Origin of the sequence: Tabrizicola sp. (assembly GCF_041911175.1) — a bacterium.
In the GTDB taxonomy this organism is placed as follows: Bacteria; Pseudomonadota; Alphaproteobacteria; order Rhodobacterales; family Rhodobacteraceae; genus Tabrizicola.
The window spans coordinates 1-41,337 of the sequence record NZ_JAYRPN010000058.1; the positions used below are offsets into that span (position 1 = coordinate 1).

General features: G+C 67.5%; 39 protein-coding genes and 1 tRNA gene. 18 read left to right on the plus strand and 22 right to left on the minus strand.

The genetic code is table 11. The annotated features are described in order from the left end of the window. The coding region (locus tag ACE3P6_RS07310) for a glutamate ligase domain-containing protein (RefSeq protein WP_374393269.1) at positions 1 to 451 on the plus strand (451 nt) is incomplete at its 5' end. 55 nt (positions 452 to 506) lie between these two features. Here the strand turns inward: ACE3P6_RS07310 and ACE3P6_RS07315 are convergent. Next, a complete protein-coding gene (locus ACE3P6_RS07315) occupies positions 507 to 1,133 on the minus strand; it encodes a TetR/AcrR family transcriptional regulator (protein WP_374393272.1) in 627 nt (208 codons plus the stop codon). A 56-nt stretch (positions 1,134 to 1,189) separates the two neighbouring features. Next, positions 1,190 to 1,357 (minus strand): hypothetical protein, encoded by a 168-nt coding sequence (locus tag ACE3P6_RS07320; protein ID WP_374393275.1) that lies wholly within the window; start codon positions 1,355 to 1,357, stop codon positions 1,190 to 1,192. A 153-nt stretch (positions 1,358 to 1,510) separates the two neighbouring features. Between ACE3P6_RS07320 and mbfA the strand changes: the two genes are divergently transcribed. Then, complete coding sequence (mbfA, locus tag ACE3P6_RS07325) at positions 1,511 to 2,488, plus strand: iron exporter MbfA (protein ID WP_374393277.1); 978 nt, start codon at positions 1,511 to 1,513, stop codon at positions 2,486 to 2,488. Then, positions 2,488 to 3,183 carry a nitroreductase family protein gene (locus ACE3P6_RS07330; RefSeq protein WP_374393279.1) on the plus strand — a complete coding sequence of 232 codons (696 nt, stop codon included), beginning with the start codon at positions 2,488 to 2,490 and terminating at the stop codon, positions 3,181 to 3,183. Before mbfA ends, ACE3P6_RS07330 begins: the two co-directional genes overlap by 1 nt. A 39-nt stretch (positions 3,184 to 3,222) precedes the next feature. Here ACE3P6_RS07330 and ACE3P6_RS07335 read toward each other — a convergent pair whose 3' ends face one another. From ACE3P6_RS07335 to ACE3P6_RS07345, 3 genes are read right to left on the minus strand one after another with little or no spacing between them, the layout of a single operon-like run. Beyond that, a complete protein-coding gene (locus ACE3P6_RS07335; RefSeq protein WP_374393281.1) occupies positions 3,223 to 4,260 on the minus strand; it encodes a PP2C family serine/threonine-protein phosphatase in 1,038 nt (345 codons plus the stop codon). Further along, entirely contained in the window at positions 4,241 to 5,083 is an 843-nt protein-coding gene (locus ACE3P6_RS07340) for an FHA domain-containing protein (protein WP_374393283.1), read from the minus strand. The genes ACE3P6_RS07335 and ACE3P6_RS07340 overlap by 20 nt, the downstream gene beginning before the upstream one ends. 41 nt (positions 5,084 to 5,124) lie before the next feature. Continuing rightward, positions 5,125 to 6,633, minus strand: a complete 1,509-nt coding sequence (locus ACE3P6_RS07345; RefSeq protein WP_374393285.1) for a serine/threonine protein kinase — start codon at positions 6,631 to 6,633, stop codon at positions 5,125 to 5,127. A gap of 384 nt (positions 6,634 to 7,017) precedes the next feature. On the opposite strand from ACE3P6_RS07345, the gene ACE3P6_RS07350 reads away from it, so the two are divergent. The 6 genes from ACE3P6_RS07350 (at position 7,018) to ACE3P6_RS07375 (ending at position 11,951) form a co-directional block, all read left to right on the plus strand. Next, positions 7,018 to 7,953 (plus strand): AEC family transporter, encoded by a 936-nt coding sequence (locus ACE3P6_RS07350; protein ID WP_374393287.1) that lies wholly within the window; start codon positions 7,018 to 7,020, stop codon positions 7,951 to 7,953. Further along, entirely contained in the window at positions 7,950 to 8,780 is an 831-nt protein-coding gene (gene fghA / locus ACE3P6_RS07355) for an S-formylglutathione hydrolase (RefSeq protein ID WP_374393289.1), read from the plus strand. The genes ACE3P6_RS07350 and fghA overlap by 4 nt, the downstream gene beginning before the upstream one ends. Before the next feature lie 164 nt (positions 8,781 to 8,944). Next, positions 8,945 to 9,436: a hypothetical protein gene (locus ACE3P6_RS07360; protein ID WP_374393290.1), complete on the plus strand. Its 492-nt coding sequence runs from the start codon at positions 8,945 to 8,947 to the stop codon at positions 9,434 to 9,436. A 73-nt stretch (positions 9,437 to 9,509) separates the two neighbouring features. Next, on the plus strand, positions 9,510 to 10,445 hold the full coding sequence (locus ACE3P6_RS07365; protein WP_374393292.1) for a DMT family transporter: 936 nt from the start codon (positions 9,510 to 9,512) through the stop codon (positions 10,443 to 10,445). Beyond that, positions 10,435 to 11,058, plus strand: coding sequence for an HAD family hydrolase (locus ACE3P6_RS07370; protein ID WP_374393294.1), 624 nt, complete (start codon positions 10,435 to 10,437; stop codon positions 11,056 to 11,058). The genes ACE3P6_RS07365 and ACE3P6_RS07370 overlap by 11 nt, the downstream gene beginning before the upstream one ends. Then, on the plus strand, positions 11,055 to 11,951 hold the full coding sequence (locus ACE3P6_RS07375) for an ornithine cyclodeaminase family protein (RefSeq protein WP_374393297.1): 897 nt from the start codon (positions 11,055 to 11,057) through the stop codon (positions 11,949 to 11,951). The genes ACE3P6_RS07370 and ACE3P6_RS07375 overlap by 4 nt, the downstream gene beginning before the upstream one ends. Here the strand turns inward: ACE3P6_RS07375 and ACE3P6_RS07380 are convergent, their stop codons facing one another. From ACE3P6_RS07380 to ACE3P6_RS07390, 3 genes are read right to left on the minus strand one after another with little or no spacing between them, the layout of a single operon-like run. Next, positions 11,952 to 13,490, minus strand: coding sequence for a DHA2 family efflux MFS transporter permease subunit (locus ACE3P6_RS07380; protein WP_374393300.1), 1,539 nt, complete (start codon positions 13,488 to 13,490; stop codon positions 11,952 to 11,954). Between the two features lie 7 nt (positions 13,491 to 13,497). Next, the gene (locus ACE3P6_RS07385; RefSeq protein ID WP_374393302.1) at positions 13,498 to 14,628 is read right to left on the minus strand and encodes an efflux RND transporter periplasmic adaptor subunit; all 1,131 of its coding nucleotides are present in this window, start codon (positions 14,626 to 14,628) and stop codon (positions 13,498 to 13,500) included. Beyond that, entirely contained in the window at positions 14,625 to 15,116 is a 492-nt protein-coding gene (locus ACE3P6_RS07390) for a MarR family winged helix-turn-helix transcriptional regulator (protein WP_374371811.1), read from the minus strand. The genes ACE3P6_RS07385 and ACE3P6_RS07390 overlap by 4 nt, the downstream gene beginning before the upstream one ends. Positions 15,117 to 15,295: 179 nt before the next feature. Between ACE3P6_RS07390 and ACE3P6_RS07395 the strand changes: the two genes are divergently transcribed. Next, complete coding sequence (locus ACE3P6_RS07395) at positions 15,296 to 16,489, plus strand: MFS transporter (RefSeq protein WP_374393305.1); 1,194 nt, start codon at positions 15,296 to 15,298, stop codon at positions 16,487 to 16,489. Positions 16,490 to 16,754: 265 nt separating this feature from the next. Here the strand turns inward: ACE3P6_RS07395 and ACE3P6_RS07400 are convergent, their stop codons facing one another. The 3 genes from ACE3P6_RS07400 to ACE3P6_RS07410 all read right to left on the minus strand — a co-directional run bounded on the left by ACE3P6_RS07400 (position 16,755) and on the right by ACE3P6_RS07410 (position 21,289). Then, entirely contained in the window at positions 16,755 to 19,394 is a 2,640-nt protein-coding gene (locus ACE3P6_RS07400) for a chromosome segregation protein SMC (protein WP_374393308.1), read from the minus strand. Beyond that, entirely contained in the window at positions 19,391 to 20,509 is a 1,119-nt protein-coding gene (locus ACE3P6_RS07405) for an exonuclease SbcCD subunit D (protein ID WP_374393310.1), read from the minus strand. The genes ACE3P6_RS07400 and ACE3P6_RS07405 overlap by 4 nt, the downstream gene beginning before the upstream one ends. Positions 20,510 to 20,575: 66 nt before the next feature. Continuing rightward, the gene (locus ACE3P6_RS07410) at positions 20,576 to 21,289 is read right to left on the minus strand and encodes a hypothetical protein (RefSeq protein ID WP_374393311.1); all 714 of its coding nucleotides are present in this window, start codon (positions 21,287 to 21,289) and stop codon (positions 20,576 to 20,578) included. Between the two features lie 91 nt (positions 21,290 to 21,380). On the opposite strand from ACE3P6_RS07410, the gene ACE3P6_RS07415 reads away from it, so the two are divergent. Beyond that, complete coding sequence (locus ACE3P6_RS07415) at positions 21,381 to 22,376, plus strand: helix-turn-helix transcriptional regulator (RefSeq protein ID WP_374393314.1); 996 nt, start codon at positions 21,381 to 21,383, stop codon at positions 22,374 to 22,376. Positions 22,377 to 22,579: 203 nt separating this feature from the next. Here the strand turns inward: ACE3P6_RS07415 and ACE3P6_RS07420 are convergent. Then, positions 22,580 to 22,656 (minus strand) — tRNA-Pro (locus ACE3P6_RS07420). Positions 22,657 to 22,702: 46 nt separating this feature from the next. Then, positions 22,703 to 23,668, minus strand: a complete 966-nt coding sequence (locus tag ACE3P6_RS07425; protein WP_374369899.1) for a DMT family transporter — start codon at positions 23,666 to 23,668, stop codon at positions 22,703 to 22,705. 246 nt (positions 23,669 to 23,914) lie between these two features. Between ACE3P6_RS07425 and ACE3P6_RS07430 the strand changes: the two genes are divergently transcribed. Beyond that, a complete protein-coding gene (locus ACE3P6_RS07430; RefSeq protein ID WP_374393317.1) occupies positions 23,915 to 24,283 on the plus strand; it encodes a hypothetical protein in 369 nt (122 codons plus the stop codon). Positions 24,284 to 24,298: 15 nt separating this feature from the next. Here ACE3P6_RS07430 and leuB read toward each other — a convergent pair whose 3' ends face one another. Both leuB and ACE3P6_RS07440 read right to left on the minus strand, forming a co-directional pair. Then, positions 24,299 to 25,405: a 3-isopropylmalate dehydrogenase gene (gene leuB / locus ACE3P6_RS07435; protein WP_374393319.1), complete on the minus strand. Its 1,107-nt coding sequence runs from the start codon at positions 25,403 to 25,405 to the stop codon at positions 24,299 to 24,301. 55 nt (positions 25,406 to 25,460) lie between these two features. Continuing rightward, positions 25,461 to 26,336 (minus strand): LysR family transcriptional regulator, encoded by an 876-nt coding sequence (locus tag ACE3P6_RS07440; protein WP_374393321.1) that lies wholly within the window; start codon positions 26,334 to 26,336, stop codon positions 25,461 to 25,463. Positions 26,337 to 26,419: 83 nt separating this feature from the next. Here ACE3P6_RS07440 and ACE3P6_RS07445 point away from each other — a divergent pair, with 83 nt between their 5' ends. Then, on the plus strand, positions 26,420 to 27,325 hold the full coding sequence (locus ACE3P6_RS07445; RefSeq protein WP_374393323.1) for an epimerase: 906 nt from the start codon (positions 26,420 to 26,422) through the stop codon (positions 27,323 to 27,325). Here the strand turns inward: ACE3P6_RS07445 and ACE3P6_RS07450 are convergent. From ACE3P6_RS07450 to ACE3P6_RS07465, 4 genes are all read right to left on the minus strand, one after another. Then, the gene (locus ACE3P6_RS07450) at positions 27,289 to 28,272 is read right to left on the minus strand and encodes an endonuclease/exonuclease/phosphatase family protein (protein WP_374393326.1); all 984 of its coding nucleotides are present in this window, start codon (positions 28,270 to 28,272) and stop codon (positions 27,289 to 27,291) included. The two genes, ACE3P6_RS07445 and ACE3P6_RS07450, sit on opposite strands and share 37 nt — an antisense overlap. 55 nt (positions 28,273 to 28,327) lie before the next feature. After that, the gene (locus ACE3P6_RS07455) at positions 28,328 to 29,281 is read right to left on the minus strand and encodes a hypothetical protein (RefSeq protein ID WP_374393329.1); all 954 of its coding nucleotides are present in this window, start codon (positions 29,279 to 29,281) and stop codon (positions 28,328 to 28,330) included. A gap of 143 nt (positions 29,282 to 29,424) precedes the next feature. Next, positions 29,425 to 30,720 (minus strand): HlyD family type I secretion periplasmic adaptor subunit, encoded by a 1,296-nt coding sequence (locus tag ACE3P6_RS07460; protein WP_374393331.1) that lies wholly within the window; start codon positions 30,718 to 30,720, stop codon positions 29,425 to 29,427. Continuing rightward, positions 30,717 to 32,468, minus strand: coding sequence for a type I secretion system permease/ATPase (locus ACE3P6_RS07465; RefSeq protein ID WP_374393354.1), 1,752 nt, complete (start codon positions 32,466 to 32,468; stop codon positions 30,717 to 30,719). Before ACE3P6_RS07465 ends, ACE3P6_RS07460 begins: the two co-directional genes overlap by 4 nt. Before the next feature lie 140 nt (positions 32,469 to 32,608). Between ACE3P6_RS07465 and ACE3P6_RS07470 the strand changes: the two genes are divergently transcribed. Beyond that, positions 32,609 to 33,445, plus strand: a complete 837-nt coding sequence (locus ACE3P6_RS07470) for a VacJ family lipoprotein (protein WP_374393334.1) — start codon at positions 32,609 to 32,611, stop codon at positions 33,443 to 33,445. Beyond that, the gene (locus tag ACE3P6_RS07475; RefSeq protein ID WP_374393336.1) at positions 33,435 to 34,055 is read left to right on the plus strand and encodes a phospholipid-binding protein MlaC; all 621 of its coding nucleotides are present in this window, start codon (positions 33,435 to 33,437) and stop codon (positions 34,053 to 34,055) included. The genes ACE3P6_RS07470 and ACE3P6_RS07475 overlap by 11 nt, the downstream gene beginning before the upstream one ends. Positions 34,056 to 34,132: 77 nt before the next feature. Here ACE3P6_RS07475 and ACE3P6_RS07480 read toward each other — a convergent pair whose 3' ends face one another. Both ACE3P6_RS07480 and ACE3P6_RS07485 read right to left on the minus strand, forming a co-directional pair. Further along, complete coding sequence (locus ACE3P6_RS07480; protein ID WP_374393339.1) at positions 34,133 to 34,753, minus strand: hypothetical protein; 621 nt, start codon at positions 34,751 to 34,753, stop codon at positions 34,133 to 34,135. A gap of 70 nt (positions 34,754 to 34,823) precedes the next feature. Beyond that, complete coding sequence (locus ACE3P6_RS07485) at positions 34,824 to 37,130, minus strand: transglycosylase domain-containing protein (protein WP_374393341.1); 2,307 nt, start codon at positions 37,128 to 37,130, stop codon at positions 34,824 to 34,826. 272 nt (positions 37,131 to 37,402) lie between these two features. On the opposite strand from ACE3P6_RS07485, the gene ACE3P6_RS07490 reads away from it, so the two are divergent. The 3 genes from ACE3P6_RS07490 to ACE3P6_RS07500 all read left to right on the plus strand — a co-directional run bounded on the left by ACE3P6_RS07490 (position 37,403) and on the right by ACE3P6_RS07500 (position 39,653). Then, positions 37,403 to 37,741, plus strand: a complete 339-nt coding sequence (locus ACE3P6_RS07490) for a P-II family nitrogen regulator (RefSeq protein ID WP_374393343.1) — start codon at positions 37,403 to 37,405, stop codon at positions 37,739 to 37,741. A 26-nt stretch (positions 37,742 to 37,767) separates the two neighbouring features. Beyond that, positions 37,768 to 39,084, plus strand: coding sequence for an ammonium transporter (locus ACE3P6_RS07495; protein WP_374393346.1), 1,317 nt, complete (start codon positions 37,768 to 37,770; stop codon positions 39,082 to 39,084). Positions 39,085 to 39,224: 140 nt separating this feature from the next. Continuing rightward, positions 39,225 to 39,653, plus strand: coding sequence for an EamA family transporter (locus ACE3P6_RS07500; protein ID WP_374393349.1), 429 nt, complete (start codon positions 39,225 to 39,227; stop codon positions 39,651 to 39,653). Between the two features lie 357 nt (positions 39,654 to 40,010). Here the strand turns inward: ACE3P6_RS07500 and ACE3P6_RS07505 are convergent. Continuing rightward, on the minus strand, positions 40,011 to 41,337 hold a 1,327-nt coding region (locus ACE3P6_RS07505), incomplete at its 5' end, for an acetyl-CoA hydrolase/transferase family protein (RefSeq protein WP_374393352.1).

The window sequence follows — 41,337 nt, forward strand, 5'->3', positions numbered from 1 at the left end:
CGAGGCCGCCGTGACCCGCGCCGAATGGCCCGCAAGGATGCAGCGCCTGCGCCACGGCCCGCTGGTCGATGCCGCGCCTCAGGTGGAGCTTTGGCTCGACGGTGGGCACAACCCGGCGGGGGGCGAGGCGGTGGCGGCAACGCTGGCCCGGATGCCCGCGCGCGAGACGCATCTGATCTGCGGCATGCTGAACACCAAGGACGTGACCGGCTACATGCGCCCGCTTGCGCCGCATGTGACGCGCCTGCACGCGGTGTCGATCCCGGGCGAGAAGAACACCCTGCCCGCCGAGGCCACCTGCGACGCCGCGCGCACAGCGGGGATCGACGCAGTGACGGCAGCTTCGGTCGCCGAGGCGCTGGCCGGGATCGCCGCGACCGCTCCACAAGCGCGGGTGCTGATCTGCGGCTCGCTCTATCTGGCCGGGACGGTGCTGCGCGAGAACGGGTGATACAAAATCCTTCGAAGGATTATGCAAATCTTTTCGAAAAGATTTGAACCCGGCGTCAGCCTTCTGCGCCATACCGCGCGAGGAACATGTCCACCGCGCCATGCACGCTGCGGTGGGTCATCGCGGGGGTGATCGTCTCGGCCATGCCGAAGATCAGCTTCTCGTGGATCGTCGCTTTGCAGAGCTGCGCGAACTGGTCGGCGGCTAGGTCCAGGTCGTCGATCCGGAGTTGCCCGCTCTGCACATAGCAGCTCAGGTGATGCACCAGCCGCTGATGGATCAGCCCCGGCCCGAAGTCGTAGAACTGGCGGCCAAGGCCGGGGAAACGCTCTCCCTCGCCCACGACGATGCGGAACATGCGCTGGCCGAAATCCGACAGCTGGAAGGCCACGATCCGCTCCGCCGCGATGGTCAGCGCCGCCCGCACTGGAACGTCGCCCTCGACCATCGCCTCAGCGGCCTCGGTCTGGCGGTGGCATTCGCGACGCGCGACTTCCAGGAACAGCAGCTGCTTGTCGGGGAAATAGGCGTAGATCGTCGCCTTCGACACTCCGGCCTCGCGCGCGATGTCGTCGACCGAGGCGCGCTCGAAGCCGTCGCGCATGAAGATCTTGTGCGCGCCTTCCAGCACCTGGTCGAACTTCCGGCCGCGCCGGACCCCGTGATCGTGAATGACGTTCATCGGCCCCCCTGACAGGGACCATAGATCATCCCGGTCCGGCGCGGCAAGCGAGCCGGTCACTTCGCCAGTTGGCAGGTGGCGATCGGCGCGTCGCAGCCCTTGGTCGAGGGCGTCACCGTTTCGGTCGGGAAGGTCAGCGTCGGCAGCAGCGTCCCCAGCGTGTCGGCCGCGACCGGGGCGGCGAGGGCAAGCGTGGCGGCAAGGGCAAGGGCGAAGCGGGTCATCTCAATCTCCTATCTGAACTGGTTAGTTCAGAAGTGTGTCTAAACTGGTGAGTTCAGAATCGCAAGCGCAAAATGAACTCGTCAGTTCAAAAAATGCCGTTGTGCCCGCGCCGGGTCGCGATAGATTAGAATCGTTCCAAACTAGGTGTTGCCGTGCTGTCTGCCCTGACCTTCCGTCGCCGCTTTTCCGATCTCTCCGAGCAGGAAATCCTGGCCCTCGCGATCTCGTCCGAAGAGGACGACGCCCGCATCTACCGCAGCTTCGCCGAACGGCTGCGGACGGACTTCCCGGCCTCGGCGGCGGTGTTCGACGGCATGGCGGTCGAGGAGGACGGCCACCGCCAGCGACTGATCGACCTGCATCGCCAGCGCTTCGGCGAGGTGATCCCGCTGATCCGGCGTGAGCATGTCGCCGGCTTCTATGCCCGCCGCCCGGTCTGGCTGTCGCAGTCGCTGTCGCTGGAGACGATGCGCGGCGAGGCGGCGGCGATGGAAAGGACGGCGCATGATTTCTACCTGCGCGCTGCAGCCCGGACCCAGGATGCGACGACACGCAAGCTTCTGGGCGACCTTGCCGAAGCCGAGGCCGGGCACGAACGCCATGCGCAGGAACTGGAAGAAGCCCTGCTTTCCCCCGACGCGCGCGAGGCGGAAGACCAGACGGCGAAGCGGCAGTTCATCCTGACCTGGGTGCAGCCGGGGCTTGCCGGACTGATGGACGGTTCGGTGTCGACGCTTGCCCCGATCTTCGCCACCGCCTTCGCCACCCACGACACTTGGACCACCTTCCTTGTCGGCACGGCGGCATCGGTCGGCGCGGGGATCTCGATGGGCTTCACCGAGGCCGCGCATGACGACGGGGTGCTGTCGGGCCGGGGGTCGCCGATCAAGCGGGGCCTTGCCTCGGGGGTGATGACGGCGGTGGGCGGCCTCGGCCACGCGCTGCCCTATCTGATCCCGGATTTCTGGACCGCGACGACCATCGCGATGATCGTGGTCTTCATCGAGTTGTGGGCCATCGCCTGGATCCAGAACCGCTTCATGGAGACGCCTTTCCTGCGCGCGGCCTTGCAGGTCGTGGTCGGAGGTGCTTTGGTCTTCGCCGCCGGGGCATTGATCGGGGGCGGATGATGTATCGCAAGGGTGAAGTCAGCTACCAGGCGCTGCCGCTGCCCGACCGGGCGCACCTGGACGAGGCAGGGTCGCTTGCCGGGGCGCAGGACTTCCTTGCCTTCATGCGCAAGCGGCATTCGGTGCGCGACTATTCCACTCGTCCGGTGCCCGAAGCGGTGATCGCCGCCTGCATCCTGGCGGCGGGGACGGCGCCTTCGGGGGCGAACCACCAGCCCTGGCATTTCGTGGCAATCTCGGACCCGGCGATGAAGGCCCGCATCCGAGAGGGCGCGGAAGAGGAAGAGCGCGCCTTCTATGCCGGAGGCGCGGGGGACGAATGGCTCGCCGCGCTTGAGCCCATCGGAACGGGGGTGTCGAAGCCGCACCTGACCACTGCGCCCTGGCTGATCGTGGTCTTCGCGCAACGCTACGGCCTGACCGATGACGGCGCGCGCTACAAGAACTACTATGTGCCGGAAAGCGTGGGCATCGCGACGGGATTCCTGATCGCGGCGATCCACCATGCCGGGCTGGTCTGCCTGGAACACACCCCGAACCCGATGAAATTCCTGGGGCCGATGTGCGGGCGACCCGAGCATGAGAAGCCGGTGATGATCCTGCCGGTCGGCTATCCGGCCGAGGAAGCGACAGTCCCGGCGGTCGCCAAGCGGAAGAAGCCGCTGGACGAGATCATGAGCGTGTTCCGCGGCTGACTCCGGCCCGCGGGCCTGCCTGACGGTCCGGTTTCCGGACTACCCCAGTGCCGCAAAGCGCCGGGGCACGACGGGAGCGCGTTCGCCTTCGCCGATGGCGATGGCCGAGTTCGGTTCCGCCGCGGTTCTTCCAGCGTCAGCCGGTGCTTCCTGCTCGACCGCCGGCCGATCGCCGGTCCCCGGCAGGGGCAGAAGGACAGGCTCGGTCACCACCGTCGTCAGCCCGCGTGGCCGCGCCACGGCCAGCGATTGCCGGGGCGGCCGGTTCTGCCGTGGCCGGACCGAGGCATCGTTCACCTTGATCACGGTGAAGCTGATGTTGTCCTGGTCGGGATCGCCCAGCCGGGCCAGCTCTTCCAGCAGGCGCTCGGCAATCTCGGTCGAGCGGGTCTTGCGGTATTTCGCCAGCACCTTCTCGATCTGGGCGTTGGTCAGGAACTGCAACCCGTCCGACGAGCAGATCACGATGTCTCCCGCCTTCAACTCATGGGGCTGGGCCGGGCAGTCGATCTTGGCGATCTTCGACCCCATCAGCACTGACACCAGGCAGTTGCGGTCGGGATGGTTCACCGCCGCCTCGGCGTCCAGAAGCCCCGCCTGGACCATGAAGTCGATCTGCGGCGCCATCGAGTGGTCTTCGTTCAGCTGGCTCAACCTGCCGTTGCGGAACAGGAACAGCGGTGAATCGCCGATGGAAATCCACCAGAGCCGGTTCTCCACCAGCGCGGGTACCACCAGCGTCGCGCCCATCCCGTCGGTTTCGGGGTGGGTCTCGGCGTGATGGCGCAGGGTGTCGTTCGCCATGTTCGCCACGCCGCGCAGGATTTCCGGCGCCCGGGCCTCGAAGGCCTCGACATCGGCGTAGTGGAACTTCAGCTCGGAATAGACTTCGGTCAGGACCACTTTGGAAGCGACATCGCCGGCCGCATGCCCGCCCATCCCGTCCGCCAGCACCACGAACCCGGCCTCGGCGCCGACCGGGAAGTCTGCGGTGATCGCATCTTCCTGGTAGTCGCGCGCGCCCTGGCTGATACCCGAGGCGACGTCGTAGCGGGGCTCACGCGATCGCCATATCATGCCCGTCTCCTTCCGCCTCGTAGGTGGACCAGTTGAACGCGGGCGTGCAGAGGACTTTCAGGACCAGCGTCGTCTCGCCAATCTGGATTTCATCGCCGTCCCCGGCGGTTTCGGTGGACAAAAGCGGACGACCGTTCAGCCGCACCAGGTTCGACTTGCCGCCGTGGCCGACGTGGAACTGGTGGCTTGCCGGATCATAGGCAATCGCCGCGTGGTTCTGGCGCGAGATCGCCATGTCGCCGTAGTCCAGCGAAATCGTCTGGTCGGTGCCTCGACCGATCTGCGACACGCCCTGCGACAGCGCGAAGGACGCGCCCTTGCCCGGGCCGTCCTTCACCACCAGCCAACCGGCGGGGAACATCACATAGCCCTTGCCAGGCGTCGCTGGCACGGCCGGGATCGGCGCGCCGTCCGGCCCTTCGAACAGCGGCACCACCGAGGCCGGCTGCGCCTCGAAGCCAAGGACCCGGGTCTTGGTGCGGGTCGGACGGCGCGGCGCAGGTTCGGCCTGTACCGGGGCGGGCTCGGGCGCCGGCGCCTCATCTTCGATGTCCCAGATGCTGCGGGCAGCGGGGGCGATACCCTCGGGCAGCGACGCCTTGGCCTTGACCACGCGATGTGGCCGGGCGACCGGGGTGTCTGGCGCGGCGTCGGACTCGGGCTCGGGCGCAGGGGGCGGTGAGGCGGCGGCAAGCGCTTCACGCAAGCGCTTCACTTCCAGTTCCGCCAGCGCGGCCATCACGGGATCGGGCCCGGCCTCGACCGCACCGGCGGCATGGCCGGATTCGTCGGACTCGCCAAAGATAGAGCGAAGGAACTTCAAGGCTTTCTCTCCCCGTCTTCAGTGTTTCGGCGAATGCGGGCCTAGCCGGTCACCCCAAGCTGGAATTCCGCATTCATTGTACTTGCACCACGGCGAATACCAAAACTGTAAGTTGTCACGCCGTTCGTGAACTCTCGCGTGAGGATGTCCCGCAGGGCTGTCGCGGTGCCCAGTGTCTCGCCCGTGGGGGTGTAGACCAGAAGCACGTCGCCCACGGCCAGGCTACCCGCCGCGCCCGGCGGCACAGCCGAGACGGTCGTTTCGGTCCCGGTCGCAGTCTCGGCCATCTCGAAGGTCAGCCCGCCGGGCAGGCGCAGGATGTTCGTCACCAGGACCAGCCGGTCCTTGGCCTCGAGCGCAGCCGCAGCGGCAGCAGCCGGGGCCGCGTTTTCCGTGTCCCCGATATGAAGCAGGCCCGGCAGGGACAAGAGGCCGACCAGAAGCAGGACCGCAGCCGCCGAGGAAACCAGGAGGTCGCGCGACCCCTTGGCCGCCGGGGCAGGCGTTGCGGCCTCTTCAACCGGCGAGGCCGCCACAATTGGCGCCGGGCGGAACGGCGCGGGTGCAACCGGCGCCGCTTCGGGTTGCGAGGGTGCCCGGACCGTGACCGGAGGCAGATCGACCACGCCGTCCAGCATCGCGCGCCATTCGGCGACCGATTGCAGCCGATCGCGCGGGAAGATCTCCATCGCCTTGTCGATGGCCAGCAGGAACTCGCGCGGGTAGGCGCGGAACCGCCCTGCCAACGGTCGCAGCGGGTCACCCTCGCGCCCGGCGATCGAGGACAGACGCTCCTGCGAGGTTTTCGGCGTCTCGCCGGTGATCAGGTGATAGAAGCTGGCGGCCAGCGCATAGAGGTCGCTGTACGGGGCCTGCTTGCTGCCGTGGACGTAGAATTCCTGCGGCGAATAGCCGTCCTTGACCACCCGCAGGCCGGACACCGCCCGGCTTTTCCGCGTCACCTCTTTCCGCGAGGCGCCGAAGTCGATCAGGATCGGCCGGCCGGTCGTCTTGTCGAGCAGGATGTTGTCGGGCGAGATGTCGCGGTGCAACAGGCCCTGGCCATGCACATGGTCCAGCGCATCCAGCATCGTGGTCAGGTGCGCGATGATTTCTTTCGGGGTCAGCGGACGGGCGCTGCCTTCCACGGTCTGCAGAAGGTCGGGGCCGTCGATATAGTCCATCGCCATGTAGGCGGTCTCGTTGTCCTCGAAGACATGGTGGACCTTGACGATGTTCGGGTGGTCAAGCTTCGACAGCGTCACGGCTTCCTGCATGAAGCTGCGGACCGCAGCCTCGAACCCGTCCTGCTGCTGGCGGGACCGGGCGCCGACGGTCGTGCCGACCCGGCGGCAGAAGGCCGAGGGATAGCATTCCTTGATCACGACCCGGCGATCCAGTGAATCGCGCGCCAGGTAGACGATGCCGAAGCCGCCGCTGTTCAGGAAAGATTCGATGGTGAACTGTCCGAAGAGCAGTCGCGAGCCCGGCGGAAGCTCGTCGTTGTTTCCGAGGTCGATGTTGTCGATCTTGCGCGCGGCAGCAGTCATTACGATACCCATTCCAGCGTTTCTGCATGCCCCCATCAGAAGCGCGGTAATTCATCGTCTACCCAATGAGTTGGGCCAAAACGTGAAGCCATTTCGTTCCTTTTTCGCCACAATCCCGCAACCGGGGCGTGCGTCTGCCTTGGTTCGGCACGACCGAAAGCGCCTTGAATCCGCTGGATGTTGTGCATGGTCGCGGTGCCCGCACCAGAATGGCCCGATTCCGGCGCAACAATGCGACTTCTCGGCTTTGCCCAGCTTTTGCCACAACCTCCGGACGATCCGAGAGGCCCGGACCCGCCTGAATCCATCATGAAGCTTGCGCAGAGGGCCCGATTCCCCGGTCGCGGCCTTGCCCTTTCGACCGACGCGTGACACGACGAGGGCATGCTGGCGATCTTCCTGAAAACCCTGCCATTCTTTGCCCTGATCGGCACCGGCTACCTGGCCGGGCGCACGCGGTTCTTTTCGCAGGAGGCCACCGCCTACCTCACCCGCTTCGTCTTCTACTTCGCACTGTCCGCGATGCTCTTCGGCTTTGCCGCCAACCTGGATGTCGCGGCGATCTTCGACTGGCCCTTCGTCTTCGCCTATACGCTGGGCACCGGGCTGGTCTGGCTTCTGGTCGCGGCGGTGGCGTTGGGTCGTGGCACCAGCCGCGAGGAAGCGGTGTTCGAGGCGCATACCGGCGTCATCGGCAACGTCGGCTTCCTGGGCATCCCGATGCTCGCGCTGCTGCTCGGCCCGCAGTCGGTGGGGCCGGTGCTGCTGGTGCTTGCGGTCGACCTCATCGTCTTCTCCTCGATCCTGACGATGGCGATCACCGGGCTGCGCGCGGGCCGGGTCAGCGCGCAGACCTTCGGCATCCTCGCCAAGGGGCTGGCGGAGAATCCGATGATCGTCTCGGTCGTCCTGGGCATCGCCTGGGGCGCGACCGGATTGGCGCTGCCCGGCCCGGTGGCCGAGTTCATGACCATGCTCGGCGCGGCGGCCACCCCTTGCGCGCTCTTTGCCATCGGCGCCTCGCTGTCGGGCCGGTCGGCGGAACGGGTCGAGGTCGCGGCCTGGCTGGCATCGGCCAAGCTGGTCCTGCATCCGCTGTCGGTCGCCGGGGCCTGCTGGCTGTTCGGCGTCACCGGCTATGCGGCGGGGGTCATGATTGCCGCAGCCGCCTTGCCGGTGGCGGGCAACGTCTTCATCCTTGCGCAGCACTACCGCGTTGCGCCACAACGGGTTTCCACCGCGATCCTTTTGTCGACCGCCGCGTCGGTCCTGACCGTGACAGCCGTGATCGCGCTACTCAGCCAGGGAGGCTACATATGAAAACCGTCTCGGAGAACCGGGCCTTCGGCGGCGTCCAGGGCGTCTATTCCCATGCCTCGACGGCCTGTGCCTGCGACATGACCTTCGGCCTCTTCCTGCCGGAACAGGCCGAGGACGGGCCGGTGCCGCTGCTCTGGTTCCTCTCCGGCCTGACCTGCACGCATGAGAACGCGATGATCAAGGCGGGTGCCCAGCGGTGGGCGGCCGAAGCGGGGATCGCGCTTTGCTTCCCCGACACCTCGCCGCGCGGCGAGGGGGTGGCGAACGACGCCGACTTCGCCCTGGGACAAGGGGCCGGGTTCTACGTCAACGCCACGCAGAAGCCCTGGACCCCGCATTTCCGCATGTGGGACTATGTGACGGACGAGCTTCCCCGCCTGCTTTTCAATGCCTTCCCGCTGGCCGAGGAGGCGCAGGGGATCACCGGGCATTCGATGGGCGGGCACGGCGCGCTGACCATCGCGATGAGCTTCCCGGGGCGCTTCAAATCCGTCTCGGCTTTCGCCCCGATCTGCAACCCCACGGCAAGCGACTGGGGTCGTCCGCAGTTCTCGGCCTATCTGGGCGCCGACGAGTCCAGCTGGGCGGCGCATGATGCGACCCTGCTGATGCGGCGGCGGGGGTTCGACGGGCCGATGCTGATCGACCAGGGGACGTCGGACCAGTTCCTCGACAAGCTCCGCCCCGAGGCGCTGGCCGAAGCGATGGCCCAGGCGCGGCAGGGGGGGACCTTCCGGATGCAGAAGGGCTACGATCACAGCTATTTCTTCGTTTCGACCTTCATGGAGGACCATGTGTCGTTCCATGCGCAGGCCTTCCTGGGGTAGGGCTTGCGAGGCTGTCCACGGTGGACAGATTTTCAGGACGAATGAAATCAAGGGCTTGTCCGCGGGCATTCATGGACGATTAACCACACCGTCCCGGCAGCCTTGGCTGTTGTGCGGTGGCCCGTGTTGCGGGTAGCCTTCCCTCAAACGGAGGGGGTGACGCGATGCGCAACTTGGCTACGATTGTCCTGCTCGTGCTGGCCGCGATCCTGGGGTTCTACGCCTACCAGTCCAGCCAGAAGGGCAATGCCGCCCAGGCCGACCTTGTCGCCAAGACCGAGGCGGTCACGGCGCTGAAGGCGGAAAAGGCGAAGTTGACCGACGAGATGGCCAAGCTGAAAGCCGAGGGCGAAGCGGCGGCCAAGGCGGCCAGCGATGCGGCGGCGGCAGTCGAGACCGAGGCGAAGGGGCTTCTGGACAAGGTCACAGCGCTTGAGGCCGACAAGGCCAAGCTGACCGAGATGGCCGCGACGATGGAGGGCGAGCGGACCAGCCTGTCGGAGAAGGTGATGGCGCTGGAATCCGAAAAGGCGCAGCTGACCGACCAGATCACCGCGCTGACCGCCGAAAAGGCGGCGCTGACCGAACAGGCGGCAGCCCTTCAAGCGAAGGTGGATGAGCTGACGGCGGCGGCCGGCGCGACGACCAGCCCGTGACACCTGCCTGCCCGCGTCAAGCGATGTCGCGGGCAGGACAGACGGAACCGGGCGGCGCGGATCATCTGCCCGCATGGCCCGTTCCCCCGCCCTGACCGGCATCCTCTTCGCCATCGGCGGCACGCTGATCTTTTCGGTCAACGACGTCTCGATCAAGTTCCTGTCCGGCGGCTATGCGCTGCATCAGGTGATCCTGATCCGGGCCTTCGTGGCGATGGCCTTCATCCTGGTGGTGATCGGCCAGTCCGAGCGCGGCTTCGGCCAGCTGGCCACCAGCCGCCCCATCACGCATCTGGTGCGGGTCTGCATCGTGATGGTGTCGAACCTCACCTATTTCACCGGCCTTGCCGCGCTGCCCTTGGCCGATGCGGCGGCGGTGGCCTATGTCAGCCCGATCGTCATCACGCTTCTGTCCATCGTCTTCCTGGGCGAGAAGGTCGGCCCGCGGCGCTGGGCGGCGGTGATCGTGGGGATGCTGGGGGTGATCGTCATGCTGCGACCGGGGGCCGGGGTGATCCAGCCCGCCGCGCTGCTGGTGCTGATCTCGGCCGTGCTTTACGCCAGCGGCAACCTCCTCGCCCGGCACATGGGCGACACCGAAAGCGCGATGACGCTGGGCTTCTATGTGCAGGTGGGGTTCATCATCGTCAGCCTGTCGATGGGGCTTTGGGTCGGCGACGGGCATCTCGCGACGGACGACAAGCTCTGGGCCTTCCTGTTCCGGCCCTGGATCTGGCCGCCCCTGGCCGACTGGCCGGTGTTCCTGGCCACCGGGCTTGCGGTGGGGCTGGGCGGCATGATGGTGACGCAGGCCTATCGCACGACAGAGGCCGGGTTGATCGCGCCCTTCGAATATGTGGGGATGCCGCTGGCGATCCTCTGGGGGCTGGTGGTGTTCGGCACCTTCCCGGATGCGGTGTCCTGGGTGGGGATTGCGCTTATCTGCGGGTCGGGCCTTTATGTGATCTGGCGGGAAACCGTGCGGAAACGGGAAGACGATGCAGCCTGAGGCAGTGATCTTCGACATTGGCAACGTGCTGACCCGCTGGCAGCCCGAGGCCTTCTACGACCGGGTGCTGGGCGAGGAGCGGCGGCGCGCGCTGTTCGCGGCGGTCGACCTGCACGGGATGAACGCGCTGGTCGACGACGGGGCGCTCTTTCGCGAGACGATCTATGATTGGGCCGACCGCAACCCGGACTGGGCGCCGGAAATCCGTCTGTGGTACGACCGCTGGATCGAGCTGGCCTCGCCGCGCATCGAGGGCTCCATTGCTTTGTTGCGCGCGCTGCGCACAAAAGGCGTGCCGGTGTTCTGCCTGACCAACTTCGGCAGCTATTCCTATGAGGAGGCGCGGACCAAGCTGGATTTCCTGGGCGAGTTCGACCGGGAATATGTTTCGGGCCGCTTGCGGGTTTCCAAGCCCGATCCGCGCATCTATCAGGTTGTCGAAGACGACAGCGGCATCGCGCCGGACAGGCTTCTGTTCGCCGATGACCGGGCCGACAACATCACGGCTGCCGCCCGAAGGGGCTGGCGTACGCATCAGTTCGAAAGCTGGCAGGGCTGGGCCGAACGCCTGGTGGCCGAGGGGCTTTTGACGGCAAGGGAAGCAGGCCTATGACCGAGATCGTTCCGAAGGAAGCCGAGGCGCTTCTGTCCTGGCAGGGGCTGCTTCAGGCGTTCGAGGCCGGGCACAAGCTGCCTTTGTCGGACATCAAGGACATGTTCCTGTATCGCGGCCAGGACACGATCCTGGACCGGGGGGCCTGGATTGACGGGCTGGGCGCGCTGGTCAAGGTGGCGACGGTGTTTCCCGGCAATGCGGCGAAAGGCCTGCCCACGATCTACGGGGTGGTGAGCCTCTTCGACGACAAGACCGGCGACCTTTCCGCGCTGGTCGATTTCCATCTGGTGACGAAATGGAAGACGGCGGGGGACAGTCTCTTGTCCGCCTCGCGGCTGGCGCGGAAGGACGCGCGGGAGTTCCTGCTGGTCGGCGCAGGCGCCGTGGCGCGCAGCATGGTCGAGGCCTATTCCTCGGTCTTCCCGGAGGCCCGCTTCACCGTCTGGAGCCGGACGCGGGAAAGTGCGGCGGCGATGGGCTTGGCCGTGGCGGATGACCTGGAGGCGGCGGTCAGGAAGGCCGACGTGATCTGCTCGGCCACGATGGCGACCAGCCCGCTGATCAAGGGCGACTGGTTGCAGCCGGGCCAGCACATCGACCTGATCGGGGCCTACAAGCCCGGCATGCGCGAGGTGGACGACCGGGCGATGCAACGCGCGCGGGTCTTCGTCGACAGCCGGAAGACCACGATCCACCATATCGGCGAATTGATCGAGCCCATCGCCTCGGGTGCGATCACCGAGGCCGATGTGGTGGCCGATTTCTACGACGACCCGGCGCTTTATACCCGGCGGTCGGAGGACGAGATCACCATCGCCAAGAACGGCGGCGGCGCGCATCTGGACCTGATGACGGCCAGCTACATCGCCGACTGCTGGCGCAGGCGCTGATCAGGCCCGCGCCGGACGCCGCAGGATCAAGGCCAGCGGCATGGCAAGCAGCGTGACCCACATCATCAGGTAGAAGTCGTCGACGTAGGAGATCATCGCCGCCTGCACGTTCACCAGCCCGTCCAGCATTTGCAAGGTCGTCGCATTTCCGGTGACGGCGGACGGATAGGCCTGCACCACGACCGGATTGTAGGGCTGGATGAAGGCTCCCAGCTCGGCGTGGTTGATCTGGACGTTGCGCGCGAGCGCCGCCGTGACGATGGAAATCCCGATCGACGAGCCGATGTTCCTGACCAGGCTGAACAGGCTGGTCGCATCGGCGCGGAAGCGGGGCTCCAGCGTGGCGAAGGCGATGGTCGAGAGCGGCACGAAAACGAGGCCGAGGCCGAGGCCCTGCACGATACCGCTGCGGATGATCGGCCAGCTGTCCATCTGCGGGGTGAAGCCGGTCATTTCCCACAGCGACAGGGCTGTCAGCGAGAGGCCGGTCAGCACCAGCACGCGCGGGTCGACCACGCGCACCAGCCGTCCGACGAGCAGCATCGAGATCATCGTCCCCACCCCGCGCGGGGCCATGACCCAGCCGGTGGTGATCACCGGATAGCCCAGGATGCGCGACAGCATGGGGGGCAGAAGGGCAAGGCTGGCCAGAAGAATGATGCCGACGACGAAGATGAAGATCAGGCCGATGCGGAAGTTCTGGTCGCGGAACATCTGCGGGTCGAGGAAGGGATGGTCCTTCGTCAGGATATGGACGCAGAACATCCAGAAACCCGAAAGCGCCACCCCGAACTCGATCCAGATTTCGGCGGCGTTGAACCAGTCGACCTCGCCGCCCCGGTCGAGCATCAGTTGCAGCGACCCGATGGCCAGCGACAGAAGGCCGAAGCCGACCATGTCGAAGCTGCGTTTCTTGCGGGGCAGCTTGGGCAGGTAGGCCATGCAGCCCAGCAGCGCCAGCGCGCCCACCGGCAGGTTGATCAGGAAGACCCAGCGCCAGTTGTAGCTTTCGGTCAGCCAGCCGCCCAGCGTGGGGCCGATGATCGGGCCGACCATGATCCCGGCGCCCCACATCGCCATCGCCTGCCCGGCCTTCTCGCGCGGGTTGATGTCAAGGAGAAAGGTCTGCGACAAGGGCACGATGGCCGCGCCGAAGACGCCCTGCATCAGGCGGAAGGCGACCATTGAGGGCAGGCTCCAGGCGATGCCGCAGGCCAGCGAGCTGGCGACGAAGCCGACGATGGAAATCAGGAACAGCTCGCGCTTGCCCAGTCGGTCGGCCAGCCAGCCGGTGACAGGCGTCATGATCGCCGAGGCGACGATGTAGCTGGTCAACACCCAGGTGATCGTGTCCTGCGAGGCGCCGAGGTCGCCGGTCATCGAGGGCAGGGCGACGTTGGCGATGGTGGTGTCCAGCACCTGCATGATCGTCGCCGCCATGATCGACAGCGTGATCAGCCCGCGATGCTTGACCTCGATGGCCGGGGCCGATCCCGCCCCGGCAGGACCGGCGGGCACTGCTTCCGGGATGTCGGACATGGGCCGATCACTCCTTCGCGGCCAGCCGGGTATCGCCCGCGCCGGAGGTGTCGACCGTCACTTCCGCACTGAGGCCCGAGGCCAGCGCGGCCGCCCCTGCGGCATCGTCCAGCTTGATCCGCACCGGCACGCGCTGGGTGACCTTGACCCAGTTGCCGGTCGCGTTCTGGGCCGGAAGCAGCGAAAACTCCGCCCCGGTGCCCGCGCCGATCGCCTCGACCGTGCCGGTGAAGGCCTTGCCGGGGGCCGCGTCGAACACGACTTCGGCAGGCTGTCCCGGCGCCAGGTCGACCAGCTGGGTTTCCTTGAAGTTCGCCTCGACCCAGGCATCGCCGGTTTCGACCAGGGCAAAGACCGGCTGGCCCGCCGCCAGCATCACGCCTTCGTGGAACGAGGAGGCCTGATAGATCACGCCATCCGCAGGCGCGGTGACGCGGGTGACCGAGAGGTTGTAGCGGGCGCGGTCCAGTTCGGCCAGCGCGGCCCGGACCGCGGGGTGGTCATCGGTCGCGGCTTTCGGATCGCCGCCAAGCGCGGCGCGCGCGGTGTCGGCGGTCAGCCGCGCCACCTCGGCCTTTTCGCGGGCCTGCTGGCTGGCGTGGCGGGTCTGGTCCAGCGCGCTGGTCGAGGTCACGCCCTTGCCGGAGAGCGCCTCTTGCCGGGCCAGTTCGTCGGCCTGGTAGCTGGCATCGTCCGCGGCAAGCCTGGCCTGCGCCTCGGCCTGGGCGAGGGCGGATTTCAACTGCTCCACCTGCAGGCGCGCCGCGTTCACGGCGGCTTCGGCCTGGGCTACGGCCAGTTCATAGGGCTGCGGATCGACCTGGAACAGGAGATCCCCGGCCTTGACCGGCTGCAATTCGTGCAGGTTGACCGAGACGACGCGGCCGCCGACCGTCGGGGCGATGGAAATGCGCGCCTGGTGCAGATAGGCGTTCTCGGTGCTTTCCTGGGCCGCGCCGGTCAGCCACCAGCCGCCGACCCCCGCCACCAGAAGCAGCGGAACCGACAGCATGAGCATGGCCTTGCGCAACCGGCGAGCCGGTTTCGCCACAGGTTCCGGCGGAGCGGCAGGCGTGGGTGCGGAAGCTGCGGCCGGAACGGCGATTGCAGGTTCGGTGGGTGCGGTGCGGGCGTTCATGCGTGGGTCTCGATCTGGGAGGAGGGCAGGGTCGCATCAGGGGCAGCCTCTGCCGCGGCATCGGGGGCCTTCAGGTTTTCGCTGATCTTCTTCAGCGCGGTTTGCAGGACGCGCCGGTCGTCGTCGCTCAGTCCGGCCAGCGCCTCGTCATACAGCGCGGTCACGATCGCCTTCGCCTCGGGCGCGATCTGCCGCGCCTTTTCGGTCACCACCACGATCCGGGCGCGGCGGTCGTCGGGATGCGCCTCGCGGTGCAGCCAGCCACCCTGCTCCATCCGGTCGATCAGGCGCGAGACGCTGATCGGTTCCACTTCCAGAAGCGCGGCAAGCGCGGTCTGGGTCGAGGGCCCGCAATGCATGAGGTGCCCCAGAAGCCGCCACTGCGCAGCCGACAGCCCATGCGAGGCGGTGCGCTGTTCGAAGCGGCTCCAGATCTTGCGGGTGGCGTCCTGCAGCAGGGGCCCGAGTTTTTCGATGCGATAATTCATTGAGCGTGCTTACTATAAGCGTTGCTAGTATACAAGCGACGCGATCCGGCCCGACTGCATGGCTGACTTGCGCTCTGCGCATGGCATCTGTGCGCGACGGTCCCTTCCAAAGCCGCGGGCTTGCCGTCACACTGCCGCCCGTCCACCAAGGCGGCGTGCCGGGCAGGGGAGAGATGCAGATGACCACGATGACGGCCCAGGCCGAGAGTTCGACCTTCCTGCCAATTCTGGTCATGCTGGGCGCGGCGCATCTTCTGAACGACCTGATCCAGGCGCTGATTCCCGCGATCTACCCGATCCTGAAGGCCGAATTCGCGCTGGACCTGGTGCAGATCGGAATGATCACCCTGACCTTCCAGATCGCCGGGTCGCTGTTCCAGCCGCTTGTCGGGCTTTACACCGACCGGCGCCCGCTGCCCTATTCCTCGGTTGTCGGCATGGGGTTCACCCTGACCGGCATCACCGCATTGGCTTTTGCGCCAAGCTACCCGCTGATCCTCGCCTCGGTCGCCTGCATCGGCATCGGCTCGTCGATCTTCCACCCCGAAGCGACGCGGATGGCGCGCTATGCGGCGCAAGGCCGGGCCGGGCTGGCGCAGGGCATCTTCCAGGTCGGCGGCCAGGTCGGCGGGGCGGTCGCGCCGCTGGCGGCCGCCCTGATCATCGTGCCGCTGGGGCAGTCGAGCCTTGCCGGTTTCGCCGTGGCGCCGATCATCGCGATGCTTCTCCTGATCCGCATTGCGGGGCAGCACACCCGCCTGCGCGAGGCGTTCCATTCAGCGGCGAAATCGGCGCGATCCCATGCGACGGCGGCGCTGACGCCCGGCCAGGTGCGGCTGGGCCTGATGATCCTGGTGCTGCTGATGGCGTCGAAGCTGGCCTATCTGGAAAGCTTCCGGTCCTTCTATACCTTCTATGTCATCGAGACCTTCGGCGTCTCGATTGCCCAGTCGCAGGTGCTTTTGTTCGTGATCTTCATCTCCTCGGCCATCGGTGCATTGGTCGGCGGGATGGTGGGCGACCGGATCGGGCGGCACCGGATCATCTGGATTTCCATCCTCGGGCCGCTGCCGCTGACGCTGCTCTTGCCGCATGTCGGGCTGGCGGGAACGGTCGCGCTGACGGTGCTGATCAACCTGATCATGGCCAGCGCCTTCGCCTCGATCATGCTGTACGCGATGGAGCTGATGCCGGGCCGGATCGGGCTGATCGGCGGGGTGTTCTATGGCCTCAACTTCGCGCTGGGCGGGCTGGCGGCGGCATTCCTGGGGGCCTTGGCCGACCGGATCGGGCTGCATGAGGTCTATGTGATCTGCTCGTTCCTGCCGGTCGTCGGGCTGGTGACCTGGTTCCTGCCGAAGACGCACGCCTAGACGGGGTTTGCCGCTGCCCGGTCGGCCACTGGCCGTCGTCGGGGAGGCAGAACAGCCTGTGGACGGCGAGATCGGCCAGCCTTCGCCAACGGTGCGCCGGGCGCGACAGGGGTTGATCTGGCGGACGGATGCCCGCAAGAGCGCGCGGATCCTGCGGGGAATGCCGGAAGCGATCGTCCGGTTCCACGCCAAGGCCGCCGACCACGCAGCGCGAGCCATCTGGACAGGGTTGGCAGGGCATCCGATTTGACCGACGATTTCCAGGTCAAGCCGTCTCGATGGCCACTGTTGCCCGCTCTCCTCCCAGGGCCGCAAAGGCCCGCTGGCGGCAGGTGAAGACCAGGATCTGCTGGTCGCGGGCCGTGCGGTGCAGCGCATCGAACATCGCCTCGATCCGGTCATCGTCGGAATGCACCAGCGCGTCGTCCAGGATCACCGGGACCGGGCGACCGGAGGCGGCGAAGAGCCGGGCGAAGGCAAGCCGGGTCAGGATCGCCAACTGCTCGCGCGTGCCGCCCGAGAGGATATCGAGCGGTTCCTCCTGGCCGTTGCGGGTCAGGGCGGTGGGCAGGAGGGTGGCGTCGTCGATCAGCAACCGGGCACCGGGGTGAAGGATGGACAAGAGCGGCTGCAACTCGCGCACCACGGGTGCGAAATAGGTGTCGCGGGCCCGGGTGCGTGCGTCGTCGAGGGCCTGGCGCAGGCGTGTCAGGGCCCGGACCTCGGCCTCGTAGCGGGCGGCGCGGGCCTCGGCTTCGGCGCGTTCCTCCGAGACGGACGACAGGTGCTCTTCCAGGCCCTCGTCGGCACGCGCCGCAATGCTGGCGTTGAGACCGGCAAGATCCTCGCGAACCCTCGCGCTCTCTTGGGCAGCCTGGTCGGACGCACCTTTCGCGCGGGCAAGGCGGGCCTCGGTGGTGGCCACATCCGGGGCCGAAGCCCGCAGGGCCGCCAGCGTGGCCTCCGCCGTAGTGCGGGCCGCGGCAAGCGGCGGAACCGTCGCGGCAAGGCGGGCGATCCGGTCAGCGAGATCTGCCGCGTCCCCGGCCTCGGACCGGGCAGCAGACAGCACGCGCTCGGCCGAGGTGCGGTGCGCTTCGGCGACGGCCCGGGCCTGGTTCGCCTGGGTCGCCAGATCATGCGCGACGCGCAGGGCGGCGGTCGCTGCGGTTTCTGCGGACTCGGCGGTGGTCAGGGCAACGGACAGGCTTTCGGGGTCCTCGGCTGACTCCTCGGTCAGCGTGTCGGCCCCGTCTGCCAGTGCGCGGGCCAGAGCAGATCGCAGGGCGTCGATGCCGTCGGGAGCGATGGCCGCCAGCAACGCCGTCGCCTGCCGGATCCCCGAGTCGAATTCCCCGGCCTGGAGCAGCGCCGCCCGGGCGGCGGCCAGGCTTTCCACCCCGCAGGCGGCAAGGGCCTGGTCCAGCCGCTTCCGTGCAGCCAGGATTGCGGTCGAGGGTTCGGACATGCGGGCGCTGCCCGGGTCGATCCGCAGGCAGCCGAAGCCCGGCAGGGTCAGCTCGGCTGCCACAAGCAAGGGCTGGGGCCCGGCAGGCAAGGGCTGACCCGCCAGCAGCGGCCGGGCCTCGCCCTCGGGCAGGGCCTCGATGGTGACGGCCTGCGCCTCGGCTCGCGCCTGGGCAAGGTCGAGCGCGGTCTGTGCCGTCTCGACCGTGGCCACCGTTTCGGGCGTCGCCACGATGCGGTGGCGACCGGCCCGGGCCTTTTCAAGATCGGCGAGGACCTCGTCCGCCCGGGTCGCCCGGCGCCGCAGATCCTCGGCCTGGCGCCTTGCAAGGCTGGCCGACCGGGCACGGTTGGCCCGATCCAGCCGAAGGCGCAGGTCGCGGGTCGAGGCGGCAGCCGCTTCCCCTGCCGTTGCCGCGGCTCGTTCGCGCTGCGCCAGTTCATCCGCCCGCGCCCGGGCTTCGTTCACCGCTGCCTCGGACTGGTGCAGGGCGGCTTCCGCCTCGGCCCGGCGGTTGGTCAGCATCCCGAGCCGGGCAAGCTCGGTTTCGGCGCGTTCCGCGTCAAGACGAGCCAGGCGCAGGTCCGTCTCGCTCTGGGTGATCCGGGCCTGATGCGCGAGGGCTGCCGCGTGCGCCGTCTCTGCCTGGGCAAGCGCTGCGGTCCGCCCGGCGACGGCCTCGGGATCGGTCAGCCGGGCGTGGGTGCGTTGCAGTTCGGACCGACGCGACAGGTCGTCGGACAGACGCTCGACGCCGCGCCGCAACTCGGCCTCGCGCGCGGCAAGCATGTCGGCCTGATCCAGCGCCCGCTTCCATTCGCCATTGGCCTTGGGCCGACCGCTGTCCGTCACCAGGACCGAAAGCGCTGCGGTCACCTTGTCGAGAACAAGATCCATCCGCCGACCGCCGGTCATCATGTCGATCTCGCCCGCGACCGAGGACAGGAGGTCGCGTCGGGTGGAAAGGCCCCTCTCGCGTTCGCGCCGGTCTTCGGTGCCGCTGCCGTCAGGCTCGACCCCCATCAGCCCTTGCCGCACCCAAAGGAGACCCGAGGGGCCGTGCAGCCCGGCGCCGATGATCCGGTCGATCCAGGCCTCGGCCTCGTCCGCCTGGGCGACGAGGCGACCCGAAGCGTCGAACACCTGGGCCTGGGGCCGCTGCAGCCAGCGCTTGACGATGCGGAACCGGCCTTCCGGCAGATCGATCTCGACCCCGACCTCGGGCGCGCCCCCGGCATGGGGTTGCAGGGATTTGATGACGGCGTTCCGGCTGCCGTGCCGTTCGAAGAACACTGCTTGCAGGGCGTCGAAGAAGGTGGATTTGCCGAATTCGTTCGGTTCGCACAGCACGGTGATGCCGTCGCCGATGCCGGACAGCCGGGCGCTGCGGCCCGCGAAGCGGCGGATGTTGGTCAGCTCGATCGCGCGCAGCTTCATGCCCGGACCTCTTGCGTCAGGGCATAGAGCCGGGCCAGCGCCGAGGCGGCCGTGTCGCGTTCGGCCTGCGAGCGACCGGCGTCCCCGGCTTCGGCCAGAAGCGCTTCTGCGGCCTGGCGCAGGGCCCCGGCATGGTCGATCTGGTCCAGGTCTTCCGGCAGCGCCTCGACGGCAAGTCCGGTCAGGTCGGTGGCGAACCAGCCGAAGTCCGGGGCGCGATGGGCAAGACCGGCCTCGACTGCGGCACGTTCGGCCAGTGGCAGGCGCCCCTTCAGCGTCAGTCGGACCAGGTGGTCGCGGGCACCGGTCGGCGGAAGCGCGGTGGCAATGCGGTTGGCCGCGTCTTCGCCCGGCAGCAGGTTGATCTCGGGTCGAAGCCAGCGGAACCCGGCGACACCGACGGGAGCGACCTGCGGCACCGGGCCGTCGAGGGTCACGAGCAGGGCCGAACCGGGCGCATCATGCTTGAACCCGTCCGGTTCGGGCGTGCCCGAGTACCAGGTCGTCGGGCTGACCTGCATCTGGCCGTGCCAGTCGCCAAGCGCGAGGTAGTCGAGGCCGGACCGCTGCGCCCGGTCGGGCGGGATGATGCCGGTCGCCCCGTCCTCGCCGGAGAAGTCGGTGATCGCCCCGTGCCCAAGGCCGATGCGGCGTGCGCCCGCAGGCGTGGCGGCGGACATGGCCTCGGTCAGGTCGCGCCCCGCGTTGCGTTGCGTGCAAGGCGCGGGCAGCAGCCAGATTTCCGGCGCAAGCTCGACCGGAGCGTCCGAGGCAAGCGCGCGCAGGTTCGCCGGGCCGTCGGTGGCGATCCGTTGCCAGAGTTCGGACGCCTTCAGGCTGTCGTGGTTGCCGGGCAACAGCACCCAGGTCAGGTCGGACGCCTCGCGCATCGCGGCCAGCGCCTGCCGCAATGTGTCGGGGGCGGGCGTTTCGGCATCGAAGGTGTCACCGGCCAGAAGGATGGTCACGGCCCCACCGGACCGTGCCGCCGCCGCCAGTCGCCCAATCGCGCCGTGCCGTGCCTCGCGCAGGCGGTGGCGGATGCCTTCGGGGAGCCTGCCGAACGGCTTGCCGAGGTGAAGGTCGGAGGAGTGGAGAAAACGATATGGCGTCATGCGCTCAGATGGCCTCAAGCAGGCAGTGCGGGCAATGGTGATCGGCCCGGAATTTGCCGATTGTATTCAGAGAATTCGACAGGTCGGGTCGTTCTTCCAGCGCAGATACACGGTGGGGCGCATCTCGGCCGGAGAGAGGAAGGTGCGGACCGAGAAGACCGGGATCGACGGCGCGGCTGCGGTCGAAAGCCCCCAGTCCGGATCGAGGCACATTGCGTCATGACCTCCGGCCCAGACGCCGGGGGTCGAGGCGGGGTGGAATTCATCGCCGTCCTCGACAATCCGCGCGCCGCGGTCCCAGCTGCGGAAGATGGCTTGCGCCTCGGCATCGACGGCAGGCAGAAGCGCCTTCAGCGGCAGGTCCGACCGTTCGACCAGCCGTTCCAGCGCATGCCCGCAGAAGCTGACGGCAGAAATCCGAAAGCATGACTGTCCCCCGCTCCGTTCGGTACGCGCGCGAAGATAGATCAGGCCGGTTTCATGGAAGGCGGTTTCGCCCTGTGCCCGCGCCTCAACGCGGCGCAGGGCGCGGGCGGTGAAGCTCAGGGCCTTGCGGCATGCGGCCTGCGCAACACGGGTGACACCACGCTGGGCGCGAAGGCGGGCGGCCATCCGGTCAAGCCCCTTCGGATTCGGCCGCAGACCCGCCGCAAGCGCGAAGAGCGCGGGCAGGTCGGCGCTGTCCCGATCGGCTTCGGACAAGGCCTGCCGCGCAAGACCGCGCTTCAGAGAGGTGCGAAGCGCCGTCGAGCGGCTGAAATCGACATGCGTCATCTGCATCTGGACCTCCCGTGGCTGGAGTCATGGTTAGGGAATCGTCAACAGCTTCAGATTGCGCCATAAGGGTGGCAAATCCTGTCAGGGAGGGCCGATGTCCTTTCAGAAAGCCACCGATCTCTTGCGCCTCGCCGAAATGGCCACCTCCCGCTACCGCGGGGTGTCGCTGACGGACATCGAGGAGGCGTTCGGTGTCGACCGGCGCACCGCGCAGCGCATGACCAAGGCGCTGGAGGAGACCTTCCCCAACTGCAGCACCGAAGTCGATGACGACCGGCGCAAGTTCTGGAAGTTGCGGGCCGATCATGCGCGCCTGATGCTGGCCCAGGGCATCCGCGACAGCGAACTGGCCGCGCTGGAAATGGCGATACGCCGGGCCGGGCGCGACGGCGCCTTGACGGAAGTCAGCGCCCTGTCAGGGCTGCGCGACCGCCTGTTGTCGGCCATGCCCGGCCCGCATGCCCGCCGGGCCGAGGCCGATGCCGAGGCGGTGCTGGAAGCGCATGGCTTCGCGTCGCGCCCCGGCCCCCGGGTGCTTGTGAAGGCGGGGCTGTTGGCCACCATCGGCGAAGCGCTGAAGGGCCCGCATGTCCTGACCATCGTCTATGCTGGCGGCCGCGACCCCAACCGCGAACGGCGGCTGGAGCCGCATGGCCTGCTCCTTGGCACCCGGCGCTACCTGGTTGCGCGCGAGACGGGCGGCGACGGGCGGATGCAGCACTACCGTCTGGACCGGATCGCGACAGCGCGGCTTGAGGCGGACAGCTTTGCCCGCGATCCCGGTTTCGATCTTGCCACCCACGCCAATCGCGCCTTCGGCAGCTATCATGCCGATCATGAATATGGCGAGGTCGTCTGGCGCTTCACCCCCGCCGCCGCCCCCACCGCCGGCGAGTTCATCTTCCATCCGACGCAGGAGCTGACGAAAGAGGCCGACGGCAGTCTGACCGTGCGCTTTCTGGCCTCGGGACATCTGGAGATGGCCTGGCACCTTTACACCTGGGGCGACGCGGTCGAGGTGATCGCCCCCAAAGGCCTGCGTGACATGGTCGCCCGCAACAGGCGCGATGATTTTCCGGCCCTGCCCTGAGGTCGCCGGGCGCGGCCAATGCGGGATGCCGCACAGCGGGGAATCACGCCGTGCGCCGACTCTCCCCGCCGCCTCGTCCGGTCGAAGGAGCGAGATGGTACCTGGCTCATGCAGGGATCGGAGGCGAACCGCTACCGCCGGAAACCTGCCCCTGCGGCGCGCACGCCATTTTTCAACATGTTGATTTTCGGGATTTTCTGAATTGGTCGGAGCGAGAGGATTCGAACCTCCGACCCCCTGCTCCCGAAGCAGGTGCGCTACCAGACTGCGCTACGCTCCGACCGTGGCGGGGGGTTATCCCGTCCGCCGCGCTTTGGCAAGAGGCCTCACGCCTGATCGCCGCCCCTTTCGAACCGCTTCAGCCAGCTCGAGATGCGGGGGAAGGTCCCGATCTCCCAGCGCGTGCGGTTTTCCAGCACCGGGCGATTCTGGCTGACCGAAGGCGTGCCCTCGCGCAGGACGATGTAGATGCCGGAGAGGATGATCACGGTGGAGCCGACGGCGGTGTAGAAATCGACGCCTTCGTCGAAGAACAGCCAGCCGTAGATCGCGGCCCAGATGATCTGCGAATACTGCATCGGCGCGACGATCACCGCCGGGGCGATCCGATAGGCGGCGATGCTGCCCAGTGCGCCAAGCGTGCCGAGGAAGGCCATCACCGCGGTCAAGGCCAGATGGGTGACCGGCATCGGCTGGTAGACCACCGGCATCAGCGCGCCGGTGGCGACGAAGGTCAGCACCATCGGATACAGCATCAGCACGACCGAGCGTTCGTCGCGACCGATCTTGCGCACGATGATCGAGGAGAGCGACCCGGTGGTCGCTGCCCCCAGCGCCGCGAGGTGGCCCAGCGAAAACCCGTCGCCGCTGCCGGGGCGCAGCACGATGATGACACCCAGAAGCCCGACGATCACCGCGATGCCGCGACGCAGGCCCACCTTCTCGCCCAGCATGGGGATCGCCATCAGCGTGATGAACAGCGGCATGGCGAAGAAGATCGCGTAGCAGGTTGCCATCGGCAGGACGGAAAAGGCATAGAAACCCATCGCCCCGGTGACCACCGCGCTGACGGTTCGAAGCGCGGTCCACCAGGGATGGCGCGGGATCAGCGTGCCGTCGCGCCGGTCGCTGAGGAGCAGGATGGTGACCAGCGGAAAGCTCATCAGCCCGGCGAAGAACATGGTCTGGAACGAGGAGTAATGCCCGCCGAGGAACTTCACCACGACATCATGCGTGGCATAGGCGGCGAAAGCGGCAAGCGAGAGAAGGGCGCCGCGCAGGGTGGGGGACATCGCGAAGGTTCCGAGGGGCTGGGGCGCGTCGCCGCGCCGCGTTAGCGGAAACAGTTTCGCCCGGAACCGCGCCGGATGCAAGGCCGGGTCTGCCCCTCTCAGGCGGTCAATCGCCCGCCAAGGCCCCGCCGACGGCCGGGGGGGAAGTTTCAGGCCGGATCGGGCATCCCGGGTTGCCGACGCATTTCCTGCCGAAAAGGTTGATTAATCCGCTATCCTGATCCTGGAACAAACCGGAGGTTGCAGATGCCCGACCTGACCTACAATCCAAACGAGCGCGAACATGTGAACTTTGCCGACACGCTGGGGACCTTGCAGGGGCGGGTCGCCAAGGGCACGGTCAACAAGAGCACCGCGAACGCCTATTACATCGGTGTGGAGCTGTTGGCGAAGTATCCCGGCTCGAAATCCGGCGGCGAGTATTTCCTGAAGATGGACGCAACCGGACATGGCTCCGGCAGCAGCGAACGCAGCAAGAACCGGTTGATCGTCAAAGTCAATTCCGTCGGCGGCCTGATCGAGGGCGAGGCCTGGGTCTGGCGTCACGACAACCGGATCGAGAAGCTCGGGTCGGGGTTCTTCACGCGCGCCAAGATGTTGCGCGGCATGGTCTGACCCCGACCCGCCCGCTCAGAGGCTTGCGTCCAGTGCCGCGACCACGGCGTCGCCCATCTGGCTGGTCGAGACCGGGGTGCCGCCCTCCGGCCCCATCAGGTCGGCAGTGCGGACACCGTCGGCCAGGACCTTTTCGACCGCTTTCTCGACGCGGGTGGCTTCCTCGCCCAGATCGAAGGAATAGCGCAGTGCCATTGCGAAGGACAGGATGCAGGCGATCGGGTTGGCCTTGCCTTGCCCCGCGATGTCGGGGGCCGAGCCGTGGACGGGCTCATACAACGCCTTCGGGCGGCCGTTCGCCATCGGCAGGCCAAGGCTGGCGGAAGGCAGCATCCCCAGCGATCCGGTCAGCATCGCGGCCATGTCAGAGAGAAGATCGCCGAACAGGTTGTCGGTCACGATCACGTCGAACTGCTTGGGCCAGCGGCAGAGCTGCATCGCGCCCGCGTCGGCATACATGTGCGACAGCTCGACATCCGGGTAGTCCTTGTCGTGCACCTCCTGCACCACATCGCGCCACAGGATGCCGGATTCCATCACGTTGGCCTTCTCCATCGAGCAGACCTTGTTGCCCCGTTTGCGCGCCAGTTCGAAAGCCGACCGGGCGACTCGGGCAATCTCGGATTCGGTATAGCGCTGGGTGTTGATCCCGACCCGCTCGTTGCCTTCCTTGAAGATGCCGCGCGGCTCGCCGAAATAGACGCCGCTGGTCAGTTCGCGGACGATGACGATGTCGAGGCCCGCGACGACCTCTTTCTTCAGCGACGAGAAATCCGCCAGCGCATCGAAGCACTGCGCCGGGCGCAGGTTCGAAAACAGGTCCATCTCCTTGCGCAGGCGCAAGAGCCCGCGCTCCGGTTTGACGGAAAAGTCCAGCTTGTCGTATTTCGGGCCGCCCACCGCGCCCAGCAGCACCGCATCGACCTCCTGCGCCTTGGCCATCGTCGCATCGGTCAGCGGGACCCCGTGCGCGTCATAGGCGCAGCCGCCGACCAGGTCTTCGCTGACGTCGAACTGGACGCCGCGCTTCGCGCCCATCCAGCCGATGATCTTCTTCACCTCGGCCATGACTTCCGGGCCGATGCCGTCACCGGCAAGGATAAGGAGGGAGGGATTTGCCACGCGCGTGCTCCTGGGAAAAGGGTTGCGGTTCGCCTAGCTTTTCGCCGGGAAAACTTCAAGCCGGGAAGGCTGCCGCAAGGGCATCCCACACCCGGCGCAGGCGGGGCGACTGGCGCAGGCGGGGCGGGGCGGTCAGCCAGACCGGCAGGCTTGGCAGGCCGGGGATCAGGTCGATCCGCTCCAGCAGCGGGTCGGCGTCGCCCACCGCCCGCAGGATGCCACCCAGCCCGCAACCGGCGCGGACCAGTTCGACATAGGTCAGCGGGTCGTCGCAGCGCACGGGAAAGAAGCTGCGGGTCACGTCGATCCCCAGCGCCTGCATCACCCGGATGATCTGGTCCATCCGGTCTTGACCGACGAAATCGAGACGCATCAGCTCGGCAGGCGAGGTCGGGCGGCCCTTGCGGTCGAGATAGGCTTTCGCGGCGAAAAGCCCCAGCGGCAGGTCGGCCAGATGCCGCGCCACCAGGTCCCCTTGGGTCGGGCGATACATCCGCAGCGCAATGTCCGCCTCGCCGAACAAGAGGTTCTCGCTGGTGTCCGAAGGCACGAGATCGATCTGGAGGCCCGGCTCCTCGGCCCGCAACCGCGCCAGGACCGGCGGCAGGATCACCTGGGATACCACGCGGCTGGCCGTAATGCGGACGGTGCCCTCGATCCCGGCGAAACGGCTGCGGGCGGTCATCGCAAGCTCGGCTGCTGCGGCCTGCATCGCCCGGGCCGAAGGGAGAAGCGCCTCACCCGCCTCGGTCAGCGCCTGGCCTTGGGAGGTGCGGGTGAAGAGCGCGACCTGAAGCGCCTGCTCGATAGCCTGGATGTGGCGTCCAAGGGTGGGCTGGCTGACCCCGATGGTCCGGGCGGCGGCGGACAGCGACCCGGCCTCGGCCACGGCCAGGAAGGATCGGATCAGGGTCCAGTCGGGCAGGTCCATACGGAAATGAATATCCGGTCAGCATTTTCATGCAATTCCATTTGATCGGTCGCCTCCGCATATCTCTGGCAAAGGAGATCCCCATGACACGGACAGCCCTGGTTCTTGGCGCGTCGGGCGGCTTCGGCGGGCAGGCGGCAAAGGCGCTTCGGGCGGCGGGCTGGACCGTTCGGCCCTATAGCCGTGGCACCGACATGGCTGCAGCGGCCAAGGGGGCGGCGCTGGTCGTCAACGGGTTGAACCCGCCGAACTATCACGACTGGGCCCGGCTGATCCCCGAGATCACCACGGCGGTGCTGGCGGCGGGAAAGGCGTCCGGCGCGGTGCTGCTGGTGCCGGGAAATGTCTACCCTTTCGGGAAGGAACCCGGCCCCTGGAACGCCGACACCCCGCATCGCCCGGTCAGCCGCAAGGGCCGCATCCGGGCCGAGATGGAGGCCCGGTATCGCAAGGCATCGGACCGGGGCCAGCGCACGATCCTGCTGCGCGGGGGCGATTTCCTGCTGCCCGAGGCGCCGCAGATGCTGATGAACCGGGTGACGCTGGGGCAGGTCGCCAAGGGGCGGATCACCGCGCTGGGCGATCCCGAGGCGCTGCATGCCTATGCCTATCTGCCCGACATGACGCGGGCAGCGGTCGCGCTGGCCGAACTGGGTGAGGCGCTGCCGGCCTATGCCGACATTCCCTTCGCAGGCCATGCCTTCACCCTTGCCGACCTCGCGGCCCGGGTGTCCCGGCTGTCCGGCCGCCCGACGCGTATCCGCCACTTCCCGACCTGGATCTTCACCGTGGCGAGCCCGGTCTGGGAACTGGCCCGCGAGTTGCGCGAGATGCTGTACCTGTCCAGCTTCCCGCATGCGCTGGACCCCGCCCCCCTGCGACGCTGGCTCCCGGACTGGCAGGACACCGATCTTGATGAGGTGATCCTGCGCCACCTTGCCACGCGCGGGCTTCAGGGCAGGTCGATGTCGATCCAGACCGGAAAGTGATGCGAGGCGGCGGTGAGGTCGGACAGCAGCGGGTCGTCCGCAGGGGGCCACATCACGCCGGCGTCTATCACGCGCAGCCCAGCCGAGGGCAGCACATAATCCAGCCGCAACCCGCCGAGATCCGGGTAGAGCACGGTATCCAGGCGCGGGTCGCCGCTCTGGCCGGGGTCGGTCCGGTCCTGCCCCCCCTGCGGCGCGGGGTCCTGCAGGGCGGGATGCGCCAGAAGCGCCCCGATTCCCTCGCGCAAGCCATCGCCATCGGTGGGGTCGAGGTTGCCGTCGCCCAAGAGGACGAAGGACCCCTCCGGCGGCGGCATCGGCAGCGCGCCCTCCAGCAACAGCCGCCAGAACGCCGCCTCGTCATGGTTGCGGCGCCCGTTGCGGTCCTCCGGCCCGTCGAAGACCGGCGGCGTCGCGTGCCAGGCCAGAAGGTGCAGCGGGCCGGACGGGGTCTCCACCGGCACGTCCCAGAAGCCGGTCGTCGCCAGCCGTTGCACCGCCGCCAGCTCTGGCGGATCGTTGCCCAGCCCACCGGGTAGATCGCGCCAGAGGAAGCCGGAGAAATCCCGCGCCCCGGCCTCGTCCAGCGGCAGCCGCGACAGCACCGCCATCCCGCCCTGCCCGGAGAACAGCCCGAACCCCTGCGCATCGCGCGGATCGCCCGGTCGCCCATTGCCATCGACGTCGAAGCCGGTCTGCAGGCCGGTGTTCGGGCGGAACGCGAAGCGGTGGGGGAAATCCGCCCCCGCGGTCGCCAGCCGGTCGGCCAGTAGCCGCAGCGCCACGCCCCCCCGGTCGTAATCGACCGCAGTCAGCAGGATCACATCGGCATCCAGCCGTGCCAGCACCCGGACGATGGCGGCGATCTGCGGGTCCTCGCCCCGGTGCAGGTCCTGCACCAGCAGCCCCGGACCCTTGCGGTCAAGGCCGACGTTCCAGGTCGCCACCCGCAGCACATCCGCCCCGGCGGGGGTGCAAAGGGCCAGCAGCAGAAGGAAGCGCCTAAAGATCGTCGTCCTCGTCGTCGTGATCCAGCTGCGACGGCTCGATCGCGCCCAGCACGGCCAGCTTCGCCGCCCGCTTGATGCGGATCATGTCGGCGATCCGCGCCATTGCGACGGCCCGCATGATCAGCGCCGCCGGCAGATAGGCCCAGAGCGCCATCGTCCAGATCAGCGTCTGCGGCGAGGTCAGAGTATCCGACGGAATCCCCGAGGTGAGCACCGCCACGACCGCCGGGATCACGAAGGGCAGCAGGAACCCGACCGCCAGATTGGCATGCGAATCGCGCACCAGCCGGTCGACCACGTCGCCACCCGCCGTCGGCTCGAAGGTGGGCAGGTTCACCCAGACGTTGAACGCAGTTTTCGTCGAGGGCCAGCCGACCAGCTTCAGCACGATGACGAAGAGCGCGAGCGAGAAGAGCGAGATCAGGTAGGCCGTCCCCGCCGCCACCTTGACCTGCACGATCTGCGCGGCGGTGGCGGTGTCGTCCAGCATGTAGCTGGCCAGCCGGACCGGCGAATAGGGAAAGTCGAGCGAGGCCCCGATCAGAAGCCCCAGCGCATGGAAGAAACGCGAGACGGTGGTGGAATCCTCAAGATCGGCGACGATGGAGGACAGGACGACCACGATGGTCAGCATCATCAGATAGCGGATGCGGTTGTAGGGCGCGCCGTCGCGAAACTCGATCAGGCTGGGGTAGACGGCGTTGTATTCGAAGAAGACCAGCGCACCGCCGAACAGGGCCAGCAGTGCCACGATCTGCTTGGTGTCGGTGCCGATCCCCGGCAGGATCACCGAGGGCGCGACAATCAGGATCATTACCAGGAAGGCGCGCACCGCCGCCGCGATCGCCCGCGAGGCCCAGGTCCGCGCCCAGCCATCCGTCGAGATGACGGCGGTCAGCCGCAGCTTGGCGCGCAGTGCCTCGATCCATGCGGTTCCACTTGCCACAATTCCGCCCAATTCCGCACCGATTCCCGTAGTCTCGCTCTGGTTGTGCGTATCTAGCCCAAGCTTTGTGGCCATTTAAGGGTCAGTCTTGGCCCAAGGGGCGGCGTCGTGCGAAATCTCCGCACAATCCCGCAGGCTGTCGGTCAGCTTTCACGGAAGGCGAGCGCGAAATAATCGGTGAAAGGCTTCACCAGATAGGCCAGCGGCGTGCGGCGCCCGGTCTGCAGGAAGACCTCGACCGGCATTCCCGGCACCAGCACGCGGTCGCCCAGCCGGGCACGCTCGCCCTCGGCCAGTTCCAGTTCGGCGGTGTAATAGGTCGCCCCCGACTGCGGATCGCTCAGCGCGTCGGCCGAGACCAGCGTGACGCGACCGGTCAGGTGTGGCGTGTCGCGGGCCGAGAAGGCCGGAAAGACCAGGTCAGCCGCCTGCCCGACGGACACCTCGTCGATGTGGATCGGCGCGATGCGCGCGGTGATCACCAGCGGGCGGTCCTGCGGGATGACGTAAAGCACGGGTTCCGCCGGACGCAGAACCGATTGCGGCGTGGTGACCTGCAGGCCCAGGACGATGCCCGCGACCGGCGCGCGAATGTCCAGCCGGTCGATCCTTTCACGCAACGCGCGGCGGCGTTCGGCAAGCTCCAGCAGCATCGGCCCGACCTGGCGCAGTTCGGTCGTGGCTTCTTCGCGCCGGGCGGTGTCGAGGCTGGACCTTTCGATCTCGATCTCGGTCACCTGGCCCTCGGTCCGCGCCAGTTCGGCTTGCAGCTCGCCGATCTGACCTTCCAGCCGGGCCTGTTCCCGTTGCAGCGCCAGCACCGTCCCGGCCTGGGCCAGCCCCTTGTCAAGCAGGCTTTGCTGCGAGGCAAGCTCCTGTTCGATCAGGGCAAGCTGGCGGGTCAGAGCCGCGCTTTGTGCCGCGATTCCGTTCGACTGTGCGGTGATCTGGTCGATCCGCCGGGCCAGAAGCTCGCGCTGTTCGGCCAGTGTCGCGGCGCGGGCCTCGAACAGGCGGCGCTGGCCGTCAAGCTGGGCGGCCACCTCCTTCGAGGTTTCGGCCAGGGCAAGGATGTCGGCAGGAAACTCAAGGCTGGTCAGCCCATCGCGTTCGGCGGTCAGCCGGGCCGAGCGACCGGCCAGTTCCGACAACTGCCCCTCGACGATGGTCAGTTCCGAGCGCAGCGCCGCGCCATCCAGCCGCAGCAGCATCTGCCCCGCCTCGACCCGCGCGCCTTCCTTGACCAGGATTTCCGCCACGACACCGCCATCGGGGTGCTGGACGACCTGGCGGTCACGCTCGACCTCGATCTGCCCCTGGGCGACGATGGCGCCCGAGATATGGGTCAGCGTGGCCCAGAGGCCGAAGCCCAGAACCAATGCCAGCGTGGCAGCCAACCCCAGGATCACCGGGCGGCGGATCGAGAGGGCAGGGGTCATGCCACCCCTCCCGGCGCGGCGGAGCGCACGATCTCGGTCGCGTTGCGCACGGTTTCGCGCAGCACCGCATCGCGCGGGCCGAAACCGGCGGCGGCGCCCTCGTTCATGACCAGAAGCAGGTCGCATTCCTGGATCGCTGCCGGGCGATGCGCCATGATCAGCACCGAGGCCCCGCGCGCCTTGGCGGTGCGGATCGCCTGGTTCAGGGCGTGCGATCCGTCGTTGTCGAGGTTCGAGTTCGGCTCGTCCAGAATCAAGAGCACCGGATCGCCGTAAAGCGCACGGGCCAGGCCGATGCGCTGGATCTGCCCGCCGGACAACCGGCTGCCGATGCTGGCGACCTGGGTGTCATAGCCATCGGGCAAGCGCAGGATCATCTCATGCGCAGCGGCTGCCTTTGCAGCGGCGATGATCTGCGCCGGATCGGCACCCGCGTGCAGCCGGGCGATATTGTCGGCGATGGTGCCATCGAACAGGGTCACCCGTTGCGGCAGATAGCCGATGCAGGCCCCCAGCGCATCGGGACCGTACTGGTCGAGCGTCGCGCCATCCAGCCGGATGCGCCCCGCAGCAGGCCGCCAGACAGCGGTCAGCGCGCGGGCGAGCGAGGATTTGCCCGACCCGGACGGTCCGATCACCCCCAGCGCCTGCCCCGGCGGAAGCTGGAAGCTCAGCCCGCGCAGCACCGGGATGGCGGCGCCGGGCGGAACGACGCTCAGCGCCTGCACGTCCAGAAGGGCGCGCGGGCGCGGAAGCTCGGTCCGGGGGGGCGGTGGCGGGGTCTGGGCCAGAAGGTCCGTCAGGCGCGCCTTGGCCTGCCGCGCGCGGGTGACGACCGGCCATTGGCCCACCGCCTGTTCCACCGGCTGCAGCGCCCGGCCCATCAGGATCGAGGCGGCAATCATCGCCCCGGCCGAAAGCTCCTGCCGCAGGACCAGCCAGGCGGCAAGTCCCAGCATCGCCGATTGCAGGAACAGCCGGAAGGTCTTGATCGCGACCGCATAGCGCCCCGACAGGTCCGAGGCCTGCAACCCCGCCTCCAGCGCCCGGTCGCGGCGCAGCTTCAAGCGGGCGAAGGCGGCGCCGGACATGCCCAGGGCCTGGATCAGCTCGGATTCCGACTTCAGGTTCTCGGCCTGGCGTTCCGCCGCCAGCGTGGCAAGGTTCGCGCCTTGCAGCGGTGCCTCGGTTCCCTGCTGGTTCAGCCAGCTGAGGCCCACGATCACCAGCCCGCCGAAGAGGGCCAGCCAGCCCAGCCAGGGGTGAAAGACGAAGATCGCGGCGACGAAGAACGGGGCCCAGGGCGCATCGAGCAGCGCCAGGACGACGGGCGAGGACCAGAAGCGGGCGATGGCATCAAGGTCTTTCTGCGCGGCAAGGGCGGCGGTGTCCTGCGGGGCGACGGTCAGGCGGCGGAAGGCGGCGCTCAGCACCCGCGCATCGAGCCGGTCCTGCAGCCGCGCGCCAACCCGCGCCATGATCCGGCCCCGGGCATAGTCAAGAAGCCCCATCATCAGGAACAGGAACCCCATCAGCAGGGTCAGCGCGAGAAGCGTCTCTTCCGAGCGCGAGACGAGCACCCGGTCATAGACCTGCAGCATGTACAAAGGCGCGGTCAGCATCAGCAGGTTGACCAGGGCCGAGAACAGGAAAGCCACCGCAACCGCCTGGCGCGAGGCGGCGCGGGCAGCGGCAAGTTCGGGCTTGCCGGCCCTGCCGTCGGTCGGTTGCTTCGCGGGCGCTGCCATCGTGTCTTCCTTGGCGTCTTCCTGCCATGCGCGGCGCATCTGCCACGCTTGACCGTTGAATTGGGCAAGTCGGGGTTCTATGCCTTGCCAACGCCCGCGCAAGACTGTCGTTGGCGGCGTGGTGGCCGGACAGTAGGGATATGGGTCTGAACATTCCATTTATTTCAGGACGCCGGTTGCGAATTTCGGCGCTCGTTGCAGCGGTGGGGCTTCTGTCCGCCTGCGGCGCGAGCCCGGCTGCCAATGGCATCAACGATCCGTTCGAACCCGCGAACCGCAAGGTCCATGCCTTCAACAAGGGGGTGGACCGTGCGCTGGTCGGTCCGGCCTCCAAGGGCTACGGCGTGGTGCCCGAGCCGCTGAAGCGCGCCGTCGGCAACGTGGCCGACACGCTGGACCTGCCCGGCGACATCGCCAACAACCTCCTGCAGTTCCGCCTGGCCGATGCTGGCGAGAACTCCGTCCGCCTGTTGGCCAACCTGACCTTCGGTGTCTTCGGCCTGGTCGACTTCGCCTCCTACGCCGGGGTCGAGGGCAAGCCGACCGATTTCGGCGAGACGCTGCATGTCTGGGGTGTCGGTGAAGGGCCCTACATGGAACTGCCGCTGGCCGGGCCGTCCACGGCCCGCGATACCGTGGGCATGGTCGTCGACCTGGCGATGGACCCGGTCCGGCTGGCCCTGCCGCGGAAGGAAGCCAATGCCGCGACGATCCTCAAGCTCCTCTCACGGCTTGGTGATCGCGACCGCTTCTCGGCGACGGTGGATTCGCTCCTATATGAAAGCGCGGACAGCTATGCTCAGGCGCGGCTTCTCTACCTGCAGAACCGGCGCTTCCAGCTGGCGCGGGGGGATGGGGCCGCCGGTGCGGCCAGTGACGACGGCTTCATCGACCCCTATGCGGACGCCACCGGTGCGCAAGCGCCCACCACCGACGACGGCTTCATCGACCCTTACGAGGACCCCTATGCCCAATAACCGTTTCCGGGACCTGATCCTTTCGCGCCGTGGCTTCACCGCCGGGCTGACCGCAGCCGCGGCCCTTGCCGCCCTGCCGCTGCCCGCGCTGGCGCTGACCGCCGATGCCGCGAAATCGCTGGTCGACAAGACGGTGGGCGACATCAACTCGATCATCAACTCGGGCAAGTCCGAAGCCGCCATGCTGAAGGACTTCGAGAAGCTCTTCGCCCGCTATGCCGACGTGCCCGCCATCGCGCGGTCCGTCCTCGGCACTGCGGCACGCTCGGCCTCGAAGGCGCAGCTTTCGGCCTATACCAAGGCCTTCCAGGGCTACATCAGCCGCAAGTACGGTCGCCGCTTCCGCGAATTCATCGGCGGGCGGATCGAAGTGTCGGATGCCCGCGCGGTGAAAAGCTACTTCGAGGTGATCTCGACCGCCTACATGTCGGGCGAGAGCCCGTTCGAGGTGCGCTGGCATGTGTCCGACAAGTCGGGCAAGAGCCTGTTCTTCAACATCATCATCGAGGGCGTGAACATGCTGGCCAGCGAGCGCACCGAGATGGGCGCGCTTCTCGACCAGCGGGGCGGCGATCTCGACCGCCTGATCGCGGATCTCGCCAAACTCTGACGGGGGCTCCTCGTGCGGCTTCGCCTTCTCGTCGCGGAAAATGACGAGATGGGGTGTAGTCCCGACGAGCAATCCCCTCAGCGCGGCACCCGGATCCCAAGCTTCTCCAGCGCGGCCAGCGCTTCCTGCGCCTGCGGCCCGCTCAGCGTGAGCGACGGGCCGCCGCCGACGCTCACCCGTGGCCCCAGCCAGCTGTTGATCGCCTCCACCGTCCGCGACGGCCCCGGCCCGCTGGTCGAATAGGGCGTGACCGGAACCTGTCCCGTCGTCCCCGAGAACTGCAGGACGGCGCGGTAGGTCGTGCCGGAATTGTTCGACCGGCTGGCCGCCAGCGTGGCACCCTGGAAAGCCTCCAGCGGATAGGTCTTCTCGCCCCGGCCCAGCAAACCCCGGCTGGCAAGCGAGATCACGCCCGATGCCCGGTCAAAACTCAGCCGCCGGGTCTTGATCAGGAACACCGCGACCAGTAGCGGGATCACCGAGGCATAGCCCAGCGCGTTCATCCCGGGGACAGAGGGCAGGTTCGTCAGCTTCGGCGTTTGCGGCATTCCGACCAGCCCGGCGAGGGCGGGCAGGACCAGCCGCATCCCGAAGCCCAGGGCGAAGAACAAGAGGAACAGCCCCACGCACAGCAGCATCAGCCCGACCGGGCGGATTTCCAGCACCAGGCGGTCAGGGGTCTGTTCCACGATGCGCATGGCGCTCTCCGGGCAAGGCGAAACCCTGGCCGAAGGCTATGCCCGAACCGGAAACCAGACAAGTGCTGCGTCAGTTGTTCCCGCCCAGCACGCCATCCAGCAACTGCTCGACGACATCCCCCTTGGGCGATGCTTTCGTCACCGGCCCTTCCGGCACCGCCCCGGCCGGCGGCGGGCCGTCGTAGACCGGGATTGCCTCGCCGGTCGTCGGGTCGATGTAGACATTGTCGTAGGTCGGGGCGTTCGGATCGTCGAAATAGGGCACATCCTCGGCGGCGACCGCGCCTTCGCCGGTTCCGGTGCCAAGGGGCGCATAGGTGGAATCCGGGATTTCCTTGACCAGAGGTTTCGCGGGCAGGCCCTCGTCGATCCGCACCATGACCTCGTGCCAGATCTCGGCCGGAAGGCCGCCGCCGGTCACGCCTTTCAGGGGACTGTTGTCGTCATAGCCCATCCAGACGCCGACGACGTAATCCGCGGTAAAGCCCACGAACCAGGCGTCGCGCGCGCTGGTCGTCGTGCCGGTCTTGCCTGCCGCCTCGCGGTCATCCAGCCGCGCGCGTCCCCCGGTGCCCGAGTTCAGCACCTCGGTCATCATGTAGGTCAGCGCGTGCGCCGCCTTCTCGCTGATCACCCGCTCGCCGATGCCGCCGCCCGCGCCGAACAGGGGCTCGTCCATCCCCTTCAGCTTGAGCGAGTCGAACCCGTAGGGTGCGACCGAGGAGCCGCCATTCAGGATGCCCGCGAAGGCTCCGGTCATGTCGATCAAGGTCGATTCCGACACGCCAAGCGCCAGCGCCGGGCCGTCGGCGAAGTTCTGCGCCAGGCCGAAGTCGGTCGCCACCTGCTTGACCAGATCACGGCCCACGGCTTCCGAAACCCGCACCGCCGGGATGTTCCGGCTTTCGGCCAGTGCCTGTGTCAGCGTGATCTGGCCCTTGAACTTCTTGTCGTAGTTCTGCGGACACCAGTCGCCCGACCCGGCCGTGTAGATGCACATCGGCGTGTCCTCGACCAGGTCCATCGGGCTGTAGCCAAGGTCCATCGCCGCCGCGTAGATGAAGGGCTTGAAGGTCGATCCCGTTTGTCGCACAGCCTGGGTCGCGCGGTTGAAGTCACCCGCATTCGGGATGTCGCGCCCGCCGACCATCGCCCTGACCGCGCCATCCGCGCTCATCACCACGATGGCCGCCTGCGCCTTCGAGCCTTCCGCGACCTTGTTGTCGAACACCCATTTCAGCGCCTCTTCCGCCTTCTTCTGGATGTCCTGGTCCAGCGTCGTCTCGATGATCACGTCTTCCGTCGTGTCCCGCGCCAGGTAGTCCGGCGTCGTCTCCATCACCCAGTCGGCGAAATAGCCCCCCGCCTTCTGCTTCGCGGCCTTCGACAGGGTGGCGGGATGGGCCAGCGCGTCGTCGGCCTGCGCCTTGGTGATATAGCCCTGCTCCAGCATCAGGCCGATCACCACCGCCGCCCGGTTGCGCGCCCGCTCCATGCTGGCGGTGGGGGCATAGGTCGACGGCGCCTTGAGAAGCCCCGCCAGCATCGCCGCTTCGGGCAGGGTCACATCCTTGGCCGACTTGCCGAAATAGCGCTGCGCCGCCGCCTCGAAGCCGCGCGCGCCCGCGCCGAGATAGGCCCGGTTGAAGTAGATCGTCAGGATCTCTTCCTTGGAATACTTCGTCTCCATCGCCATCGCGAAGGGGACTTCCTTGATCTTCCGCCACATCCCGCCCTGGCGGCAGTCCTTCTCGTAGTCGGCTTCCGACTTCCACAGCTTCGGGTCCCACTGCACGCCAAGGCACAAAAGCTTCGCCGTCTGCTGGGTGATGGTCGAGCCGCCGTTGCCCTCGAACGCGCCCCGCCCTTCCGACAGGTTGATCCGGATCGCCGAGGCAATCCCGCGAGGGCTGATGCCATAGTGCCAGTAGAACCGCTTGTCTTCGGTCGCCACCACCGCATCGCGCAGGAAGGGCGAGACGCTGTCCGCCGTCACCATCCCCCCGAAGGTTTCCCCCCGCCAGGCAAAGACCTCGCCGTTGCGGTCGAGCATGGTGACCGAGCCCCGCGCCCGCCCGTCGATCAGGTCGGCCACCTCGGGCAGTTGCGCGTAGAAATACCAGATCACCCCGCCCAGGATCAGCGCCCCGATCACCGTTCCGCGCCAGGCGATGCCCCAGAGCACGCGCCAGACCGCCAGGATCAGCCCCACCACCAGCCCATGCTGCCGCCGGGGCCGGGGCGTCCGGCTGCGCTTGGGCTGCGCGGGCTTCGGAGACGCAGGCTTCTTCGGCCCGCCGCCCGAGGGGGCCGCGCGCGAGGAGGAATACCGTTTGTCCGCAACAAGGGGGCCGCGCCCCCGGTCTTTCGCCGCCATGACTGCTCTGCCAACTCGTGACCTGGGCCGTTCCAGCCCGTTTGGCGGCGACCATACCCCGGATTTCCCGGAATGCGAAGTCGGGCCGACCACGATTCGCATCGCTTTGCCGCTCAAGAATTGGGCATCAGCCCCGTGAGCTGCAGAAATTCTGCACATCCCGGCCCCGTCGCCGCCTCCACCCCCGGCGATTTCTTGTGCAGTTGCAGCATTCGCCCGCCTCATTCCCCTTGAAGGGTGCGCCCTGATGCAACGGAACGAGGGGACAGAAGGTGAAGCTCATCATTGCAGCAATCAAGCCGTTCAAGCTCGAGGAGGTCCGCGAGGCGCTGACCGCCATCGGCGTGCGCGGCATGATGGTGACCGAGATCAAGGGGTTCGGCAGCCAGTCCGGCCACACCGAAATCTACCGCGGCGCCGAATACGCCGTGAACTTCGTGCCGAAGGTCCGGCTGGAGATCGTCGTTGCCGACGCGCTGGCCGATCAGGTGGTCACCACGATCCGCACCACCGCCAGGACCGACAAGATCGGCGACGGAAAGATCTTCGTCCTGGACGTGGAACATGCCGTGCGGGTGCGCACCGGCGAAACCGATGACGACGCGCTGTGAACGGCGGGAAGAGGGGAACACCTGACATGAAACTGCATACGAAACTCGGCCTCGGCGCGCTGACTGCCGCGTTGACCGGCCTGCCCGCGCTGGCGCAGGACGCCGCCCCCGTGATGGACAAGGGCGACGTCAGCTGGATGATGATCTCCCCGGTCCTCGTCCTCTTCATGACGCTGCCGGGGCTCGCGCTCTTCTACGGCGGCCTCGTGCGGTCGAAGAACATGCTGTCGATCCTGATGCAGACCACCGTCATCGCCTGCGTGATGATGATCGTCTGGGTGATCTACGGCTATTCGCTGGCCTTCGGCGGCTCGACCAGCGCCTGGTGGGGCGGCACGGCGAAACTGTTCCTGTCCGGTGTCACCGTCGACAGCATGTCCGCGACCTTCTCGGCGGGCTATGTCATCCCGGAATATCTGTTCATCGTCTTCCAGATGACCTTCGCCGCGATCACCCCCGCGCTCGTCATCGGCGCCTTCGCCGAGCGGGTGAAGTTCACCGCCGTCCTCGCCTTCTCGGTCCTCTGGGGCACGTTTTCGTACTTCCCCATCGCCCATATGGTCTGGGACGCGAACGGCTACCTGTTCGTCAAGGGCGCCATCGACTTCGCCGGCGGCACCGTGGTGCACATCAACGCCGGGATCGCCGCACTGGTCGGCTGCCTGCTGATCGGCAAGCGCGTCGGCTTCGGCAAGGACAACATGGCCCCGCATTCGATGGTGATGACCATGATCGGCGCCTCGATGCTCTGGGTCGGCTGGTTCGGCTTCAACGTCGGCTCGAACCTGGAAGCCAACGGCGGGGCGACGCTCGCGATGATCAACACCTTCATCGCCACCGCCGCCGCGACGCTGGCCTGGTGCGCCATCGAAGGCCTGGCGCGCGGCAAGGCCTCGATGCTGGGCGCGGCCTCGGGCATGGTGGCGGGCCTCGTCGCCGTCACCCCGGCCTGCGGCACCATCGGCCCGATGGGGGCGATCCTGCTCGGCGTGATCGTCTCGGGCGTCTGCTACGTCTTCGTGACCACGGTGAAGCACAAGCTGGGCTACGACGACAGCCTCGACGTCTTCGGCATCCACGGCGTCGGCGGCATCATCGGCGCGGTCCTGACCGGCGTCTTCTCGGCGGCAGCCTTCGGCGGAGTGAAGGGCGACGATTATGCGATGGCCGCCCAGCTCTGGGTCCAGATCGAGGGCGTGCTGATCACCATCGTCTGGTCCGGCGTCGTGTCCTTCATCGCCTTCAAGCTGGTCGACGTGATCATCGGCCTGCGGGTGGACAGCGACACCGAACGCCAGGGCCTGGACCTCACCAGCCACGGCGAACAGGCCTACCACAGCTGAGGGCATGGACTGCCACTGAACCGCAACGGCCCGCGGAGCTTCCCCGCGGGCCGTCTGCTTCGGGGACCCCGATGGCACTGCATGGCCTTCCCCAAGCCAGGGGCGCGGTCTAGGCTGGCGCCGCACAAGAGGGGACCGCGATGACAACCACCTGGCAATTCTGGGCCTTCCTTTCGGCCATCTTCGCCGCCCTGACCGCGATCTTCGCCAAGATCGGCATCAGTGGCCTTCCCTCCGACTACGTCACCCTGCTGCGGACCTGCGTCGTGCTGGCCGTCCTGGCCCTGATCGTCGCCGGGACCGGGCAGTGGCAGAACCCCGCCCAGGTCTCCTGGACGACACTGGGGGCGATCACTCTGTCCGGGCTTGCCACCGGGGCCTCCTGGCTCTGCTATTTCCGGGCGCTGAAGCTTGGCGATGCCTCGCGCGTGGCGCCGGTCGACAAGCTCAGCGTGGTGCTGGTGGCGATCTTCGCAGCGGTCTTCCTGGGCGAGCGGATGTCGGCGGTGAACTGGACCGGCGTCGTGCTGATCGCCGCCGGGGCGGTCCTGGTGGCGCTGAAGGTCTAGCCAGGGCAGGGACCGTTCCGACCTTGCAGAGCGGCAATCCCCTGAAAGGCGTGGCGCTGCTCTTCGCCGGGGGCGACACGCTCGGCAAGCATCTCTCCATGCTCTATGCCGGGCCGCTGATGCGCTACGACCGAAAGTCCTCGACCTGCCTTTCACATTTGCCCAAGTATCCCCGCCGGAGGCACATCCGAGCCGTCTTGTGTCCTTCACACAAGACGGCGAGACAAGGAGTCTTCGCGCCGAAGGCGCTCGATTTGACAGGCGTTCCCAACTTGCGACTCGTTAAGAAACGCTGAACGAAAAAAGCCAAGATATTGAATCCAATGAACTAACAGATTTTGTCCACCGTGGACACTCTCAGTAGAACCCCTGCGGGATCAGCCGGTGCTCATAGGCGTCCCGTTCCAGCTCCTCGCGGAAATCCGGGTGGGCGATGGAAATCAAGGCCCGCGCCCGCTCGGCGATCGACCGCCCCTTCAGGTTCGCCATCCCGTATTCCGTCACCACATACATGAGATCGGTCCGCGGCGTCGTCACCACGTTGCCCCTTGTCAGCGCCGTCACGATCCGGCTCCGCCGCTCCCCCTTCTTGTCGTAGGTCGAGGCGAGGCACATGAAGCTTTTCCCGCCCTTCGACCCATAGGCCCCCCGCACGAACTGGAGCTGCCCCCCGGTCCCCGAGATATGCCGGAACCCGTCCGTCTCCGACGCCGCCTGCCCCTGCAGGTCGACCTGGGTGGTGTTGTTGATCGACACCACCTTGTCGTTCCGCATGATCATGTGCGGCAGGTTGGTGTAGTCGACCGGGTGGAACTCCACCTCCGGGTTGCGGTCGATGAAGTCGTACAGATACTGCGCCCCCAGGGCGAAGGTGCAGACCATCCTGCCAGGGTTCATCTGCTTCCGCGCCCCGGTGATCCGCCCCGCCCGATACAGATCGACGATCCCGTCGGTCAGCATCTCGGTATGGATGCCCAGGTCGGAAACCGGGCTTTCGGCCAGGAGCGAACAGACCGCGTTCGGCATCCCCCCGATCCCGATCTGCAGGCAGGACCCGTCCTCCACCTCCGCCGCGATCAGCCGGGCGACGGCCTTGTCGACCTCGGTCGCCGGGGCCTTGGGAAGCTCGGCCATCGGCGTGTCGAAACCGGGGATGATGTAGTCGACCTCGGACACATGCACCCCGGTGCCGTCGCCCATGACGTAGGGAAGGGTCGGCGTCTCCTCGACGATCACCACCTTCCCCCGCTCCACCAGCGCCCGCATCCACAACACGTTCGGGCCGAAGTTGAAGTAGCCCTTCTCGTCCATCGGCGCCGCCTTGAACACCACGATATCCGGCGGGTCGATGAAGCGGCGGTAGTAGTCGGGCACCTCGCCCAGGTTCACCGGCAGGTAATGCGCCATCCCGGCGTCGTGCTTCCTTCGGTCGTAGCCGGAGAAATGGGTCGAGAACCAGTGGACGTGCCTGCCCTCCGGGTCCGCCTCCAGCACCGCGCGGGGGCGGGCGGTCAGCACCGACCGGAAGCGGATGTCGGTCAGGGGCCCAAGGCGGGCAGCCAGCGCCTCGTCGAAGGCATCGGGCTGGCCGAGGACCGCGCCGTAGTCGAGCCACATGCCGGGCCTGACCAGTGCTGCCGCTTCCGTCGCCGTGATCCGCTTCGCCGCCCTGGCCATCGCATCC

Bases quoted from the DNA above. Each gene is read 5' to 3' on its own strand.
- ACE3P6_RS07345 (WP_374393285.1), bottom strand. From the start codon at position 6,633: ATGACTGCTGCCGCGCGCAAGATCGACAACATCGACCTCGGAAACAAC.
- fghA (WP_374393289.1), top strand. From the start codon at position 7,950: ATGAAAACCGTCTCGGAGAACCGGGCCTTCGGCGGCGTCCAGGGCGTC.
- ACE3P6_RS07390 (WP_374371811.1), bottom strand. From the start codon at position 15,116: ATGAATTATCGCATCGAAAAACTCGGGCCCCTGCTGCAGGACGCCACC.
- ACE3P6_RS07495 (WP_374393346.1), top strand. From the start codon at position 37,768: ATGAAACTGCATACGAAACTCGGCCTCGGCGCGCTGACTGCCGCGTTG.
- ACE3P6_RS07320 (WP_374393275.1), bottom strand. From the start codon at position 1,357: ATGACCCGCTTCGCCCTTGCCCTTGCCGCCACGCTTGCCCTCGCCGCC.
- ACE3P6_RS07485 (WP_374393341.1), bottom strand. From the start codon at position 37,130: ATGGCGGCGAAAGACCGGGGGCGCGGCCCCCTTGTTGCGGACAAACGG.
- ACE3P6_RS07445 (WP_374393323.1), top strand. From the start codon at position 26,420: ATGACACGGACAGCCCTGGTTCTTGGCGCGTCGGGCGGCTTCGGCGGG.
- ACE3P6_RS07470 (WP_374393334.1), top strand. From the start codon at position 32,609: ATGGGTCTGAACATTCCATTTATTTCAGGACGCCGGTTGCGAATTTCG.
- ACE3P6_RS07410 (WP_374393311.1), bottom strand. From the start codon at position 21,289: ATGCAGATGACGCATGTCGATTTCAGCCGCTCGACGGCGCTTCGCACC.
- ACE3P6_RS07360 (WP_374393290.1), top strand. From the start codon at position 8,945: ATGCGCAACTTGGCTACGATTGTCCTGCTCGTGCTGGCCGCGATCCTG.
- ACE3P6_RS07405 (WP_374393310.1), bottom strand. From the start codon at position 20,509: ATGACGCCATATCGTTTTCTCCACTCCTCCGACCTTCACCTCGGCAAG.
- ACE3P6_RS07425 (WP_374369899.1), bottom strand. From the start codon at position 23,668: ATGTCCCCCACCCTGCGCGGCGCCCTTCTCTCGCTTGCCGCTTTCGCC.
- ACE3P6_RS07465 (WP_374393354.1), bottom strand. From the start codon at position 32,468: ATGGCAGCGCCCGCGAAGCAACCGACCGACGGCAGGGCCGGCAAGCCC.
- ACE3P6_RS07500 (WP_374393349.1), top strand. From the start codon at position 39,225: ATGACAACCACCTGGCAATTCTGGGCCTTCCTTTCGGCCATCTTCGCC.
- ACE3P6_RS07385 (WP_374393302.1), bottom strand. From the start codon at position 14,628: ATGAACGCCCGCACCGCACCCACCGAACCTGCAATCGCCGTTCCGGCC.
- ACE3P6_RS07350 (WP_374393287.1), top strand. From the start codon at position 7,018: ATGCTGGCGATCTTCCTGAAAACCCTGCCATTCTTTGCCCTGATCGGC.
- ACE3P6_RS07480 (WP_374393339.1), bottom strand. From the start codon at position 34,753: ATGCGCATCGTGGAACAGACCCCTGACCGCCTGGTGCTGGAAATCCGC.
- ACE3P6_RS07395 (WP_374393305.1), top strand. From the start codon at position 15,296: ATGACCACGATGACGGCCCAGGCCGAGAGTTCGACCTTCCTGCCAATT.
- ACE3P6_RS07335 (WP_374393281.1), bottom strand. From the start codon at position 4,260: ATGATATGGCGATCGCGTGAGCCCCGCTACGACGTCGCCTCGGGTATC.
- ACE3P6_RS07380 (WP_374393300.1), bottom strand. From the start codon at position 13,490: ATGTCCGACATCCCGGAAGCAGTGCCCGCCGGTCCTGCCGGGGCGGGA.
- ACE3P6_RS07365 (WP_374393292.1), top strand. From the start codon at position 9,510: ATGGCCCGTTCCCCCGCCCTGACCGGCATCCTCTTCGCCATCGGCGGC.
- ACE3P6_RS07415 (WP_374393314.1), top strand. From the start codon at position 21,381: ATGTCCTTTCAGAAAGCCACCGATCTCTTGCGCCTCGCCGAAATGGCC.
- ACE3P6_RS07375 (WP_374393297.1), top strand. From the start codon at position 11,055: ATGACCGAGATCGTTCCGAAGGAAGCCGAGGCGCTTCTGTCCTGGCAG.
- ACE3P6_RS07370 (WP_374393294.1), top strand. From the start codon at position 10,435: ATGCAGCCTGAGGCAGTGATCTTCGACATTGGCAACGTGCTGACCCGC.
- ACE3P6_RS07440 (WP_374393321.1), bottom strand. From the start codon at position 26,336: ATGGACCTGCCCGACTGGACCCTGATCCGATCCTTCCTGGCCGTGGCC.
- ACE3P6_RS07315 (WP_374393272.1), bottom strand. From the start codon at position 1,133: ATGAACGTCATTCACGATCACGGGGTCCGGCGCGGCCGGAAGTTCGAC.
- ACE3P6_RS07400 (WP_374393308.1), bottom strand. From the start codon at position 19,394: ATGAAGCTGCGCGCGATCGAGCTGACCAACATCCGCCGCTTCGCGGGC.
- ACE3P6_RS07475 (WP_374393336.1), top strand. From the start codon at position 33,435: ATGCCCAATAACCGTTTCCGGGACCTGATCCTTTCGCGCCGTGGCTTC.
- ACE3P6_RS07430 (WP_374393317.1), top strand. From the start codon at position 23,915: ATGCCCGACCTGACCTACAATCCAAACGAGCGCGAACATGTGAACTTT.
- ACE3P6_RS07460 (WP_374393331.1), bottom strand. From the start codon at position 30,720: ATGACCCCTGCCCTCTCGATCCGCCGCCCGGTGATCCTGGGGTTGGCT.
- ACE3P6_RS07330 (WP_374393279.1), top strand. From the start codon at position 2,488: ATGTATCGCAAGGGTGAAGTCAGCTACCAGGCGCTGCCGCTGCCCGAC.